49 protein-coding genes and 12 tRNA genes (2 of these 61 running past the window's edge) are annotated in these 54,658 nt (G+C 67.3%); 16 read left to right on the forward strand and 45 right to left on the reverse strand.

The window, feature by feature from the left end; translation table 11 throughout:
* From ACFCQI_RS17695 to ACFCQI_RS17705, 3 genes are all read right to left on the reverse strand, one after another.
* Positions 1 to 396, reverse strand: the 5' end (the start) of a protein-coding gene (locus ACFCQI_RS17695) for a UDP-glucose dehydrogenase family protein (RefSeq protein ID WP_395121397.1). 945 nt of this gene lie to the left of the window's left edge; only the first 396 of its 1,341 coding nucleotides appear in the window; its start codon is at positions 394 to 396; the stop codon falls past the left edge of the window.
* Positions 397 to 527: 131 nt separating this feature from the next.
* The gene (locus tag ACFCQI_RS17700) at positions 528 to 1,286 is read right to left on the reverse strand and encodes an FKBP-type peptidyl-prolyl cis-trans isomerase N-terminal domain-containing protein (RefSeq protein ID WP_395118845.1); all 759 of its coding nucleotides are present in this window, start codon (positions 1,284 to 1,286) and stop codon (positions 528 to 530) included.
* A gap of 195 nt (positions 1,287 to 1,481) precedes the next feature.
* Entirely contained in the window at positions 1,482 to 3,248 is a 1,767-nt protein-coding gene (locus tag ACFCQI_RS17705; RefSeq protein WP_395118847.1) for a cation:proton antiporter, read from the reverse strand.
* A 170-nt stretch (positions 3,249 to 3,418) separates the two neighbouring features.
* Between ACFCQI_RS17705 and ACFCQI_RS17710 the strand changes: the two genes are divergently transcribed.
* The 3 genes from ACFCQI_RS17710 (at position 3,419) to ACFCQI_RS17720 (ending at position 3,752) form a co-directional block, all read left to right on the forward strand.
* Positions 3,419 to 3,494, forward strand: a tRNA-Ala gene (locus ACFCQI_RS17710).
* A gap of 69 nt (positions 3,495 to 3,563) precedes the next feature.
* Positions 3,564 to 3,639, forward strand: a tRNA-Glu gene (locus tag ACFCQI_RS17715).
* Between the two features lie 36 nt (positions 3,640 to 3,675).
* Positions 3,676 to 3,752 (forward strand) — tRNA-Asp (locus ACFCQI_RS17720).
* Between the two features lie 111 nt (positions 3,753 to 3,863).
* On the opposite strand, the gene ACFCQI_RS17725 is transcribed toward ACFCQI_RS17720, so the two are convergent.
* Together ACFCQI_RS17725 and ACFCQI_RS17730 are read right to left on the reverse strand one after the other, a co-directional pair.
* Complete coding sequence (locus tag ACFCQI_RS17725) at positions 3,864 to 4,292, reverse strand: DUF1249 domain-containing protein (RefSeq protein ID WP_395121398.1); 429 nt, start codon at positions 4,290 to 4,292, stop codon at positions 3,864 to 3,866.
* A gap of 84 nt (positions 4,293 to 4,376) precedes the next feature.
* A complete protein-coding gene (locus ACFCQI_RS17730) occupies positions 4,377 to 5,192 on the reverse strand; it encodes a pyruvate, water dikinase regulatory protein (protein WP_395118849.1) in 816 nt (271 codons plus the stop codon).
* A gap of 225 nt (positions 5,193 to 5,417) precedes the next feature.
* Here ACFCQI_RS17730 and ppsA point away from each other — a divergent pair, with 225 nt between their 5' ends.
* Complete coding sequence (gene ppsA / locus ACFCQI_RS17735) at positions 5,418 to 7,790, forward strand: phosphoenolpyruvate synthase (RefSeq protein ID WP_395118851.1); 2,373 nt, start codon at positions 5,418 to 5,420, stop codon at positions 7,788 to 7,790.
* Between the two features lie 256 nt (positions 7,791 to 8,046).
* Here the strand turns inward: ppsA and ACFCQI_RS17740 are convergent.
* Positions 8,047 to 8,136, reverse strand: a tRNA-Ser gene (locus ACFCQI_RS17740).
* A 108-nt stretch (positions 8,137 to 8,244) separates the two neighbouring features.
* On the opposite strand from ACFCQI_RS17740, the gene ACFCQI_RS17745 reads away from it, so the two are divergent.
* On the forward strand, positions 8,245 to 8,946 hold the full coding sequence (locus tag ACFCQI_RS17745; protein WP_395118853.1) for a PP2C family protein-serine/threonine phosphatase: 702 nt from the start codon (positions 8,245 to 8,247) through the stop codon (positions 8,944 to 8,946).
* 18 nt (positions 8,947 to 8,964) lie between these two features.
* On the opposite strand, the gene dnaQ is transcribed toward ACFCQI_RS17745, so the two are convergent.
* Genes dnaQ through ACFCQI_RS17760 form a run of 3 tightly spaced genes read right to left on the reverse strand, consistent with a single transcriptional unit; the run spans position 8,965 to position 10,817 of the window.
* On the reverse strand, positions 8,965 to 9,669 hold the full coding sequence (dnaQ, locus tag ACFCQI_RS17750; RefSeq protein WP_395118855.1) for a DNA polymerase III subunit epsilon: 705 nt from the start codon (positions 9,667 to 9,669) through the stop codon (positions 8,965 to 8,967).
* Positions 9,666 to 10,109, reverse strand: coding sequence for a ribonuclease HI (gene rnhA / locus ACFCQI_RS17755; protein WP_395118857.1), 444 nt, complete (start codon positions 10,107 to 10,109; stop codon positions 9,666 to 9,668). The genes dnaQ and rnhA overlap by 4 nt, the downstream gene beginning before the upstream one ends.
* Before the next feature lie 6 nt (positions 10,110 to 10,115).
* Complete coding sequence (locus ACFCQI_RS17760; RefSeq protein ID WP_395118859.1) at positions 10,116 to 10,817, reverse strand: class I SAM-dependent methyltransferase; 702 nt, start codon at positions 10,815 to 10,817, stop codon at positions 10,116 to 10,118.
* Positions 10,818 to 11,055: 238 nt separating this feature from the next.
* On the opposite strand from ACFCQI_RS17760, the gene gloB reads away from it, so the two are divergent.
* Positions 11,056 to 11,820 carry a hydroxyacylglutathione hydrolase gene (gene gloB, locus ACFCQI_RS17765; protein ID WP_395121399.1) on the forward strand — a complete coding sequence of 255 codons (765 nt, stop codon included), beginning with the start codon at positions 11,056 to 11,058 and terminating at the stop codon, positions 11,818 to 11,820.
* Positions 11,817 to 12,986 (forward strand): transglycosylase SLT domain-containing protein, encoded by a 1,170-nt coding sequence (locus ACFCQI_RS17770; protein ID WP_395118861.1) that lies wholly within the window; start codon positions 11,817 to 11,819, stop codon positions 12,984 to 12,986. The genes gloB and ACFCQI_RS17770 overlap by 4 nt, the downstream gene beginning before the upstream one ends.
* Positions 12,987 to 13,103: 117 nt before the next feature.
* Here the strand turns inward: ACFCQI_RS17770 and ACFCQI_RS17775 are convergent, their stop codons facing one another.
* From ACFCQI_RS17775 to rlmE, 16 genes are all read right to left on the reverse strand, one after another.
* A complete protein-coding gene (locus ACFCQI_RS17775; protein ID WP_395118863.1) occupies positions 13,104 to 15,014 on the reverse strand; it encodes a SurA N-terminal domain-containing protein in 1,911 nt (636 codons plus the stop codon).
* A 155-nt stretch (positions 15,015 to 15,169) separates the two neighbouring features.
* A tRNA-Asp gene (locus tag ACFCQI_RS17780) sits at positions 15,170 to 15,246 on the reverse strand.
* An 8-nt stretch (positions 15,247 to 15,254) separates the two neighbouring features.
* Positions 15,255 to 15,329, reverse strand: a tRNA-Val gene (locus ACFCQI_RS17785).
* A gap of 20 nt (positions 15,330 to 15,349) precedes the next feature.
* Positions 15,350 to 15,622 carry an HU family DNA-binding protein gene (locus ACFCQI_RS17790; protein ID WP_136258998.1) on the reverse strand — a complete coding sequence of 91 codons (273 nt, stop codon included), beginning with the start codon at positions 15,620 to 15,622 and terminating at the stop codon, positions 15,350 to 15,352.
* A gap of 333 nt (positions 15,623 to 15,955) precedes the next feature.
* Positions 15,956 to 18,436, reverse strand: a complete 2,481-nt coding sequence (gene lon, locus ACFCQI_RS17795) for an endopeptidase La (RefSeq protein ID WP_395118865.1) — start codon at positions 18,434 to 18,436, stop codon at positions 15,956 to 15,958.
* 169 nt (positions 18,437 to 18,605) lie between these two features.
* On the reverse strand, positions 18,606 to 19,901 hold the full coding sequence (gene clpX, locus ACFCQI_RS17800) for an ATP-dependent Clp protease ATP-binding subunit ClpX (protein ID WP_136258996.1): 1,296 nt from the start codon (positions 19,899 to 19,901) through the stop codon (positions 18,606 to 18,608).
* Between the two features lie 109 nt (positions 19,902 to 20,010).
* Entirely contained in the window at positions 20,011 to 20,640 is a 630-nt protein-coding gene (gene clpP / locus ACFCQI_RS17805; RefSeq protein ID WP_395118867.1) for an ATP-dependent Clp endopeptidase proteolytic subunit ClpP, read from the reverse strand.
* Positions 20,641 to 20,675: 35 nt separating this feature from the next.
* A complete protein-coding gene (tig, locus tag ACFCQI_RS17810) occupies positions 20,676 to 21,968 on the reverse strand; it encodes a trigger factor (protein WP_395121400.1) in 1,293 nt (430 codons plus the stop codon).
* An 85-nt stretch (positions 21,969 to 22,053) separates the two neighbouring features.
* Positions 22,054 to 22,139 (reverse strand) — tRNA-Leu (locus tag ACFCQI_RS17815).
* Positions 22,140 to 22,366: 227 nt separating this feature from the next.
* Positions 22,367 to 22,442: transfer RNA gene (locus tag ACFCQI_RS17820), tRNA-Lys, on the reverse strand.
* A gap of 35 nt (positions 22,443 to 22,477) precedes the next feature.
* Positions 22,478 to 22,554 (reverse strand) — tRNA-His (locus ACFCQI_RS17825).
* 13 nt (positions 22,555 to 22,567) lie between these two features.
* Positions 22,568 to 22,644: transfer RNA gene (locus tag ACFCQI_RS17830), tRNA-Arg, on the reverse strand.
* A 25-nt stretch (positions 22,645 to 22,669) separates the two neighbouring features.
* Positions 22,670 to 22,746, reverse strand: a tRNA-Pro gene (locus ACFCQI_RS17835).
* A gap of 177 nt (positions 22,747 to 22,923) precedes the next feature.
* Positions 22,924 to 23,000, reverse strand: a tRNA-Arg gene (locus ACFCQI_RS17840).
* Positions 23,001 to 23,199: 199 nt separating this feature from the next.
* Complete coding sequence (gene ftsH / locus ACFCQI_RS17845; RefSeq protein ID WP_395118869.1) at positions 23,200 to 25,158, reverse strand: ATP-dependent zinc metalloprotease FtsH; 1,959 nt, start codon at positions 25,156 to 25,158, stop codon at positions 23,200 to 23,202.
* Entirely contained in the window at positions 25,151 to 25,804 is a 654-nt protein-coding gene (rlmE, locus tag ACFCQI_RS17850; RefSeq protein WP_395118871.1) for a 23S rRNA (uridine(2552)-2'-O)-methyltransferase RlmE, read from the reverse strand. Before rlmE ends, ftsH begins: the two co-directional genes overlap by 8 nt.
* A gap of 80 nt (positions 25,805 to 25,884) precedes the next feature.
* Here rlmE and yhbY point away from each other — a divergent pair, with 80 nt between their 5' ends.
* Together yhbY and ACFCQI_RS17860 are read left to right on the forward strand one after the other, a co-directional pair.
* Complete coding sequence (gene yhbY, locus ACFCQI_RS17855) at positions 25,885 to 26,181, forward strand: ribosome assembly RNA-binding protein YhbY (RefSeq protein WP_395121401.1); 297 nt, start codon at positions 25,885 to 25,887, stop codon at positions 26,179 to 26,181.
* Positions 26,181 to 26,558 (forward strand): Mth938-like domain-containing protein, encoded by a 378-nt coding sequence (locus ACFCQI_RS17860; protein ID WP_395118873.1) that lies wholly within the window; start codon positions 26,181 to 26,183, stop codon positions 26,556 to 26,558. Before yhbY ends, ACFCQI_RS17860 begins: the two co-directional genes overlap by 1 nt.
* Before the next feature lie 25 nt (positions 26,559 to 26,583).
* Here the strand turns inward: ACFCQI_RS17860 and ACFCQI_RS17865 are convergent, their stop codons facing one another.
* Genes ACFCQI_RS17865 through surE form a run of 4 tightly spaced genes read right to left on the reverse strand, consistent with a single transcriptional unit; the run spans position 26,584 to position 29,698 of the window.
* Positions 26,584 to 27,558: a peptidoglycan DD-metalloendopeptidase family protein gene (locus ACFCQI_RS17865; RefSeq protein ID WP_395121402.1), complete on the reverse strand. Its 975-nt coding sequence runs from the start codon at positions 27,556 to 27,558 to the stop codon at positions 26,584 to 26,586.
* 41 nt (positions 27,559 to 27,599) lie between these two features.
* Positions 27,600 to 28,205, reverse strand: a complete 606-nt coding sequence (locus ACFCQI_RS17870; protein WP_395118875.1) for a YqaA family protein — start codon at positions 28,203 to 28,205, stop codon at positions 27,600 to 27,602.
* Positions 28,205 to 28,900, reverse strand: coding sequence for a protein-L-isoaspartate(D-aspartate) O-methyltransferase (locus tag ACFCQI_RS17875; RefSeq protein WP_395118877.1), 696 nt, complete (start codon positions 28,898 to 28,900; stop codon positions 28,205 to 28,207). Before ACFCQI_RS17875 ends, ACFCQI_RS17870 begins: the two co-directional genes overlap by 1 nt.
* 3 nt (positions 28,901 to 28,903) lie before the next feature.
* Positions 28,904 to 29,698, reverse strand: a complete 795-nt coding sequence (gene surE, locus ACFCQI_RS17880) for a 5'/3'-nucleotidase SurE (protein WP_395118879.1) — start codon at positions 29,696 to 29,698, stop codon at positions 28,904 to 28,906.
* A 141-nt stretch (positions 29,699 to 29,839) separates the two neighbouring features.
* Between surE and ACFCQI_RS17885 the strand changes: the two genes are divergently transcribed.
* The gene (locus ACFCQI_RS17885; RefSeq protein ID WP_395118881.1) at positions 29,840 to 30,391 is read left to right on the forward strand and encodes a Smr/MutS family protein; all 552 of its coding nucleotides are present in this window, start codon (positions 29,840 to 29,842) and stop codon (positions 30,389 to 30,391) included.
* A 78-nt stretch (positions 30,392 to 30,469) separates the two neighbouring features.
* On the opposite strand, the gene truD is transcribed toward ACFCQI_RS17885, so the two are convergent.
* From truD to ACFCQI_RS17925, 8 genes are all read right to left on the reverse strand, one after another.
* Entirely contained in the window at positions 30,470 to 31,480 is a 1,011-nt protein-coding gene (truD, locus tag ACFCQI_RS17890) for a tRNA pseudouridine(13) synthase TruD (protein ID WP_395118883.1), read from the reverse strand.
* A gap of 180 nt (positions 31,481 to 31,660) precedes the next feature.
* Positions 31,661 to 33,055, reverse strand: a complete 1,395-nt coding sequence (gene mgtE, locus ACFCQI_RS17895; protein ID WP_395118885.1) for a magnesium transporter — start codon at positions 33,053 to 33,055, stop codon at positions 31,661 to 31,663.
* A complete protein-coding gene (gene ispF / locus ACFCQI_RS17900; RefSeq protein WP_395118886.1) occupies positions 33,052 to 33,525 on the reverse strand; it encodes a 2-C-methyl-D-erythritol 2,4-cyclodiphosphate synthase in 474 nt (157 codons plus the stop codon). Before ispF ends, mgtE begins: the two co-directional genes overlap by 4 nt.
* On the reverse strand, positions 33,522 to 34,220 hold the full coding sequence (gene ispD / locus ACFCQI_RS17905) for a 2-C-methyl-D-erythritol 4-phosphate cytidylyltransferase (RefSeq protein ID WP_395118888.1): 699 nt from the start codon (positions 34,218 to 34,220) through the stop codon (positions 33,522 to 33,524). Before ispD ends, ispF begins: the two co-directional genes overlap by 4 nt.
* Complete coding sequence (ftsB, locus tag ACFCQI_RS17910) at positions 34,217 to 34,546, reverse strand: cell division protein FtsB (protein WP_395118890.1); 330 nt, start codon at positions 34,544 to 34,546, stop codon at positions 34,217 to 34,219. The genes ispD and ftsB overlap by 4 nt, the downstream gene beginning before the upstream one ends.
* A gap of 15 nt (positions 34,547 to 34,561) precedes the next feature.
* A complete protein-coding gene (gene eno / locus ACFCQI_RS17915; RefSeq protein ID WP_395118892.1) occupies positions 34,562 to 35,860 on the reverse strand; it encodes a phosphopyruvate hydratase in 1,299 nt (432 codons plus the stop codon).
* Positions 35,861 to 36,003: 143 nt separating this feature from the next.
* Positions 36,004 to 36,837 (reverse strand): 3-deoxy-8-phosphooctulonate synthase, encoded by an 834-nt coding sequence (kdsA, locus tag ACFCQI_RS17920; RefSeq protein WP_395118894.1) that lies wholly within the window; start codon positions 36,835 to 36,837, stop codon positions 36,004 to 36,006.
* 84 nt (positions 36,838 to 36,921) lie between these two features.
* Positions 36,922 to 38,595 (reverse strand): CTP synthase, encoded by a 1,674-nt coding sequence (locus tag ACFCQI_RS17925; RefSeq protein WP_395118896.1) that lies wholly within the window; start codon positions 38,593 to 38,595, stop codon positions 36,922 to 36,924.
* A gap of 143 nt (positions 38,596 to 38,738) precedes the next feature.
* Between ACFCQI_RS17925 and ACFCQI_RS17930 the strand changes: the two genes are divergently transcribed.
* Complete coding sequence (locus ACFCQI_RS17930) at positions 38,739 to 40,538, forward strand: M24 family metallopeptidase (RefSeq protein ID WP_395118898.1); 1,800 nt, start codon at positions 38,739 to 38,741, stop codon at positions 40,536 to 40,538.
* A gap of 46 nt (positions 40,539 to 40,584) precedes the next feature.
* On the opposite strand, the gene lipA is transcribed toward ACFCQI_RS17930, so the two are convergent.
* From lipA to ACFCQI_RS17950, 4 genes are all read right to left on the reverse strand, one after another.
* Entirely contained in the window at positions 40,585 to 41,562 is a 978-nt protein-coding gene (gene lipA, locus ACFCQI_RS17935; RefSeq protein ID WP_395118900.1) for a lipoyl synthase, read from the reverse strand.
* Positions 41,563 to 41,666: 104 nt separating this feature from the next.
* Complete coding sequence (locus ACFCQI_RS17940) at positions 41,667 to 44,423, reverse strand: putative bifunctional diguanylate cyclase/phosphodiesterase (RefSeq protein ID WP_395118902.1); 2,757 nt, start codon at positions 44,421 to 44,423, stop codon at positions 41,667 to 41,669.
* A 70-nt stretch (positions 44,424 to 44,493) separates the two neighbouring features.
* Entirely contained in the window at positions 44,494 to 45,270 is a 777-nt protein-coding gene (locus ACFCQI_RS17945) for a TenA family transcriptional regulator (RefSeq protein WP_395118904.1), read from the reverse strand.
* Positions 45,271 to 45,537: 267 nt separating this feature from the next.
* Complete coding sequence (locus ACFCQI_RS17950; RefSeq protein ID WP_395118906.1) at positions 45,538 to 48,276, reverse strand: winged helix-turn-helix domain-containing protein; 2,739 nt, start codon at positions 48,274 to 48,276, stop codon at positions 45,538 to 45,540.
* Between the two features lie 161 nt (positions 48,277 to 48,437).
* On the opposite strand from ACFCQI_RS17950, the gene ACFCQI_RS17955 reads away from it, so the two are divergent.
* From ACFCQI_RS17955 to ACFCQI_RS17975, 5 genes are read left to right on the forward strand one after another with little or no spacing between them, the layout of a single operon-like run.
* Positions 48,438 to 48,689, forward strand: coding sequence for a hypothetical protein (locus tag ACFCQI_RS17955; RefSeq protein ID WP_395118908.1), 252 nt, complete (start codon positions 48,438 to 48,440; stop codon positions 48,687 to 48,689).
* Between the two features lie 46 nt (positions 48,690 to 48,735).
* Complete coding sequence (locus ACFCQI_RS17960; RefSeq protein WP_395118910.1) at positions 48,736 to 49,788, forward strand: hypothetical protein; 1,053 nt, start codon at positions 48,736 to 48,738, stop codon at positions 49,786 to 49,788.
* Positions 49,789 to 49,845: 57 nt separating this feature from the next.
* Positions 49,846 to 50,823 carry a hypothetical protein gene (locus ACFCQI_RS17965; RefSeq protein WP_395118912.1) on the forward strand — a complete coding sequence of 326 codons (978 nt, stop codon included), beginning with the start codon at positions 49,846 to 49,848 and terminating at the stop codon, positions 50,821 to 50,823.
* 17 nt (positions 50,824 to 50,840) lie between these two features.
* Positions 50,841 to 51,584 carry a hypothetical protein gene (locus ACFCQI_RS17970; protein ID WP_395118914.1) on the forward strand — a complete coding sequence of 248 codons (744 nt, stop codon included), beginning with the start codon at positions 50,841 to 50,843 and terminating at the stop codon, positions 51,582 to 51,584.
* Positions 51,585 to 51,624: 40 nt separating this feature from the next.
* On the forward strand, positions 51,625 to 52,293 hold the full coding sequence (locus ACFCQI_RS17975) for a hypothetical protein (RefSeq protein ID WP_395118916.1): 669 nt from the start codon (positions 51,625 to 51,627) through the stop codon (positions 52,291 to 52,293).
* 87 nt (positions 52,294 to 52,380) lie between these two features.
* Here ACFCQI_RS17975 and ACFCQI_RS17980 read toward each other — a convergent pair whose 3' ends face one another.
* From ACFCQI_RS17980 to ACFCQI_RS17995, 4 genes are all read right to left on the reverse strand, one after another.
* The gene (locus ACFCQI_RS17980; protein WP_395118918.1) at positions 52,381 to 53,136 is read right to left on the reverse strand and encodes a hypothetical protein; all 756 of its coding nucleotides are present in this window, start codon (positions 53,134 to 53,136) and stop codon (positions 52,381 to 52,383) included.
* Positions 53,137 to 53,212: 76 nt separating this feature from the next.
* Positions 53,213 to 53,665 (reverse strand): hypothetical protein, encoded by a 453-nt coding sequence (locus ACFCQI_RS17985; protein WP_395118920.1) that lies wholly within the window; start codon positions 53,663 to 53,665, stop codon positions 53,213 to 53,215.
* Positions 53,662 to 54,075 (reverse strand): CC0125/CC1285 family lipoprotein, encoded by a 414-nt coding sequence (locus ACFCQI_RS17990; protein WP_395118921.1) that lies wholly within the window; start codon positions 54,073 to 54,075, stop codon positions 53,662 to 53,664. Before ACFCQI_RS17990 ends, ACFCQI_RS17985 begins: the two co-directional genes overlap by 4 nt.
* 132 nt (positions 54,076 to 54,207) lie before the next feature.
* Positions 54,208 to 54,658: the end of a PLP-dependent aminotransferase family protein gene (locus tag ACFCQI_RS17995; protein WP_395118923.1), read on the reverse strand. It continues 983 nt past the right edge of the window; only the last 451 of its 1,434 coding nucleotides appear in the window; its start codon lies beyond the right edge, outside the window; its stop codon occupies positions 54,208 to 54,210.

Below are 54,658 nucleotides of genomic sequence, written 5' to 3' on the forward strand. Positions count from 1 at the left end.
TTCGCGCACGCGATCGGCGGTACCCACCGGCACGGTCGACTTGTTCACCACCACGGCGTAACGCTGCAGGTGATGGCCGATCGTGCTGGCCACCTTCTGCACGTACTGCAGGTCGGCGCTGCCGTCCTCGTCCGGCGGCGTGCCGACGGCGATGAAGATCAATTCACCGTGGGCGATCGCCGGCGCCGCCTCGGTGGTGAAGTCGAGCCGGCCACTGGCATGGTTGCTCTGCACGATCGATTCCAGGCCCGGCTCGTAGATCGGGATCTCGCCGCGCTTCAGCCGCTCGACCTTGCCTGCGTCGATATCGACGCAGACCACGTGATTGCCCATCTCGGCCAGACAGGCACCGGTAACCAGTCCGACGTAGCCGGTACCAAAGATCGTTACCTTCATCATCGTTGAGGGTTTTCCTGGAAAGTGAACCGCCTATTCTAACCGCGCCGTCCGACAGCGACACACGGCGCAAAAAGAAGGGGCGCGAATCGCTTCGCGCCCCTTCGGCGAACCTGCTGGCGAACCGTCGGTTACTGCCCGTCGGAACCGCTGGGAGCTGCCGGCGTCGGGCCCGTCTTGACCAGGGTCACGTCGAAGATCAGCGTGGCATTGGGCGGCATCGGCGGCTGTGGCTCGGCACCATAGGCCAGCGAGGCGGGAATGAACAACTTGTAGTGTCCACCTACCTGCATCAGCTGCAGGCCTTCGCGGAAGCCCGGGATCACGTTGGCGACCGGGATCGAGGCCGGCTTCGGACCATGCTTGGCGGAGGCGTCGAACACCTGGCCGTCCAGGAACGAGCCGGTGTAGTTGATCTCCACGGTGTCGTTCGGGCCCGGGCGGGCGCCGGTGCCGGCGGTGATCACCTTGTACTGCAGGCCGGAAGCCGTGGTCTTCACGCCAGGGGCGGTCTTGTTCTTGGCGAAGAAGGCGTCGCCTTCCGCCTTGTTCTTGGCTGCCTCCTGGGCGCGCTCGGCCTCGAACTTGGCCTGCACCTTGGTCATGAAGGCCTCGTAGACCTGCTTGGCCTCGGCCTCGCTGACGGTCGACTTCTGGCCCGACAGCGCGGCCTGCACGCCACGCGCCACGGCGGCGGGGTCCATCTCGTCGCGCAGGATCGGCGGCACGCTCTCGCCCATCTTGTAATAACCGAATACGTAGCTGGCCTTGGCCTTGTCGACGGGGGCGGCGGCGCCAGTCTTGGCGGCCTGGGCAAATGCGCCCGCCGTCATGCCCAGCGCAACGGCCATTGCCACTGCCGTCAGCGTGGGACGCAGAAAGTGCTTCATTTGTAACTCCCTCATGAAAATGGAAATGCCGGCATCGCCGGCCGGACCCCGCGTTGGAGGCAGGCCACGCATTGTGCGGTGCCGGCCTGTTCTTGGCAACGATCGCGCCTTGTGACCGTCAGACGGCATAAAGGTTCAGCGTTGCACGGATGCCGGCCGCCGCCTCGCACCCGCCCCCCGCGTGGGGCGTCGTTGTCAATCGGCCCCGTCCGCCGGCGGCTCCGGCTTGTCAAGGGTTTCCTTCAACGCCGCCTGCAACCGCGCATGCATGTGCACCAGGCCCCGCCACAGCACCACCGACAGCACCGCCCCCACCACCAGCAGGAAGATGGCGATGCCGCGCGGTGGCAGGATCGCCGAACCCAGCGCGCTCAGCAGGATGCCCAGCAGCAGCAGCGTGGCCAGCGGAATCACCCGCGCCAGCACACTTCGGATGGCGTGGGTGTAGGAGCGCGCAAAGCTCTCGCGTATGCCGATCTCGGCCAGCAACATGCCCAGCGCGCCGGCCTTGCGATACACCGCGATCAGCATCGGCAGCGACAGGAACAACGCGCAGGCCCAGATCACCGTGTGCCGCATCTCGCGCCCGATGCCCACCGTGGAGAACCAGGTCCAGCCATGCGCATTGACATAGGCGCCGACCATGAACAGGGTCACCACCAGCAGAACGTTCACCGCGATGTGCCACAGCAGGCGCCGCAGGATCGCCGCCAGCGTGGCGTTCTCGTTCACCGGCTTGAGATGTTCCAGCCAGCCGCTGTAGCTGGTGGCCAGCAATTGCACGGAACGTGGCGTGACCCGCCGCAACCCGCTGGCCACGCGGTCGCCCGAGCGCGACAGGTACGGCGACAACGCCATGCACACCACCGAGACCGCGACGGCCACCGGATAGATGAAGTCGCTGATCACGCCCAGTGAAAGGCCGAGCGTGGCGATCACGAACGAGAACTCGCCGATCTGCGCCATGCCGAGGCCCGCCCGCAGCGCGGTGCGCGGTTCGTGCCCGACCACCAGCACGCCGAGGCTGCAGGCCAGCGTCTTGCCGACGACGACCACCCCTGCGATCAACAGCGCCGGCACCGCGTACTGCCACAGCATCGCCGGGTCGATCTTCAGCCCGATCGCCACGAAGAACAGCGCGGCGAACATGTCGCGCAAAGGCTCGACCAGCTGGACCACCCGGCCGGCGCTGCGCGACTCGGCCACCACCGCCCCGGCCAGGAAGGCACCCAACGCCACGCTGAACCCCATCCACACCGCGACCAGGCTGGCGCCGAAACAGATCCCCAGCACGCTGACCAGCAGGGTTTCGTCGCGACCGAAGCCAGCCACGTAGTCCACCAGCCGCGGCAGCAGCAGCAGGCCCAGGATCATGCCGACCACCACGAACAGGCCCAGGTGTCCGATCAGGGTGAACGCCGCCTCCGCCTGCACCGAGCCGCCGATGGCCACCGCGGTGAGCAGGGTCAGCATGATGATGGCGAGCATGTCTTCGGCCACCAGCAGGCCCACCACCAGTTGGGCGAACGGCTGCTGACGCTGGCCCAGCTCGGACAGGGTGCGCGTCGCCACCATGGTCGAGGACAGCGAAATGATCGCGCCGAGAAACAGCGCATCCATGCCCTTCCAGCCGAACAGGCTGCCGATGCCGTAGCCGATCCACAGCATCAGGCCGACCTCGCCCACCGCCACCAGCAACATGCCGACACCCACGTCGCGCAGCTTGCGCACGCTGAATTCCAGGCCCAGCGTGAACATCAGCAGCACCACGCCCAGGTTGGAGATGTCGTCGATGGCGCGCGCGTCGCCGACCAGCACGCCGGGCGTGTGCGGACCGATCAGCACGCCAGCCAGGATGTAGCCCAGCAGCACCGGCTGACGCAGGCGCTGAAACAGGATCGTGGTGGCGCCGGCCACCAGCATCACCACGGCAAGATCACGGATGAACCCGATTTCGTGCATCGCCTTCCTTCGCCGTTGCCCTCGTCGCTGCAGCATAAAGGAGCGTCGGCGAAGATCGCGTCCGCATCGCCGCAGCCGTGGCGCGATGTGATGATGCGCACGCGCAACGGCGTCGAAAAAAAGCTTGACGGGCAAGCAACCCCACCCTATTCTTCTCGGCTTCCAGCGGCGGGGCCATAGCTCAGCTGGGAGAGCGCCTGCATGGCATGCAGGAGGTCGGCGGTTCGATCCCGCCTGGCTCCACCAGGTTTTGATTCAGTGCAAGTCCTTTGCGAGAACCCGCGCATCCATGTGCGGACTTTTCGAAAAATCAACGTCCCCATCGTCTAGAGGCCTAGGACATCACCCTTTCACGGTGGCGACCGGGGTTCGAATCCCCGTGGGGACGCCAAGTTGGACCGCGCAAGCTGGAAGCTGTTGCAACTGCGGAGTGGTAGTTCAGTTGGTTAGAATGCTGGCCTGTCACGCCGGAGGTCGCGGGTTCGAGTCCCGTCCACTCCGCCACCATTCAAAACGAAAACCCGCCTGGCGCGGGTTTTTTGTTGTGGTGATTTGTGCATCCATCCATGGGCGCAAAGATCAGGACGCAGCCATGGATCGCTTTGAATAGAACCGCTATTCCCCACCGCCTTCGTGCGACTCCGGCTGCGGCTCCAGGGTGCCGGTGGAATGCCCCTGCTCGGCGAGGTATTCCAGCCATCGGGCCAGGAATCGGTTCATGCGCAGGCGGTACTGGAACACCGAGTGCACCGGGGAAAACGGGCCCAGCACCTGCCACAGGTGCCGGCCCGGGTGGCAGTGCAGCGCCTCGGCGACATGCGCGTCGGTGTACATGCGCAACTGCGCCGAGGGCGCGCGCTGGCCGGTGTGCGCATCGACGAATCCGTAGGTGAGCTCCAGCTCGACGGTGTACGGGTGGTGCTCCTGCACCTGCAGGTGCACGTCCAGGCCGTCGTCCACGCTCGACACGTAGCGGCCGGCGGGAAGCTCGTGCGGCGCGAACAGCCGCGCGAGGCGGTGATAGTTCTCCGCATACAGACCCATCAGGGTCTCGAACCGTCCCGGCAGCAGGCTGTTTCGATGGTCCAGTACGGCACTCGTGGGCAACGCACAAACTCCGGATGAAAATCAGAACATGGTCCGCTCGATGCCGAAGCGGTCGAAGATCTTGCTGGCGATCTCCTCGATCGACACGTGAGTGGTGTTGAGGCTGGGTATCCCGGCCTGGCGCATCAGCCGTTCGGCCTGTTCCAGCTCCCAGCGGCATTGCGCGATCGTGGCGTAACGGCTGCCGGAGCGGCGCTGCTCGCGAATCTGCGCCAGGCGTACCGCGTCGATGGTCAGCCCGTAGAGGCGGTCCTTGTAGGGCCGCAGCCGCGCGGGCAACTCCAGTTTCTCCAGGTCCTCGTCGGTCAACGGATAGTTGGCGGCGCTGACGCCGTAATGCAAGGCCATGTACAGGCAGGTGGGCGTCTTGCCCGAACGCGACACGCCGACGAGGATCAGGTCGGCATCGGCGTAATTCACGTCGATCCCGTCGTCATGCGACAACGCGTAGTTGGTGGCGTTGATGCGCGCCTCGTACTTGTCGAAATCGACCATGCCGTGCGAGCGATTCACCGCACCGGACCGGCGCGTCTGCAGCTCTTCCTCCAGCGGACCGATGAACGGCGCGAACACGTCCAGCATCAGCGCACCGCTCGAAGCCACGATGTCGCACAGGTTGCGGTCGGCCATGGTGTTGACCACCACCGGACGCTGCCCGGTCTGTGCGTAGTTGGTCTTGATCCGCAGTGCAGCCAACTCGGCCTTGTGCGGGTTGTCGGTGAACGGCAACCGGTGCTTGTCGAACCGGACACCCTCGAACTGCGCCAGGATGCTGTTGCCGATCGTCTCGGCGGTAATACCAGTGGAATCGGAAATGAAAAACACGGTTCGCTGCATGTGAAGCTTCCGCCGGGCCGAGTGCGCAGGCTCGCACCTTAGCGCAAGGGCAAAACGCTGTCCCGTGTTGAACGCGCGTTGACTGGTATCGGGTTGGAATGACATCGCGTGGCACTGGTCTTCTTGTGCTTCGCACCATCCGCGGCGGACAATACCAGTTTCCCGCAGCGCGCCCGCGACCGCTGGTTCCCTGCCCCCCCGTTCCGCCATCCCGAGGAGACACCCTTGAACGACCTGGTGCTTTGGCTCGATCAACTGCGCATGACTGACCTTGGCAAGGTCGGCGGCAAGAATGCTTCGCTGGGCGAAATGATCGGCAACCTCGCCAAACTGGGTGTCTCGGTGCCCGGCGGCTTTGCCACCACCGCCAGTGCGTTCCAGCAGTATCTGGAAAAGAGCGGGCTGGCCCGGCGCATCCAGGATCGACTGGCCACGCTCGACGTCGACAACGTCGATGCCCTGGTCGCGGCCGGCAAGGAAATCCGCGGCTGGATCGTCGACACCGCCCTGCCCGCCGAACTCGAGCAGGCGATCCGCGCGGCCTACATCAAGCTGTGCAGGGACGCCGGTGCCGACGACATCGCGGTTGCGGTTCGTTCCTCTGCTACCGCCGAGGACCTGCCCGACGCCTCGTTCGCCGGCCAGCAGGAAACCTTCCTCAACGTGGTCGGCATCGACGACGTGCTGCACAAGGTGAAGGAGGTCTTCGCCTCGCTGTACAACGACCGGGCCATCGCCTACCGCGTGCATCAGGGCTACAAGCACGAGGACGTGTTCCTCTCCGCCGGCGTGCAGCTGATGGTGCGTTCGGACGTGGGCGCCTCCGGCGTGCTGTTCACGCTGGACACCGAGTCGGGCTTCCGCGACGTGGTGTTCGTCACCGGCTCCTATGGTCTGGGCGAGATGGTCGTGCAGGGCGCGGTGAATCCCGATGAGTTCTACGTGTTCAAGCCGACCCTGCGCGCAGGCAAGCCGGCCGTGCTTCGTCGCAACCTGGGCGCCAAGCAGTTGCGCATGGTCTATTCCAGCGCGCCGGGCGAGCGCGTGAGGACCGAGGACACTCCGGCCGAACTGCGCCACAAGTTCTGCATCAGCGACGACGACGTGCAGGAACTCGCCCGCCAGGCGCTGATCATCGAGAAACATTACGACCGCCCGATGGACATCGAGTGGGCGAAAGACGGCCACACCGGCAAGCTGTACATCGTGCAGGCCCGCCCGGAGACGGTGAAGTCGCGCTCGCATGCGACCCAGCTGGAGCGCTTCAGCCTCAGCGAGAAAGGCAAGGTGCTGGCCGAAGGCCGCTCGATCGGCCAGAAGATCGGCGCCGGCAAGGCCCGCGTGATCCGCTCCCTGAGCGACATGAACAAGGTGCAGGTCGGCGACGTACTGATCGCCGACATGACCGACCCCGACTGGGAGCCGGTGATGAAGCGCGCCTCGGCCATCGTCACCAACCGCGGTGGCCGCACCTGCCACGCGGCGATCATCGCGCGCGAGCTGGGCGTGCCGGCGGTGGTCGGCACCGGCAATGCGCTGGAGCTGATTCCGGATGGCGCCGACGTCACCGTGTCCTGCGCCGAAGGCGACACCGGCACGATCTACGAAGGCATCCTGAAGTTCGAGCGGATCACCGCGGATCTCGGCGACATGCCCGAGGCGCCGTTGAAGATCATGATGAACGTGGCCAACCCGGAGCGTGCCTTCGACTTCGGCCAGCTGCCGAACGCCGGCATCGGCCTGGCCCGGCTGGAGATGATCATCGCCAGCCACATCGGCGTGCATCCCAAGGCGCTGCTGGAATACGGCAAGCAGGACGCCGAAACCAAGGCAAAGATAGACGAGCGCATCGCCGGCTATGCCGGCCCGGTCGAGTTCTACGTCGATCGCCTCGCCGAAGGCATCGCCACCATCGCCGCCTCGGTCTACCCGAAGCCGGTGATCGTGCGCCTGTCCGACTTCAAGTCGAACGAGTACGCCGGCCTGCTCGGCGGCTCGCGCTACGAGCCGCACGAAGAGAACCCGATGATCGGTTTCCGCGGCGCCAGCCGCTACGTCGACCCCAGCTTCGCCGAGGCGTTCGCGCTGGAATGCAAGGCGGTCAAGCGCGTGCGCGAGGTGATGGGTCTCTCCAACGTGTGGGTGATGATCCCGTTCGTGCGCACGCTCGGCGAAGGCCGCAAGGTGATCGAGGTGCTGGCGAAGAACGGCCTCAAGCAGGGCGAGCACGAGCTCAAGGTCATCATGATGTGCGAGGTCCCGTCGAACGCCCTGCTCGCCGACGAGTTCCTCGACATCTTCGACGGCTTCTCGATCGGCTCGAACGACCTCACCCAGCTCACCCTGGGCCTGGACCGCGACTCCAGCATCGTCGCCGGCCTGTTCGACGAGCGCGACCCGGCGGTGAAGAAGCTGCTGGCCATGGCGATCAAGACCGCCCGCGCCAAGGGCAAGTACATCGGCATCTGCGGCCAGGGCCCCAGCGACCACCCCGACCTCGCGGAGTGGCTGATGGAACAAGGCATCGAATCGGTCTCGCTGAACCCGGACACCGTGGTCGATACCTGGTTGCGGTTGGCAAAGAAGAAGGCTGGCTGAGGCCAGCGCGTCCGGTGCGGCAAACATGCCGCGTTGTTTGCAAGGGGGCCGGTCTCGACCGGCCCCCTTTTTCACGTGCGTGACTTGCAAAACGCCCTTTCGGCAAGGGGATTATTCGTCCCGTCCGGGCCAGACCCTTCCGCGCCACGCGCTCCGGGGCCAGCCTGCGGCTGTCCGTATTCGTTCCGGACGAATCCGTCGAACCGGGCGGATCGTGCAATACGCAAAACACCCCTTTCGGGGCGTTTTGCGTATCTGGCGGAGAGGGTGGGATTCGAACCCACGGTACGCTTGCACGTACGCCTGATTTCGAGTCAGGTACATTCGACCACTCTGCCACCTCTCCGGTCGGGTGCATGGGCGCATGCGAGCCGCGAATCATACGCGAGCAAGGGAACCGTGACAACAACCGTGGCTTGCGGCATGCTGCACAGCTTGCCCTGACACTAGCCCCATGATCGAGCTCGGACACGGAACCCATGTCGGCCTGCGCCGCACGCGCAACGAGGACACCTACCACGCCGATGTCTCGCTCGGCCTGTTCCTGGTCGCCGACGGCATGGGCGGCCACCAGCATGGCGAGGTGGCGTCGGCACTGGTGCGCGATGCGATGGTCGAGCTGGTCGGCGCCGGGTCGGGCCTGATCGAGGCCGTCAATGGTGCGGGCGAGCGATTGCTGGCGCACGCCCGGCCCAGCTTCGACCTGTTGCCGATGGGCACCACGATCGCAGCACTGCGGATCGTCGGCGACGCGTATGAAGTGGCCTGGGTCGGAGACAGCCGCATCTACCTGTGGCAACACACCCTGCGCCGCGTCAGCCACGACCATTCGCTGGTCCAGGCACTGGTGGAAGCCGGCCAGCTCGACCCGGCCCAGGCGGCGCAGCACCCGCAGCGCAACCTGCTCACCCAGGCACTCGGCGTCACCGCCACCGAGCAACTGCGCATCGGCATGGCCCGCGGCACGCTGGAACCCGGCATGAGCTTCCTGCTGTGCAGCGACGGCTTGACCGAGTGCGTCGACGATGCAGCGATCGCCCGTACTGTCGCGCGCAACGACCTCGCCGCGCAGGAATGCGCCGACCAATTGCTGTTGGACGCGCTCGACGGCGGTGGCGACGACAACATCACCGTCGTCCTCGTGCGCTGCAGCTGAAACATCGCGCCGCGCGGCTCAACCCAACCGGCGCCACACGCTCTGTCCGCCCGCGCTCTTGTCCAGCGCATCGAGCCGTCGCTCATGCTCAAGCAACTCGCTTGCCGAGGCGCACAGTACACGTGGACGCACCTGCAGGGTTGCCGGCGGCAGTACCACCGCGTGTTGCGGGGTCGCTGCATCGAACTCCAGATCCAGCCCGACCTGACCCGAGGTCATGGCCAAATAGACGTCGGCCAGCAGCTGCGCGTCGATCAGGCCGCCGTGCAGGTCGCGACGCGAGTTGTCCACGCCCAGCCGCTTGCACAAGGCATCCAGGCTGTTGCGCTGGCCGGGATAGCGCTCGCGCGCCATCGCCAGCGTGTCCAGCACGCTGCACCGATCGGCGATGCAGCCGCTGGCGGCACCGAGGCGCGCCAGTTCGGCGTCGAGAAAGCCCACATCGAACGCCGCGTTGTGGATGATCAGTTCGGCGCCGGCGATGAAGGCGAGGAACTCGTCGGCGACATCGGCAAAGCGCGGCTTGTCGAGCAGGAACTCGTCCTCGATACCGGTGACCTGGCGGGCGCCTTCGTCGATCGCACGATCGGGGTTCAGATACGTCTGGTAGTAGCGACCGGTGAGCCTGCGTTCGACCATCTCGACGCAGGCGATTTCCACCAGGCGATGGCCCTGGCGTACTTCCAGGCCGGTCGTTTCGGTATCCAGGACGATCTGCCTCATGCCCCGCTCCTGATCGACTCGGCCTGCTCGCGCGCGGCGCGGTCGACACGCTCGTTTTCCGCGTGGCCGTTGTGGCCGCGCACCCACTGCCAGCGAACCTGGTGCGTACCCACCGCATCGGACAGGCGCTGCCACAGATCCTGGTTCTTGACCGGCTTGCGGTCGGCCGTGCGCCAGCCGTTGGCGCGCCACTTCGGCAACCACTGCTCGATGCCCTGCATGACGTAGCGCGAATCGGTAGTGAGCGTGACCACGCAGGGGCGCTTGAGCGCCTCCAGCGCGCCGATCGCCGCCATCAGCTCCATGCGGTTGTTGGTGGTGGCGGGCTCCCGGCCGGCCAGCATCCGCTCGCCGCCAGGGGCCCGCAGCAAGGCGGCCCAGCCGCCCGGTCCGGGATTGCCGAGGCAGGCGCCGTCGGTAAATGCTTCCACTTCACTCATGGGTGTTCAGGTATCCCTTGTTGCCTGCAGGGCCGGGTTGGGCCGTGTCCCCGGCGACAACCTGCCCGCTGCCGGCACCGGCAGTTTCACGGGCTTGATGCGCAGCGGTGTGGCCAGTCGCCGCTGCTTGCGCGCGAGCAACACATAGCCGCCACCCAGCACGCTGTCCATTGTCGTCGAAGTCGCCGGCAGCCCCGGCCAACCGCGTCCCACGCGGCGGGCCAGCTCGATCTCCATGCCTGCATGGCGCAGCACGCGTTCCAGCTGCAGCGGAAGCTGCAGCTTGAGCGTGCGGCCCCGCGCATGCCAGCGCAACCACGGCGACCACCCGCTGACCGGATGCACACCGGTCAACGCCAGCACCCCGCCCGGCGCCAGCACGCGCAGCACGTCTTCCAGCAGCGCCGATGACACCGGCGATACCTCCAGGGCGTGACGCAGCAGGACCAGATCGAACGCGTCGGCCACGAACGGCAGCGGCTGATCCACGGCGGCACGCAGATCGCCGCCATAGCGACCGCCGTCGAGATAAAGACGAACCCAACTCCCCAGCATCGGCAGCGCCGGCGGCGCCTCGTCCGCGGCGACGCCGAGCAACAACGCGTGCGTGCCGAAACAACGCTGCAACTCCGGCGCCAACACCCGCGCCTGGGCATCGCGCAACCGGCGCAGCGGTGCACTGGCGTAGATGTCGTCCTGTGGGTGCATGCAGCGGGGGTCCGGGGGCTGGCGCGAACCTCCAGTTTAGCTGCAGCGGCAACCGATCGCAGTCGCCTGACCTGGCGCACGGATCTGAATGACCGACCCACCTCTTAACACCATGCTAACGAGAAGCTGCCGATGCCCCTTTATAGTCGGGCGCTCCCATGCGGCCGGGCGGCCGCGTCTGCCGGTGACGCACCGGCATCGACGCGCCGTCGGTGTCGCCCGACCATCCGGAACCGCCTTGCACCTTCTCCCTCTACCGGCCCTCACCGACAACTACATCTGGCTGCTTCATGACCATGAAGGCCAGGCCGTGGTCGTCGATCCGGGCGATGCGGCGGTCGTCGAGCAGGCCTTGGCGCAACACCGGTGGCGCCTGCGTGGCGTGTTGCTGACGCATCATCACAACGACCACATCGGCGGGGCGGCTGCACTGCGGCAACGCCATGACGTGCCGGTATACGGACCGCGTGATTCGCGCATCGAAGGCCTGACGCACGCCGTCGGCGATGGCGACACCGTGGAGTTCTCTGCGCCCGACCTGGTTTTCGAGGTGCTGTCGATTCCGGGACACACCCTCACCCACGTCGGCTACGTCGGCGCCGGCCTGCTGCTGTGTGGCGACACCTTGTTCAGTCTCGGCTGCGGGCGCCTGTTCGAGGGCACGCCGGCCCAGATGCTCGCCTCGCTGGACCGTCTGGCGGCGCTGCCCGGTTCGACCCAGGTTTGCGCCGGGCACGAGTACACCCATGGCAACGGCCTCTTCGCCGATACGGTTGAGCCGGGCAACTCCGCGCTGCGGGAACGGCGGCGCGAAGTGGCGCAATTGCGTGCCGACGGCCAGGCCAGCCTGCCCGTCACGCTGGCCACGGAGCTGGCAACCAATCCATTCCTCCGGGTCGACGCCGACGCCGTGATCGACTGGTGCGCTGCACGCGGCGTCGACGGCAACCGCGTGTCCCGCTTCGCCGCACTGAGGGCGGCCAAGGACGTCTTTCGCGCATGAACCGGACGCCCCGACACCTGCTGCTGCCGCTGGCGCTGTCGACAGCGCTGGCCGCCTGCAGCAACATGCCTTCGCAACCGGCACGCGCACCTGTCGCCGTCGTCGCCCCCGCCAGCACGCCACCGGCGGTTGCCGCCAGTGTCGCGACTGCGGCACCTGTACCGGCGGCCGACCTGTGGGATCGACTGCGCAGCAGTTTTGTCATGCCGGATTGCAATGCCGACCCCGCGGTGCTGGCGTGGGCCGGGCGCTATACGCGCAGCCCGGCGCGGTTCGAGGACACCTTGCGCGAGGCGATGCCGCGCTTGGCCTATGTCCAGCAGGTCGCCCAGCAATACGACGTGCCCGGCGAGTTCGCACTGCTGCCGTGGGTGGAGAGCCGTTACCGCCCGGTGCAGGGACGCAGGCACCATGCTGCCGGCATGTGGCAGATCATGCCGGTGACCGCCCGCTCGATGGGCCTGCGCGTGGATCGCCATTACGACGGCCGGCTGGACATACCGGCCGCAGCGCACGCCGTGATGAAGTTGCTGCGGCAATACCACGACCGCTTCCACGACTGGCGCGTGGCCGACTATGCGTACAACGCCGGCGAGTTCAAGATACGCGGGTTGATCAGCCGCCACGGCATGCCGGCGGACAAGCCGGCGATCCCCGGCCTGCCGGTACGCCGCGTCACTCGCGAGCACCTGACCCAGTTGCTGGCGATCGCATGCGTGATACGCGAGCCGTCGCGCTTCCAGGTCAGCCTGCCCAGCCTGCCGGAGTCCGAGCACCTGGTGCAGGCACCGGTGACGCATCCCGTCACGGTGGCGCGCGCCGCCGAAATGGCCGGCATGCCGGAATCGGCCCTGCGTCATCTCAATGCGGCATTCCGCGGCAACAAGCTGGATGGGCGAACGGTTTCGCATCTCATGCTGCCGGCCGGTCACGCCGGTCGGTTCGAGCTCGCCATGCTCGATGCCGCCGCGGCCTCCACCACCACCGCAGCAGACGACGAATCGTCCCGCGGTCCTGACACGCACGTGGTCAGCCCCGGTGAAAGCCTGTGGCAGATTGCGCGCCAGTATTCGACCAGCGTCGCGCACCTGCAGCAACTGAACAACCTGGCCCAAGGCCAGGCGATCCAGCCCGGCCAGGTGCTGAAGCTGGGCGACATCGACTGAAGGTTTGCGCCGCCACGCCACTGACCTGATCCATGGCGACATCGTGCTCTCGAGATCCGCCTTTACCGATGCGCACGGCACGAGCCATGCGCACCGGCGCCAGCCGAGCGAACCCGGCTACAGCAGGTTCTTGTTGATCTTGATCTTGGTCTTGGCGCGCAGCGTCTGGAGCAGCTCGCGCGTCGCCTCGCCGGCATAAGCCTGGGCCATCTGGCGATGCAGCATGTCGCGCTCTTCCGGCGTGATCCTGGAGAGATCGCCGGGCTGCACCTTGTCCACGGCCACCAGCGCGAAGCCACCATCACCCATGTTCACTTCGGCGAAGCTGGGCTTGTCGGGCGCCGACGGATGTGGCAACAGGTAGGCCTCCTTCAGCACCGGCGCCGGCACCTGCAGCGACTGGCCGCGCACGGCTTCGGCCACGCTGACGATCTTGGCGCCGAGCGACTTGGCCACCGCTTCCATGTCCTCGCCCTTGCGCAGGCGCGCCAGCACGTCATCGGCCTGCTTGCGGGCCGCCGCCGTGATGCGCTCCTCCAGGATGCTCTGCTGCACCTTGGCGCGAACCTCGGCCAACGGCTTGACCGCAGCCGGCACGTGCTTGTCGATGTGGATCACGATGGAGTGGTTGTTGCCCAGATCGATCAGACTCGAATTGTTGCCCTGGACCAGCACGTCGTCGCTGAATGCGGCGGCGACCACCTTTGGGTTGGCCGCCAGGCCCTTGCCGTCGGTGCGCGAGAACAGCGGCAGGGTCTGGATCGGCAGATCAAGCGCGGCGGCCGCGGGCTCGAGCGAGCCCGGGTTCGAGTAGGTCTGGTCCGCCATCTTGCCGGCCAGTTCGTTGTACTCGCGATCGCGCTCGGCGGTGGTCGCCTCCTGCAGCAACTGGTCGCGCACTTCGGCAAACGGCTTGGACTCGCCACTGCGCACGTCGCGCAGCCAGATGATGTGGTAGCCGTCGGAGGACAGCACCGGCTTGGAGATCTGCCCCTTCTGCAGCGCAAACATCGCCGAATCGAAGGCGGCGTTGGTCACGCCCTTCTCGAGCCAGCCGAGGTCGCCGCCCTGGCGCCGCGAACCCAGATCCTGTGAATCCTTTTCGGCCAGCTGGGCAAAATTCGCCGGCGTGGCTTCGGCCGCGATCTTGTCCGCGGTGGCCAGCGCAGCCTTCTGCTGTTCGGGCGTGGCGTTGGGGGGCACGTTGACGAGGATGTGCGAAACCAGCCGCTGCTCGGGCTGCACGAAGCGCTGCTTTTCCTCTTCGTAGCGCGCCTTGAGTTCCTCGTCGCTGGGGGCCGCTTTCGGCTTGAGCTTGGCGCTGTCCACCTCGACGTACTTCACCGAAACCCGTTCGGGATTCATGTAGTCGGCCTGGTGCGCCTTGTACCAGGATTCGATTTGCGCGTCGGTCACCTCTTTCTCGGCGGGCTCCGGCTTCTGCAGCACGAAGTAACGCAAGTCGCGCCGCTGAGTGGCCAGGCCGAGATAGTTGTCGACGCGCTCGTGGCTGATGATGGCGCTGTCGCTGATTGCCTGCGGCAGCAGTTGCGTGGCCAGCGAGGAGCGGATCTCGTCCTCGAACATGGCCGAAGTCTTGCCGCTGCTGGTGAGGTAAGCCCGGTAGCTGGTCGGGTCGAACTTGCCGTTGACCTGGAACGCCGGGATACCCGCGATGGCGTCGCGCAGCGCCTGATCGGAGACGCGCATGCCCCAGTCGGCATTGGCCTGCAGCAAGAGCTGCTCGTCGATCATCGCGTCCAGCACACGCAGCTTGGTTTCCGTCTTCTCGAACACGGTCGGGTCGAACTGCTCGCCCTGCTGCTCGCTGACTTGCTGCCGCAACTGGTTCATGCGGTTCTGGAATGCGTTCTGGCTGATTTCCTGCTTGCCCACCTTGGCCACGAATGTGTCGTTCTGCGAGGTGAAATAGCTCTCCATGCCAAACAGCGACATCGCCAGCACGGCGAGGCCGAGAACGATGATGGACGGCCATCCGTGCATCTTGTTACGCATTGCCTGCAGCATAGAAATCTTCCCGCAACGTGATTTGGAAGCGCGCGAAGCGCATGATCCACACGAGGCACCGGATGCCTCATCGCTGCATGCCGGGGCGCCATGGCATCGCCGGAACACGCAGGTCTCAAACGACAAAGGCGCCCCACGGGCGCCCTTGCTAAACGTGGCGGAGTGGACGGGACTCGAACCCGCGACCTCCGGCGTGACAGGCCAGCATTCTAACCAACTGAACTACCACTCCGCACAATCTGGTGGGTGCTGTAGGGATCGAACCTACGACCACCGCCTTGTAAGGGCGACGCTCTACCGCTGAGCTAAGCACCCCGAAACCAAGCGCAAGCCGCTTAGTTTAGGGCATCCTTCAGGGTCTTGCCAGCCTTGAACGCGGGCACTTTCGACGCCTTGATCTTGATCGTTTCGTTGGTCCGCGGGTTGCGCCCGGTGCGCGCGGCACGCTTGCGCACGGTGAACGTGCCAAAGCCCACCACCGAGACATCCTCACCCTTCTTCAACGACTTCTGGATGGCTTCCAGGTAGGCCTCCAGCGCACGACCAGCGTCTGCCTTGGTCAGCTCGGCCTTCTCGGCAATGGCATTGATCAGATCGGTTTTGTTCATTGAAAACTCCCTCGTTCGGATTTCGCCCGCGCGATCCGTCGCGGGACGGATGACGCGGGCATGGATGGTTGGCTGGTGCCAGAGCCGTGGCGCAACTCCGCATCGCCTCGTCGTCAGCAAGCGCGGGGGCTGCGGCATCGCCTTTATACCAGTGCCCCGCCGCTATCCGCAACACAAGGCACAGCAACGTTTCCGCCGGTTCGGCATGGTCAAAAAGCGCATGCGCAAGCCGGCTCCCGACACAGCCCCGAACTTCGCCGATCAACGTCGACACGGCTGCATCACGAGCCTATCGCGCGGGCGCCTCCGGCCCGCGCGCCCGCCATCGCGCGATCAATGCGTCAGCGAGTGTCCTTCCGCCGACTCCCCGGCGACGGCTGCCGGCGGCGTCTCGCTCGCCGGCTTGGGCTGCACCGGATGCTCCAGTGCGATGTCGAGCACCTCATCGATCCAGCGCACCGGGTGGATCTCCAGCGATTCGGTGATGTTCGCCGGCATGTCCACCAGATCCTTCTTGTTGTCCTCGGGAATGATTACCGTGGTGATGCCGCCGCGATGCGCCGCCAGCAGCTTTTCCTTGAGACCGCCGATGGGCAGCACGCGACCACGCAGGGTGATCTCGCCGGTCATGGCCACTTCCGAACGCACCGGCACCTTGGTCAGCACCGACACCAGCGCGGTGCACATGGCGATGCCGGCGCTGGGACCGTCCTTGGGGGTGGCACCCTCGGGAACATGGATGTGCACATCGAGCTTCTGGTGGAACTCCGGATCGATGCCAAGCCGGTCGGCGCGCGCGCGCACCACCGAAAGCGCAGCCTGGATCGACTCCTTCATCACGTCGCCCAACTGGCCGGTGTGCACAAGACGCCCCTTGCCCGGCACCACCGAGCCCTCGATGCTGAGCAACTCGCCGCCGACCTGGGTCCACGCCAAGCCAGTGACCAGGCCCACTTCGTTCTGCTGCTCCTTGCGGCCGAAGTCGAAACGACGCACGCCGAGGTAGTCGCCCAGGTTCGCCGCGTCCACCTTGACGCGGCCTGCCGCGACCTTCGACTTGCCTGCAGCCGCTTTCACCCGCGGCGTCCCGGTCTTGGCCTTGGCCTTCTTCACCTGGCCGAGAGTCAACTCCTTGACCACCTTGCGGCAGATCTTGGAAATCTCGCGCTCCAGATTGCGCACCCCGGATTCGCGCGTGTAGTAGCGCACGATGTCGCGCAACGCCTCTTCGGCGACGTCGAGTTCCTCCGGCTTGAGGCCGTTCGCCTTGAGCTGTTTCGGCAACAGATACTTGCGCGCAATGCCGAGCTTCTCGTCTTCGGTGTAACCCGGGATGCGGATGACCTCCATGCGGTCGAGCAGCGGGCCGGGGATGTTCAGCGAATTGGCGGTGGCAATCCACATCACCTCGGACAGATCCAGGTCGACCTCCAGATAGTGGTCGTTGAATGCGTGGTTCTGCTCCGGATCGAGCACCTCCAGCAGCGCCGACGAGGGATCGCCGCGGAAGTCCATCGACATCTTGTCGATCTCGTCCAGCACGAACAGCGGATTCCGTGCGCCGGCCTTGTTGATGTTCTGCACGATGCGCCCGGGCATGGAGCCGATATAGGTGCGTCGGTGGCCGCGAATCTCGGCCTCGTCGCGCACGCCACCCAGGCTCATGCGAACGAACTTGCGGTTGGTCGCCTTGGCAATCGACTGGCCCAGCGAGGTCTTGCCCACGCCGGGCGGGCCGACCAGGCACAGGATCGGCCCCTTCATCACCGACACGCGCTGCTGCACGGCGAGATATTCGAGGATGCGCTCCTTCACCTTCTCCAGGCCGAAATGATCCGCGTCGAGCACTTCCTGCGCCATCTGCAGGTCCTTGCGCACCTTGCTGCGCTTCTTCCACGGCACGCCGACCAGCCAGTCCAGGTAGTTGCGCACGACGGTGGCCTCGGCCGACATCGGCGACATCTGGCGCAGCTTGCCGAATTCCTGCCGTGCCTTGGCCAGCACCGGCTTGGGCATGCCGGCAGCTTCGATCTTCTTCTGCAGTTCCTCGACCTCGTTGGGACCGTCCTCGCCGTCGCCCAGCTCCTTCTGGATCGCCTTCATCTGTTCGTTGAGGTAGTACTCGCGCTGACTCTTTTCCATCTGCGACTTGACCCGGCCGCGGATGCGCTTTTCGACCTGCTGCAGGTCCATCTCGCCATCGACCAGCCCGATCAGCAGTTCCAGCCGCTTGCCCACGTCGGCCGTCTCCAGCACCTTCTGCTTGTCGGCCATGCGCACGGAAAGATGCGCGGCGATGGAATCGGCCACGCGTGAGGGGTCGTCGATGCCGGACAGGCTGGCCAGCACTTCCGGCGGCAGCTTGCGGCTCTGCTTGACCAGTTGCTCGAACAGCGAGATCAGCGTGCGAGAAACGACGTCGAGCTCGCGTTCCTTCGCGTTGTACGCCGGCTCGATGACGCGCGAACGCGCAGTCAGCATGCCGTCGACTTCCTTGAAATCCTCGATCGCGACGCGCGACTGCCCTTCCACCAGCACCTTGACCGTGCCGTCCGGAAGTTTCAGCAGCTGCAGCACGCCGGCCAGCGTGCCGACCTGATGCAGGTCGGCCACCTCGGGGTCGTCGATGTCCGGGCTGGTCTGCGCCACCAGCAGGATCTGCCGTTCGCCTTCCATCGCGCGCTCCAGCGCCCGCATCGACTTGTCGCGGCCGACGAACAGCGGGATCACCATGTGCGGATAGACCACCACGTCGCGCAGGGGCAGTACCGGCAGGGTGTCCAGCGCGACGGGGGCGGGGGCTTGCTTGGCCATGGAAAAGCGATTCCTCGAATTCAAATGGGGTTTCGTCCCGACACTGCACCGGGCCCTTCAGCACGTCAAGTGGAGGCGATCCCGTGCCAGCGCAAGGCTTGCGATGGCCGCAAAACGACGCGGCCCCGGTGAAACCACCGGGGCCGCGCAACGGGCACAGCGGAGTCGATCAGGCCGCGGCGTCGCCGCCGTCGCCCGCCACGCGTTGCTGCAGGTTGCCGCGGTAGATCAGATAGGGCTCGGCCTGCCCCTCGATCACCGCATCGTCGACAACGACCTTGCTGACGTGCTCCAGCGACGGCAACTCGTACATCGTGTCCAGCAGCACCTGCTCCAGGATCGTGCGCAGGCCGCGGGCGCCGGTCTTGCGCTTGAGCGCCTTCTGCGCGATCGCCTCCAGCGCCTCGGGACGGAACTCCAGCTCGACGTCCTCCATCTCGAACAGCTTCTTGAACTGCTTGGTGACGGCGTTCTTCGGTTCGGTGAGGATCTTCACCAGCGCGGCCTGGTCCAGCTCGTCCAGGGTGGCGACGACCGGCAGGCGCCCGACGAACTCGGGGATCAGGCCGAAGCGCACCAGGTCGGCCGGCTCCACGTCGGCCAGCACCTTGCCCAGGTTCTGCGTGCGCTCCTTGCTGCGCACCTCGGCACCGAAGCCGATACCGGTGCTCTCGGAGCGCTGCTGGATGACCTTTTCCAGGCCGGCGAACGCGCCGCCGCAGATGAACAGGATGTTCTTGGTGTCGACCTGCAGGAACTCCTGCTGCGGATGCTTGCGCCCGCCCTGCGGCGGCACCGAGGCCAGGGTGCCCTCGATCAGCTTCAGCAGCGCCTGCTGCACGCCTTCGCCGGAGACGTCGCGGGTGATCGACGGGTTCTCGCTCTTGCGCGAGATCTTGTCGATCTCGTCGATGTAGACGATGCCCGACTGCGCCTTCTCGACGTCGTAGTCGCACTTCTGCAGCAGCTTCTGGATGATGTTCTCGACATCCTCGCCCACGTAGCCCGCTTCGGTCAGCGTGGTTGCGTCGGCGATCGTGAACGGCACGTTGAGCAGGCGCGCCAGCGTTTCGGCCAGCAGCGTCTTGCCCGAGCCGGTCGGGCCGATCAGCAGGATGTTGGATTTGCCCAGCTCGATGTCGTCGCTCTTCTGGCGCGACTCCATCCGCTTGTAGTGGTTGTACACGGCGACCGCCAGCGCCTTCTTGGCGCGCGCCTGCCCCACCACGTACTGATCCAGCGATTCGCGGATCTCGCGCGGCTTGGGCAGCTGGGTATGACCGGCGGCGGCCTTCTCTTCCAGCTCCTCACGGATGATGTCGTTGCACAGCTCCACGCACTCGTCGCAGATGAACACGGACGGGCCCGCGATCAGCTTGCGTACTTCATGCTGGCTCTTGCCACAGAACGAGCAATAGAGAATCTTGCCGCTGTCGCTGGAACGCCCCTGCCGGTCGTCACTCATAACTCTCGATCCTGCTGGTAAATCCGTGTGCGCCGCGAGAATACCACAGGCCTCCGCGTCTGCCTGCAGACGCAGAGCCCATGACGGGACACCGGGTAAAGTCGTCGAATCAGGCGGATTTCACGGAATCCACGGCGCGCTTGTCGAGCACTTCGTCGATCAGGCCGTAGGTCTTGGCATCCTGCGCGTTCATGAAGCGGTCGCGTTCCATGTCCGCCTCGATCTTCTGCAGCGGCTGGCCGGTATGCTCCACGTAGAGGTTGTTCAACCGCTCGCGGATATACAGGATCTCGCGCGCCTGGATCTCGATGTCGGTAGCCTGACCCTGGGCGCCGCCGGACGGCTGGTGGATCATGATGCGGGAGTTCGGCAAGGCGAAACGCTTGCCCTTGGCGCCCGCCATCAGCAGGAACGAGCCCATGCTGCAGGCTTGGCCGATGCACATGGTGCTCACCGCCGGCTTGATGAACTGCATCGTGTCGTAGATCGCCAGCCCGGCAGTAACCGCTCCGCCGGGGCTGTTGATGTAGAAGTTGATGTCCTTGTCCGGGTTCTCCGACTCCAGGAACAGCATCTGCGCCACGATCAGGTTGGCCACCTGGTCGTTGACCTCGCCCACCAGGAAAATCACCCGCTCCTTCAACAGACGCGAGTAGATGTCGTAGGAGCGCTCGCCGCGAGCCGTCTGCTCGACGACCATCGGTACCAGGTTGAGATTCTTGATGGGATCCATGGTCATGCTCGCGGCTTGGGAGTGGACGGGCCTGGCAGTCGTCAGGCGTTGGCTGGGCGCATCACGTCATCGAAGCTCATTTCCTGCACAGTGGTCCTGGCGTGCTCGGCAACCCACTCTGCCACCTGATCTTCCATCACGCGATTCTGCAGCCCCGACATCAACTGGGGGTCGCCGTTGTAGAGTTCAATGACCTTCTCGGGCTCTTCGTAGGTCGAGGCAATCGCGGCCAGCTGCTCGGCGACCCGCTTGCGGTCGATCTTGAGCGCCTGCTTGCGCGCGATCTCGCCCATCAGCAGGCCGGCGATCACCCGCTTGCGGGCAATCGGCAAGGCGGCGTCGATCAGCTGCTGCGGCGGCGGCTGGCCTTCGGGCATGTTGCCCGCCGCCAGGGTGCGTGCCTCCGTCTGCACCATCATCTTGGGCACGTCCAGATCGCCGTGCGCATCGGCCAGCTTGCTGGCCACTTCCGACTTCAGGCGCGCCATCAGCGCGGCCTTGAGTTCGCGTTCCAGGTTGGCGCGAACCTCCTTGCGGAAGGTCTCCAGGCTGCCATCCTCGATGCCGAACAGCTTGGCGAACTCCCCGTCGACCTCCGGCAGCTTCGGCTCCTGCACCTTGATGACGTGGAAACTCACCTTGGCGCTCTTGCCGGCCAGTTGCTCGTTGCGAAAATCCGCCGGGAACTCGATCGCCGCCTCGAACTGGTCGCCGGCCACGTGCCCGGTCAGGGCCTCGTCCAGCGCCGCGAACAGGGTGCCCGAACCCAGCACGCTGCCGGCGCGCTCCTGGCCTTCGGCCGGGAAACGGTAGTCGTCGGCCGTGGCGGCATACTCGAACATCATGAAATCGCCGGCGGCCGAGGCACGCTCGACCTCCTCGAAACTGCGCCGCTGCAGGCGCAGGGTTTCCAGCATGCGGTCGATATCGGCGTCGGTGACCTCGGCCGCGGCGCGATGCACTTCCAGCGCGGAGACGTCGACTTCGGGAAACTCGGGCATGATCTCGAAGGTCGCCGTGTACGCGATCTCCCCGTTCTCGGGACGGCCGGTGGTGTTGATCGCCGGATTCGCGATCGGCTGCAGCTTCTCCTGCTCCACCGCCTCGCGCAGCGTGCTGCCGATCAGGTCGGAAAGCACTTCGCCCCGCACCTGCTCCCCGAAGCGCTGCTTGATCACCGTCACCGGTACCTTGCCTGGCCGGAATCCCTTCAGGCGAACGGTGCGCCCCATCTCCGCGATCCGCGCGCTGACCTGCGTCTCGAACCGCTCCGCGGGAAACTTCACCGTGAGCTTGCGCTCCAGCGAACCGACATTCTCAACCGAAACCTGCATGACGTCTCCTGGTACTACTCTTAAGTGTTGTGACCCTGTCACAGGCGCCATGGCGGGATTCCCCGCCTGCAAAAACGACCGACCATGGTGCGAAAGGGGGGACTCGAACCCCCACGGGGGTTACCCGCTGGAACCTAAATCCAGTGCGTCTACCAATTCCGCCACTTTCGCGATGCTGCCGCCATGGACCGTGCGTGCCGGACGGCCCGGACGACCACCAGTCGTTGCCGAACACCGCCACGGGAACCCTGCGGCAGGCTTGCCCGAGTCGCGGATTCCCTGGTACGAAAGCGGATCATTTTACGGTTGCGCGGCCTTGCAGCACAAGCAGCCCCGTTGACGACCGCAACCGCCCAAAAGCAGACAGGCGCCCGGTTTTGCCGAGCGCCTGTCGTTAGTGGTGGGCCGTGAAGGATTCGAACCTTCGACCAATTGATTAAGAGTCAACTGCTCTACCAACTGAGCTAACGGCCCAGAGACTGGGTCAACCCGGAAAACCGGGGTGGAACTGGGGTGGATGATGGGATTCGAACCCACGACAACCGGAATCACAATCCGGGACTCTAACCAGCTGAGCTACATCCACCATCGTTTGATACTGGTGCGCCCGACAGGATTCGAACCTGCAACCCTCGGCTTAGAAGGCCGATGCTCTATCCGGTTGAGCTACAAGCGCAGTCATCACCAGTAGAACATGTTGCTGGTCGGGGTAGAGGGATTCGAACCCCCGACTTTTGCGTCCCAAACGCAACGCTCTACCAGACTGAGCTATACCCCGGTTTCGAGCCCTCGACACAAGCACCATCGAAGCCTTGAAATGTTACGGGTGACGCTTGGCCCAGTCAATCCGTACAAGCCGCACCATCCACATGAAACTGTCGTTTCCGTCGCCGCGAAGCTCTCGTCGCGATGAAAACGAAACGGGGTGCAAGCACCCCGCTCCACCGAATAAAAATGGTGCGCCCGGAGAGATTCGAACTCCCGACCACCTAGTTCGTAGCCAGGTACTCTATCCAACTGAGCTACGGGCGCACTGAAAAACTTGTCATGCCGTGCTTCGATGCCGGTGCATCGAAGCGCCGAAGCAAGAGGCGGAATTATTCAGACTCCGCGCGCATGCGTCAACCCTTTTCGCAAAATTTCTTCATCTCCGACTCGGGGACACCGCCAGTCAAGGCGGTGATTGCAGGAGACCGCAGGCAGGCGTTCGCACCGTGCCCGCGGGATCGCATCACTCGCCCAGCGACGCGCGATTCTGCGCGGCCGGATCACCAACCTTGCCCACCGGCGCTCCCGCGTCGCTTTTCGGCGGCGGTGGCGGCGGCGTCGAGCCACCCGGGGCGTTCTTGCTCCAGTCCGCCGGCGGGCCGGGCTGGCGCCCGGCCATGATGTCGTCGATCTGGTGGGCGTCGATGGTCTCGTACTGCAACAGCAGCTCAGCCATGGTGTGCAGCTTGTCGAGGTTCGCCGTGAGCAGCTCCTTGCTGCGCGCATATGCGCGATCGAGGATGCCACGCACGACTTCGTCGATCTTGCTTGCCGTCTCGTTGGAGATGCTCTTGTGCTGGGTCACCGAGCGGCCCAGGAAGACCTCGTCCTCGTCCTCTCCGTAGGTAATCGGGCCGAGTTCGTCGGACAGGCCCCACTTGGTCGCCATGTTGCGGGCCATCTTGGTGGCGCGCTCGATGTCGTTGGAAGCGCCGGTGGTGACCTTGTCATTGCCGAAAATCAACTCTTCAGCCACGCGCCCGCCATACAACGAGCACAACTGCGATTCGATCGCCACCCGGTTGATGCTGTACTTGTCGCCCTCGGGCAGGTACATGGTCACACCCAGCGCGCGCCCGCGCGGGATGATGGTGACCTTGTAGACCGGGTCATGTTCCGGCACCAGGCGACCCACGATGGCATGGCCTGCCTCGTGGTAGGCGGTGAGCTTCTTCTCGTCTTCGCTCATCGCCATCGAGCGCCGCTCGCTGCCCATCAGGATCTTGTCGCGTGCCTTGTCGAGATGGCTCATGCGCACTTCGCGCGCGTTCTCGCGCGCGGCGAACAATGCCGCCTCGTTCACCAGGTTGGCCAGGTCCGCGCCGGAGAAGCCCGGCGTGCCGCGGGCGATCGTCATCGCGTTGACGTCGCTGGCGATCGGCACCTTGCGCATGTGTACCTTGAGGATCTGCTCGCGCCCACGCACGTCCGGCAGTCCGACCACCACCTGGCGATCGAAGCGGCCCGGCCGCAGCAAGGCCGGATCGAGCACGTCGGGGCGGTTGGTGGCGGCGATCACGATGACGCCCTCGGTGCCCTCGAAGCCATCCATCTCGACCAGCAACTGGTTCAGGGTCTGCTCGCGCTCGTCATGACCGCCGCCCAGGCCGGCACCACGATGCCGGCCGACCGCGTCGATCTCGTCGATGAAGATGATGCACGGCGCGTGCTTCTTGGCCTGCTCGAACATGTCGCGCACGCGACTGGCGCCCACGCCGACGAACATCTCCACGAAGTCGGAACCGGAGATCGAGAAGAACGGCACCTTGGCCTCGCCGGCGATCGCCTTGGCCAGCAAGGTCTTGCCGGTGCCGGGCGGGCCCACCATCAGCACGCCGCGGGGGATCTTGCCGCCGAGTTTCTGGAACCGGCCGGGGTCGCGCAGGAACTCGACCAGCTCGCCGACCTCCTCCTTCGCCTCGTCACAGCCGGCGACGTCGCCGAAGTTGACCTTGACCTGGTCCTCGCCCTGCAGCTTCGCGCGCGAACGGCCGAAGCTCATCGCGCCGCGCCCACCGCCGCCGGACTGCATCTGGCGCATGAACCAGATGAACACACCGACGATCAGCAGCACCGGCAGCCAGCTGATCAGCAGGCCGATCAGCGAGAAGCCCTCGGAGGGGTCCTGGCGCACTTCCACGCCCTGGTCCTGCATCTGCTTGACCACTGCATTGGTGGAGAAGCCCAGCATCGGCGCGACAGTGCGGAAGGCACTGCCATCCTTCAGCTTGCCGCTGATCGTGGCGGGCTGGTCGGCGCTGATCGTGGCGCTGGAGACGTTGCCGCTGCTCACGTTCTGCACGAACGCGCTGTAGGCCAGGTCGGATGAACGGCTGCTGCGGGGGTTGAAGCTTTCAAACACGGTGAACAAGACCACCGCGATGATCACCCAGAGCAACACGTTTTTCGCCGTTTCATTCATGAACAGTACTCGCCAGTGGCACCGCGGCGGGTTTGCGCCCGGTCGCCAGTGCATACACCTCGCGCGAACGCGCGCGCGAGGCCTTGGGTTTACGCATCGTTACGCGACTGAAGTCCGTGCGCAAGCAACGCAGATAATCGTCAAAACCGACTCCCTGGAACAACTTGATCAGGAACGAGCCGCCCGGCTTGAGCCACTGCCTGCTGAAATCCAGCGCCAACTCCGCCAGTGCCATCGCGCGAATCTGGTCGGCCAGCGCCACTCCACTCATGTTGGGGGCTATATCGCACAGTACAAGATCCAGCCGGCACCCCTCCAGGCGGGCCTCCAGCTGGCGCAGCACCGATTCCTCGCGGAAGTCGCCCTGCAGGAAATCCACCCCGGCGATGCTCTGCATCGGCAGGATGTCCAGCGCGAACACCTTGCCGCTGTCGCCCAGCCGGTTGCGCACCAGCTGCGACCAGCTGCCCGGTGCCGCGCCGAGGTCGACCACGTTGATGCCCGGCTTCAGCAGCTTGTCGCGCTCGATCAGCTCCTCCAGCTTGTAGACGGCGCGCGAACGCAGCCCTTCGGCCTGCGCCTTCTTGACGTATTCGTCGTTGAAATGTTCACGCAGCCAGACTGCGCTGCTCTTGCTGCGGGCCATGTCTAAGGGAAGATCTGATCGGGAAGGGGCCGTTGCATGATACCCTGCGCAGTCTCCTGACCGTGAACCTGGCCTGCCCCATGCCGCTTACCCCCTCGCAGATCCGCTACCTGCGCGGCCTCGCCCACGACCTGAAACCCGTCGTTCTGCTGGGCAACAAGGGCGCCACCGAAGCCGTCGTGAAGGAGCTGGGACAGGCTCTGGACATCCACGAACTGGTCAAGGTGAAGCTCTCCGGCGGCGACAAGCAGGAGCGGCAGGTGCAGATCGACGTGCTTGCCGGTGGCACCGGCGCGGAGACGATCCACCAGATCGGCCACGTCGTGGTGCTGTTCCGCCGCAACGTCGACGAACCGGGCATCGCCCTGCCGCGCTGATGGACCTGTCGCTGGAACAATCCGATGGCTATCTGCTGGTCCGCCGGGTCGACGCACGCAGCGTCACCCTGCTCGACCGGGTCGTCGAACACAGCTTCCTGCTCACCCCTGCCGGCATCACCGAAGCATGGCCGGTCGCGGCCGCGAGCAGCCTGGGCGTCGACGACGTCCCGGCGCTGCTGGCATTGAAGCCCGAGGTGGTGATCGTGGGCACCGGCGAGCGTCAGGTGTTTCCGGCCGCGGCGTTCACGGCCGGCTTCCTGCGCAAGGGCATCGGCATCGAGGTGATGGACAACGCGGCCGCCGCCCGTACCTACAACCTGCTGGCCGGCGAGGATCGCCAGGTCGTGGCCGGCTTCATCCTGCCTCCCGCCTGATCGGGAACGTTCCGCGCCGCCGCGATCAGCGTGGCGGCAGGTAGCTGAGCGGGTCCACCGGATTGCCATTCTTGCGGATCTGGAACTCGAGCTCGTTGCGGGTCGCGCCGGTGGAACCCATCTCGGCGATCTGCTGCCCGGCCGTCACCCGCTGGCCTTCCTTCACCAGGCGCCTGCGATTGTGCCCGTAGGCCGACAGGAAACTGTCGTTGTGCTTGATGATGACCAATTCGCCATAGCCGACCAGGCCGTTGCCGCTGTAGACCACCACGCCATCGGCGGCAGCCCGCACCGGGTCACCCGAATTGCCCGCGATCTCGATGCCGGGAATGGCATCGCTGCCGTTGAAGCGCCCGACCACCGACCCGCCTTCGACGGGCCAGCGCCAGCTCACCCCACCGACATCACGCGCCGGGCCGGCGACCACGGGCTTGGCCACGGGTGGTACTTTCGCCGGCGGCGTGACGGAAACGCCGGCCACCGGCACGGCATCCACCGCCGCCGGCGCATGCGCCACCGGTGTAGCGGAAGGAATGGCGGGCCGCGCTGCGGCCGTCGCCGCCGTGGCTGGCACGGCCTCGGTGACCGGTTCGAACACCGGAGCCGCGGCCGACGTGCCCGGCGCCCGAGGGGAACCGGCGGCCGTGCCCGGTGTGCGCGCCACGGCCGGTTTCGTCGCCGCCGACGGCGACAACGTCAAGCGCTGCCCCGGCCAGATCGTGTAGGGCGCCGCGATGGCATTCCACTGGGCGAGGTCGCGAAAATCCACGCCGTTGCGGAAGGCGATGGAATAGAGCGTGTCCCCTTTTGCCACCACGTAGCTGCCACCCGGAATCGGCGTGCGCGCCACGCGGGAGGACAGCGCGGCGGCAGGCGACGGGTAGCTGCCCGCGGCGGGCTCGATCACCACCGAACTGCGCATGGTGCCGCAGCCGGCCAGCAACGCCGCCGCGACAACCAGGCAGGGAAAGCGAACTGAATGATCCATGCGGTCCAGCATACCGAGGCGCGCCGCCATTTTCATGCGCACCGCGCCGCCAGTCAGCGCGGCCACAGCCACCACGCCAGCAGCACGACGAGCAATACCAGCGCGCCCCGGCCGATCCACTCGATGTTCTTGTGCAACATGCGCTCGGCGCGCTCGCCGAACAGGCGGATCAACAGCGCCAGCAGCCACACGCGTTTGCCGCGGCCGACCGCCATGCAAGCCAGGAACGGCAGGACCGGCACGCCCACGATGCCGGCCGCCCAGGTGACGAACTTCATGGGGATCACCGGCTGCAGCGCCGCCAGCATCAATGCGCCCAGCATGGTCAACCAATGCTCGTTCATGTCCACGCGCAGATTGTTCACCCAGGCGGTGATGACCTCCTGCATGTGCATGCTGAGCAGCGGCTTCACCGACTCGTAGGCCCAGTGGCCCAGCGCATAGCCGACCACCGAGCCGAGCAGGGAAAACAGCAGCGACATGTTGGCGTAGAAGAACGCCTTGAGTCGCTTGGCCAGCATCATCGGCGCAAGCATCACCTCCGGCATGATCGGGAAGATGAACGCCTCGAAGAAGCTCAACGCACACAGGTAGTGCAGCGCGCGCGGTGCGCGAGCCCAGACCAGTGCGCGGGCGTAGAGCGGCTCGAACAGGCGCATCAGCCGATGCCGCCCAGCAGCGGCACGAAACTCACCGGGCCGAGTTCCTCCAGCGCGAAATCGCCCTTGCCGTCGCCGCGCATGCGGATCAGGTTCTGCCGGCTCGGCGATCCCACCGGCGCCACCAGCACGCCGGCGGGATTGAGCTGTTCGAGGATGCGGGTCGGGATGGTGTCGCCCGCGGCGGTGAGGATGATCGCGTCGAACGGTGCCTCGTCCGGCCAGCCCAGCTTGCCGTCGTCGTAGCGCGAGCGCAGGTTGGTCAGGCCGAGCTGGCGGAAGCGGCGCCGCGCCTGGCGCAGCAGCGCCTCGATGCGCTCGACCGTGTACACCTCGCCGACCAGGGACGACAGCACTGCTGCCTGGTAACCCGACCCGGTGCCGATCTCCAGCACCCTGCGCGGCATCTCCTTCTGCCCCTCGAAGTGCTCCAGCAACGCTTCCGTCATGCGCGCCACCACCCACGGCTGGGAGATGGTCTGGCCGTGGCCGATCGGCAGCGCATCGTTCTCGTAGGCGTGCAGTTGCAGTGCCTGGTCGATGAAATGATGGCGCGGCACCGTGCGGATCACCTCGATCACGCGCGGGTCGCGGATGCCTGCATCCTGCAGGGAGGCGGCCAGCCGGTTGCGGGCGCGCTGCGAGGTCACTCCCTCGCCCTTGAGCTGGGCTGCAGGCAACGGATAGGTGATCATCGGTCAGGCCGCCTCGCCCTTGCTGCGGCGGCCGGCCATGCCGTCGCTCAGCGTCTTCATCCAGCTGCTGACCTTGTCCAGCGCCTGGAAACGGGTCAGGTCGACGTGGATCGGCGTGACCGAGACGAAGCCGCGACGCACCGCGTTGAAATCGGTGCCGGGGCCGGCGTCGTCCACCTCGCCGGCCGGTCCGATCCACCACATCGGTCGCCCGCGCGGATCAGTCTGCGCGATGCACGGCGCGGCACGGTGGCGCCGACCCAGCCGGGTGACCTCGAAGCCGGCGATCTCCGCCCAGGGCCGGTCCGGCACGTTGACGTTGAGGATGGTGTCTGCGGGCAGCGGATCGACCAGCAGACGTTGCATCAGCAGCAGCACCGCCTGCGCCGCGGCGTCGTAGTGCACGCCCTGGTGGTCCTCGCTGACCAGCGAGACGGCGATCGCCGGCAGACCGAGAAAGCGCCCTTCCATCGCCGCCGAGACCGTGCCGGAATAGATCACGTCGTCGCCCAGGTTGGCCGAGTTGTTGATGCCGGATACCACCATGTCGGGTTCTTCGTCGAGCAGGCCGGACAGCGCCAGGTGCACGCAGTCGGTGGGCGTGCCCGCCACACGGTAGTAGCCCTGGCCCATCGACAGTACGCGGATCGGCGCGTCCAGCGTCAGCGAATTGCTCGCCCCCGAGCGATCGCGATCCGGTGCCACCACGGTGACCTCTCCCACCGCCTGCAGGCGCTCGGCCAACACGCGGATGCCCGGCGCATCCACGCCATCGTCGTTGCTGACCAGAACTCGCATGATGCTCCGTCGAAAACTGCCTGCCGGCGCAGGAAGATCAAGCGCGGCGGTTTCGTGATGGTTGCAAGTCTACCGTAGCGCGCCCCCAAGTTTCACCGGGATTCAACGCATCGTGCCGCCGCTTCTGGCTAGGATGCGCAGATGAAGCGACCCAACCCGCCCCGGATCACCGACGACGATCGCCGCCTGTTCCGCGAGGCGATCGGCGAGGTGCAGCGACTCGCGCCGGTTTCCCCGCCGCCGGCGACCGCGAAACCCGCGCCACACCCGCGCATGTTCGAGGCCGACGAAGCTGCCGTGGCCAGCGAGTTGCTGGACATGGATTTCGACCCGGCCACGCTCGAAGTCGGCGAGGAACTTGGCTACCTGCGCGACGGCTATCCGCCTAGGTTGCTGCGGCAACTCAAGCGCGGCCAGTTCAGCGTGGGCGACGACCTGGACCTGCATCAGATGAACGCCGCCGCGGCCCAGGCCAGCATCGTCGCGTTCCTGGCCGAAGCGCGGCAAGCCGGCGTGCGTTGTGTGCGCATCATCCATGGCAAGGGGCTGCGTTCGAAGGCTGCCGGTCCGGTGCTGAAGGCGCTCACCGATCGCATGCTGCGCCGGCGCGACGACGTGATCGCGTTTGCCTCGGCGCGCCCGGCGCAGGGTGGCACCGGGGCGGTGATCGTCTTGCTGAAAGAGCAGAAGTGAGTGGAGAGGAGTGAGAACTGAGGGAGGGAACGGGTGCGCTCGTGCTTTCTCTTTCTCTCACTCTTCACTCATCTCCACTCACTCCTCGCCTTTAAGCTCGCGCACCACCACCGTGGCGTACGCGCCAGCGGGCAGCTCGAACGACAGTTCCAGCGCGTCCTCGCCGAGCCAGCGCCAGTGGAGATTGTGCGGAATCAGCCGCAGCGGGCGGCGCTCCTGATCCATGCGCGCGGCGGCCAGGCCGCTGGCCAGGTCGTCATTCGCCGCAGCGACTTCGCGCTCCAGCGCGCCTGCTTCGCCCTGGCTCGGCGGCTCGCCCTGCCCCCACAGCGGGCCTGACGGATGGATGTCGGCGCGCGCCAATCGCGCGGCCAATTCGTCGTTGAACGGTTCCGGCCCGAACCACGAGCGCGAACCGGCCAGCGACCAGATTTCCCCTTCCAGCGGCCGGTCCCACGCATCGTGCTCGACCCGCGCCGCCAGTACGGCATTGAAGATGTGCGAACGCGCCGCGGACAGCAAAATCGAACGCTTGTCGCGATCCACCCGGCGCCCACCGAACATCGCGCGCGCCTGTGCCACGTTGCCGCCTTCGCGGCCGAAGCGCTGCTCGCCGTAATAGTTCGGCACGCCGCGCGCAGCGATCTGCCGCAGCACCGACTCCGCCCGCGCGCGATCGCCGCTCACCTCGCGCAACACCAGCACGAAGCGATTGCCGCGCAGGGCGCCACGCTTGAGCTTGCGCGAATGCCGCGTCGCCGCCAGCACTTTCACCTCCGGGTGCGGGAACGTGGACCAGTCCGGATCGGGCCGGCCGGCCAGTTGCACCGAGAAGGTCTGCCGGGTCACGGCATGGCGATCCTTGAGGCCCGCATAACCGACCGCGACCTGCGGCACGCCGGCGAACTTCGCCAGCTCGCGCGCGACCCAGTCGGTGTTGGCGCCGCGCTTCTCCACCCACAGCAGCAGGTGCTCGCCGGCACCCTCGGCGTCGTAGCCGAGGATCTCCTCGACCAGGAAGTCCTCGGGACTGGCGCGCAGCCGGGCAGTCAGTGGCGGTTCGCCGAAAGCATGGGGCAGTTCTTGCATGGAGAAACGGCTTCTTTGGGCGTCATTCCCGCGAAGGAGGGAATTCGATCTGACGGGTGACTGAAGAGCAGGCTGGATTCCCGCTTGACCGGCCCTTCGGCCGTTGCATGGCGCCTCGCGGGAATGACGTCCTGCCACGCTCGGGTTCGACAACCTGAAACCGGGCCGGAAGGGTGACGATTACATCAGGAACACCGTCGCCAGTCCGAGAAAAATGAAAAAGCCGCCGCTGTCGGTCATGGCGGTGATCAGCACGCTGGAGCCCAGCGCCGGGTCGCGGCCGAAGCGGGTCATGCAGATCGGGATGCCGACGCCGGCGAAGGCCGCCAGCAACAGGTTCAGCGTCATCGCCGCGGTCATCACCAGGCCCAGCGAGGCACTGTCGTAAAGCAGCCACGCCACGATGCCGATGACGCCACCCCACACCAGCCCGTTCAGCAGCGCCACGGCCATCTCCTTGCGCCACAGGCGCCGCGCGCTGTCGGCGCTGATCTGGTTCAGCGCCAGCGCGCGCACGATCATGGTGATGGTCTGGTTGCCGGAGTTGCCGCCGATGCCGGCCACGATCGGCATCAATGCGGCCAGCGCCACCAGGCGCTCGATCGAACCCTCGAACAAGCTGATCACGCGCGAGGCGATGAAGGCCGTCATCAGGTTGATCGCCAGCCACAGCCAGCGGTTGCGCAGGCTGGCCCAGACCGAGGCGAAGATGTCCTCCTCCTCACGCAGGCCGACCCGGCCCAGCGCCTCGCTTTCGCTCTCCTCGCGGATCACGTCCACCATGGCGTCGATGGTGATGCGGCCGATCAGGTGGCCGCGCTCGTCCACTACCGGCGCGGTCACCAGGTCGTAGCGCTCGAACGCTTGCGCCACGTCGTAGGCGTCGTCGGTGGGGTGGAAGGTGTTGACGTCCGGCGCCATCACCTCGCTGACCATGCGCTCGGGGGAATTGACCAGCAGCCAGTGCAGCGGCAGGACGCCAGTCAGCAGGTTGTCCTGGTTGATGACGAACAGCTTGTCGGTCTGTGGCGGCAGTTCTTCCCAGCGGCGCAGGTAACGCAGCACCACTTCGAGGCTCACGTCCTCGCGGATGGTGACCATCTCGAAGTCCATCAGCGCGCCGAGCTGGTCCTCCTCGTAGGACAGCGCCGACTGCACCTGCTCGCGTTGCTGCGAGTCGAGGCTGGCCATCAGCTCCGGCAGCACCGCCGTGGGCAGGTCTTCGACCAGGTCGGCCAGTTCGTCGGCGTCCAGCGTTTCGGCGGCGGCGAGGATCTCGTGGCGATCCATGTCCGCGATCAGCGATTCGCGCACCGCGTCGGACACTTCCAGCAGGATCTCGCCGTCGCGGTCGGCCTTGACCAGTTGCCAAACCGCCAGGCGCTCGTCCAGCGGCAGCGATTCGAGGACGAAGGCGATGTCGGCCGGGTGCAGCTCGTCCAGTTGCTGGCGCAGGTCCGCCAGCACGTCCGCGGGCAGGCGGCCGTCGCCTTCGTGACGATGCAGCAGCTCGACGATGGTGTCGAGCCGATCGTGCAGCCGGTTGGCGACGCTGCGGGCCTCGATCTCGGTCATGCGCGCTCCAGCAGCACGCACGCCTGCGCGGCGATGCCCTCGCCGCGGCCGCAGAAACCGAGCCTTTCGGTGGTGGTGGCCTTGATGCTGACGCAACCGATGTCGCAGGCCAGGTCAGCAGCGAGAATTTCGCGCATCGCCTGCGCATGCGGACCGACCTTCGGTGCCTCCCCGATCACGGTGACATCGGCGTTGCCCAAGGCGTAGCCGTGCTGCACCATCAGCATTGCCGCATGGCGCAGGAACTGGCGGCTGTCGGCGCCGCGCCAGCGTGCGTCGGTGGGCGGGAAATGACGGCCGATGTCGCCCAGCGCCAGCGCGCCGAAGATGGCGTCGCACAGCGCGTGGATCACCACGTCGCCGTCGGAGTGCGCCACCACGCCGCGATCGTGCGGCACGCGCACGCCACCGAGCACGAGGTGGTCACCCTCGCCGAACGCGTGCACGTCGAAACCGCTGCCTATCCTCATGAACTTGTCCTTGCGAGCAGGAACTGCGCCAGCGCGAAATCCGCTGCCGTGGTCACCTTGATGTTGTCCTCGGCGCCTTCGACCAGCAACGGCGAGAATCCGGCCAGCTCCATCGCCATCGCCTCGTCGCTGACGTCCACGCCACGCTGATGCGCATCGCGCAGCGCCGCCGTCAACCGGCCACGCCGGAACATCTGCGGCGTGAACGCGCGCCAGCGCGACTCGCGCGGTTCGGTGCGCGCGACGCATCCGTTCACGTCGGCGTGCTTGAGCGTATCGCGCAGCGGCGCGCCGAGCAGGCCGCCGTCGCCTCGCCCGCCCCGCTCGATCAGGTGGCCGATGTCATCCAGCCGCACGCAGGGACGCGCCGCGTCGTGTACCAGCACGAACTCCTCATCGCCGACACCCGCAGGCAGCGCGTCGAGCCCGGCCAGCACCGATTCACTGCGCTGCGCGCCGCCGACAGCGGTCAGCACCGGCTTGCCGCACACGTCGCGCAGGCCCGGCCAGTGCCGGTCATCGGCCGCGAGCGTCACCAGCAGGCCGCCGATCCGCGGATGCGCGGCGAGGCGCGCCAGCGTGTGTTCGATCAGGGTCCGGCCAGCCAGCAACTGGTATTGCTTGGGCAAGTCGCCGCCGGCCCGCACGCCCCGCCCGGCCGCCGGCACCACGCACCACAACGTGGTGCCGGTCATGGCGAGCCGCGCGCAGCGGATGCGGCCGTGGCCGGCGAGCTGCCCGCGCGCGCGGGCTCGACCACCTGGTAGAACACCTCGCCGGGCTTGATCAGCCCCAACTCGGTACGCGCGCGCGCCTCGACCGCCTGGTCGCCATGCTTGAGGTCGTGCACGTCGGCGGCCAGCGCCTGGTTGCGCTTCTGCAGGCGCGCGTTGTCGCCGGTCTGCTTGTTCACCGCGATGCGCAAACTGTCCACCTCCTGCATGCTGCCGCTGCCGAACCACAGCTTCAGCTGCAAGCCGACCAACAGCAGCAACAACAGCAGGGCGATCCAACGCAGCATGGCGGCGTGTCCCGCTCAGCCCGGCAAACGGCCGAGGTTGGGGAACGCCTCGCGACCGGCGTAGCGCGCAGCCGAGCCCAGCGCCTCCTCGATGCGCAGCAACTGGTTGTACTTCGCCACGCGGTCGCTGCGGCACAGCGAGCCGGTCTTGATCTGGGTCGCCGTGGTGGCCACCGCGATGTCGGCGATGGTGGTGTCCTCGGTCTCGCCGGAGCGGTGCGAGATCACCGCCGCGTACTTCGCCGCGTCGGCCATGGCAATCGCCTCCAGCGTCTCGGACAGCGTGCCGATCTGGTTCACCTTGATGAGGATCGCGTTGGCGATGTTCTTCTCGATGCCCTCGCGGAAGATCGCCGGGTTGGTCACGAACAGGTCGTCGCCGACCACCTGCACGCGCTCGCCGATCGCGTCGGTGAGCAGCTTCCAGCCATCCCAGTCGCCTTCGGCCATGCCGTCCTCGATGGTGACGATCGGGTACTGCTTCGCCCAGCCGGCGAGCAGGTCGACGAACTCGGCCGAGCTGTACTGCTTGCCTTCGCCGGCGAGGTCGTACTTGCCGTTCTTGTAGAACTCCGAGCTGGCCGCGTCGAGGCCGAGCAGGATCTCGCTGCCGACCTTGTAGCCGGTCTTGTTGATCGCTTCGAGGATGGTGTCGATCGCCTCGACGTTGGAGCGCAGGTTCGGCGCAAAGCCGCCCTCGTCGCCCACCGCGGTGGCGAGGCCGCGGCCGTGCAGCACGCTCTTCAACGCATGGAAGATCTCCGCGCCGGCGCGCAACGCCTCGGCGAAGCTCGGCATGCCGACCGGCAGGATCATGAACTCCTGCACGTCGACGTTGTTGTCGGCGTGCGCGCCGCCGTTGATGATGTTCATCATCGGCACCGGCAACGCGCCGGGCTTGCCGTGCGACAGGTACTGCCACAGCGGCTCGCCGCGCGAAGCTGCCACCGCGTGCGCCGCCGCCATCGACACGCCGAGCAGCGCATTCGCACCCAGCCGGCCCTTGTTCGGCGTGCCGTCCAGCGCAATGAGCTTGGCATCGAGGCCCTTCTGATCGGCCGCATCGAAACCCTTCAGCGCATCGGCGATGGTGCCATTGACGTTGGCTACCGCGTTCTTCACGCCCTTGCCGCCGTAGCGCGACTTGTCGCCATCGCGCAGCTCGACCGCCTCGCGCGAACCGGTGGAGGCGCCGCTCGGCACCGCGGCGCGGCCGAAGCCGCCGCCGGCCAGGGTGACTTCGGCTTCCAGCGTGGGGTTGCCGCGCGAGTCGAGGATTTCACGGGCGTGGATGCGGGTGATCAGAGTGGTCATGGTTATCCGTCAGTGAAGTGTTTTCGTAGGGGCCCGCTCGCGGGCGATGCTTTTACAAATCCCGAATCCCCGCTCTCAGCAGACGAACGTCCGGTCATCCCGACCCAACAGCATCGCCCGCGAGCGGGCTCCTGCAGGTGTGGTCACACGTCCTGTTCGAGGAAGCGGTGGCGCTTGGTCACGGCGTCCAGTTCCAGCAGGGTTTCCAGCAGCGCCTCCATCTTGCCCAGCGGCCACGCATTCGGGCCGTCGGACAGCGCCTTGCTCGGATCGGGATGGGTCTCGGCGAACAGGCCGGCCACGCCGACCGCCACCGCCGCGCGCGCCAGCACCGGCACGAATTCGCGCTGGCCGCCGGAGCTGGCACCCTGCCCGCCCGGCAACTGCACCGAATGCGTCGCGTCGAACACCACCGGGCAACCGGTCTCGCGCATCACGCTGAGCGAGCGCATGTCCGAGACGAGGTTGTTGTAGCCGAAGCTGGCACCGCGTTCGCAGACCATGATGTGGTCGTTGCCGACGGCCCTGGCCTTGGCCACCACGTGCTTCATGTCCCACGGCGCCAGGAACTGGCCCTTCTTGATGTTTACCGGCTTGCCGGCACGCGCCACTTTCTGGATGAAGTCGGTCTGCCGGCACAGGAAGGCCGGCGTCTGCAGCACGTCGACCACCGATGCCACCTCGTCCATCGGCGTGTACTCGTGCACGTCGGTGAGCACCGGCACGCCGATCTGGCGCTTCACTTCGCCCAGGATGCGCAGGCCCTCTTCCAGGCCGGGCCCACGGAAGCTCTCGCCGGAGGAGCGGTTGGCCTTGTCGAAGCTGGATTTGAAGATGAAGGGGATGCTCAGCCGCGCGGTGATTTCCTTCAGCATGCCGGCGGTGTCCAGCTGCAGCTGCTCGGATTCCACCACGCAGGGGCCGGCGATCATGAACAGGGGTTGGTCGAGGCCGACCTCGAATCCGCAAAGCTTCATGACTCTTTCCCGTTCAAAGCGTTCTTGATTCCATCATGCCCGCATTCGCGGGAATGACAGCCACGAGGGTGTCGCGTTGCCGCGTCATGCCGTCGCCTGCACCGGCGCCAGCTTCTCGCCGGCGCGCACGGCCTTGTACTCGCGTGCCGCGCGCACGAAGCCGCTGAACAACGGGTGGCCGTCGCGCGGGGTCGAGGTGAACTCCGGGTGCGCCTGGCAGCCGAGGAACCACGGATGCTGCTGTTGCGGGAGTTCGACGATCTCCACCAGCAGGTCGTCCATCGACTTGCCGGAGATCACCAGGCCCAGGTCCTCGAACGTCTGCCGATAGCGGTTGTTGAACTCGTAGCGATGGCGATGGCGCTCGCGCATGACGTCCTGCCCGTACATCGCGCGCGCCAGCGTGCCGGCCTTGAGCCGGCATTCCTGCGAACCCAGGCGCATGGTGCCGCCCAGGTCGGAGCGGTCGTTGCGCTGCTCGACTTCACCGGTCGCGGTGGTCCACTCGGTGATCAACGCGATCACCGGGTTCGGCGTGTTGCGGTCGTTCTCGCTGGAATCGGCGTCGGTCAGGCCAGCCACGTGGCGGGCGAAATCCACCACCGCCGCATGCATGCCGTAGCAGATGCCGAAATAGGGCACGCCGTGCTCTCGGGCGTACTTCGCCGCCAGCACCTTGCCCTCGAAGCCGCGCTTGCCGAAGCCGCCGGGCACCAGGATGGCGTCGGCCTTGCCCAGCACCTTGGCGGCGCCTTCGGCCTCGACCTGCTCGGAGTCGATCCAGTCCAGGTTGACCCGCGTCTGCTGCTTGATGCCGCCGTGGCGCAGCGCCTCGCCGAGCGACTTGTAGGCGTCCTTGTGCTCGACGTACTTGCCCACGATGGCGACGGTGACCTCGTCCTTCGGGTGCTCCACCGCATCCACCGTGCGCTGCCACTCGGACAGGTCGGCCGGCTTGGCGGCCAGGCCGAGCTTCTTCACCACGATGTCGTCCAGGCCCTGCTGGTGCAGCCACAGCGGCTGCTTGTAGATCACGTCGACGTCGGCCGCGCTGATCACGGCGGATTCGGGCACGTTGGTGAACAGCGCGATCTTGCGCCGTTCGGCCTCGGGCAACGGCTCCTCGCAGCGGCACAGCAGGATGTCCGGCTGGATGCCGATCGAGCGCAGCTCCTTCACCGAGTGCTGGGTCGGCTTGGTCTTGATCTCGCCGGCGGCCTTGATGTACGGCACCAGGGTCAGGTGCATGAACACCACCTTCTCCGGACCGTGCTCGATGCGCAACTGCCGGATCGCCTCCAGGAACGGCAGCGACTCGATGTCGCCCACGGTACCGCCGATCTCCACCAGCGCCACGTCGAAGCCGCGGGTGGCCTCGTGGATGCAGTGCTTGATCTCGTCGGTGATGTGCGGGATCACCTGCACGGTGGCGCCGAGGTAATCGCCGCGACGCTCCTTGCGGATCACCGCCTCGTAGATCTTGCCGGTGGTGATCGAGTTCTTGCCGGACAGGCGGGTGCGCACGAAGCGCTCGTAGTGGCCAAGATCGAGGTCGGTCTCGGCGCCGTCGTCGGTCACGTAGACCTCGCCGTGCTGGAACGGACTCATCGTGCCCGGGTCCACATTGATGTAGGGATCGAGCTTCATCATGGTGACCGAGAGGCCGCGCGCTTCGAGGATGGAGGCGAGCGACGCCGCCGCGATGCCCTTGCCAAGCGAGGACACCACACCGCCGGTGACGAAAATCAGGGGGGTCATGGAAAGCAGCCGTGCGGGAAATTGGCATTTTAGCTGCAGAACCGTCCGACGGCGAGATGGCGTGCGAAAAATCGACCCCATCGGTTCATTTCCGGGGCAGCGCGTGCATGAAAACGGCAGATGGCGCCTGCTAGCATGACAGGATGAACAATCCCGTCCCCGCCCGTCTCGCCGCCTTGCGCGCGGCCATGAAGCAGCACGGCGTCGCTGCCGTGCTCGTTCCCAGTGCCGATCCGCATCTGTCCGAGTACCTGCCGGCGCACTGGTCGGCGCGGACATGGCTGTCCGGGTTCGACGGATCGGCCGGCACGCTCATTGTCGGTCGCGAGCAGGCCGGGCTGTGGACCGACTCGCGCTATTTCGCGCAGGCCGAGCAGCAGCTGGCCGGCAGCGGCGTCGCGCTGATGAAGCTGCGCGTGCCGCACACGCCCGAGCATCTGGAATGGCTGCAGCAGCAACTGCACGACGGCGACGTGCTGGCAGTGGCCGGGGACAGCGTGGCTGTCGCCACCCGGCACCAGATCGAACACCGGCTGGCGGAGACCGGCGCCACCGTGCGCACCGACCTGGACCTGCCGGGCGAGATCTGGACGGATCGCCCCGCCCTGCCGGCGTCGCCGGTGGTCGAGCACGCGCTGGCCTGGGCCTGCATCCCCCGCGCGGAAAAGTTCGCGCGCCTGCGCAAGGCGATGCGCAAGCTCGGCGCCAGCCATCACCTGGTGTCAAGCCTCGACGACATCGCCTGGCTGACCAACCTGCGCGGCAGCGATGTCGAGTGCAACCCGGTGTTCCTCGCCCACCTGCTGGTACAGGCCAACGCCGGCGCCACCTTGTTCGTCGGCCGCGCCAAACTCGATGATGCGCTGGTCGCGGCACTGGCCGCCGACGGCATCGGCATCGCCGATTACGCTTCGATCACCTCGGCGTTGCCGGAGCTGGGCGCGGACGACCGCCTGCTGCTGGACAGCGGCCGCGTGGTCAGCTCGATCGCCGCGGCAATCGCGCCGGAGGTCACACGCATCGAGGCGCCCAACCCCAGCACGGCGTTCAAGGCGGTCAAGAGCGCCGCCGAACTCGACCATGTCCGCGACGTGATGCGCCGCGACGGCGCGGCGCTGGTGCGCGGTTTCCGCCGGCTGGAACAGCGGCTCGCCGCCGGCATGACGCTGACCGAGCTGGACGTGGACACGCTGCTGCACGAGGAACGCTCGGCCCAACCCGGCTGGGTCGGCGAGAGCTTCGCCACCATCGCCGGCTACCAGGCCAACGGCGCATTGCCGCACTACCGCGCCACGCCGCAGTCGCACAGCACACTGCAGGCAAAAGGCCTGCTGCTGATCGACTCGGGCGGACAGTACCTCGGCGGCACCACCGACATCACCCGCGTGCTCGCCCTGGGCGAGACCACCGCCGAGCAACGCCGCGATGCCACGCTGGTGCTGAAGGGCATGATCGGGCTGTCGCGCGCGCGTTTTCCCAAGGGCGCCAGCGGCCCGCAACTGGATGCGCTGGCGCGTGCGCCGCTGTGGGCGGCGGGCATGGATTACGGCCACGGCACCGGCCATGGCGTGGGTTATTTCCTCAACGTGCACGAAGGCCCGCACGGCATCCGCGCACCGGTGCCCGGCGGCGCGCTGGTGCCGCTGGAGCCGGGCATGATCAGCTCGATCGAGCCGGGCCTGTACAAGCCCGGCCGGCACGGCATCCGCCACGAAAACCTGGCCGTGGTGGTCGAGGCCGACCGCACCGAGTTCGGCGAATTCCTAGCCTTCGAGACACTCACGATGTGCCCGTTCGATCGCCGCGCGCTCGAACCGAACCTGCTCAACCCGGAAGAGCGCGCGTGGCTGGACGACTACCACGCCAACGTGCGCGCCGCGCTCAGCCCGCTGCTGGCCGACGCCGATCTGGAGTGGCTGAACCGCCACTGCGCGCCGCTGTAGGCCGCGCCCTGCGGCAGGCTCCATGGACCTGCCGTCGCGCCGCGGGTCACAGCCCCAGGTTGTTGTGCTCCAGCACGCGTTCGGCGCGATAACTCGAACGCACCAACGGCCCGGCGACCGCTTCCACGAAACCCTTGCCCAGCGCCAGTTCGCGATAGGCACGGAATTCGTCCGGGGTGACGAAGCGCTCCACCGGCAGGTGGTGCGGGCTGGGCCGCATGTACTGGCCCAGGGTGACCACGTCCACGCGGGCGGCGCGCATGTCGTCCAGCGCCTGCTCGATCTCGGCGTCGGTTTCGCCCAGACCCAGCATCAGGCTGGTCTTGGTGAGCGTCCTGGGCGCGTGGCGCTTGGCGAACGCCAGCACGTCCAGGGTCTGCTCGTAGCCGGCGCGCGGGTCGCGCACCGGATGGGTGAGGCGACGCACGGTTTCCAGGTTTTGCGCATAGGTGGCCAGGCCGGCGTCGAGCACGGTGGCGACGCTGGCATGGTTGCCGGCGAAATCGGGCGTAAGCGCCTCCACCGCGGTGTCGGGCGAACGCAGGTGGATGGCCTTCACGCAGGCGGCGTAGTGGGCGGCGCCGCCGTCCGCCAAGTCGTCGCGATCCACCGAGGTGAGCACCACGTACTTCAGCCCCATCAGCGCCACCGCGTCGGCCACCTTGGCCGGCTCCAGCGGGTCGAGCCAGCCGTTCGGGTTGCCGGTGGACACCGAGCAGAACTTGCACGCGCGCGTGCACACCGAGCCCATCAGCATCAGCGTGGCAGTGCCGCGGCCCCAACACTCGGCGATGTTGGGGCACTTGGATTCGGCGCACACGGTGTTGAGCTGGTGCGTGCGCACGATATCGGCCACTTCCTCGTAATGCGCGCCGCTGGGCAGCTTCACGCGCAGCCATGGCGGCTTGCGGCTGACGTCGGGCTCATGGCTGTGTGCGTTGGGCTTCTGGCCGCCCTTTACCGCACGCGTGCCCTGCGGACTGGTGAACTTGCTGCCGTCCGGGATGGAAGGGTTGCTGGACATGGGGATGCGGGCTGGCTGGACTGCCGCCAGTGTCGCGCGCCACGCCTGCGCCTGCCCTGATGCACGTCAAAGCAGCCGGGTCGATGCCACGCGCCGCATGCCGATCAACCGCGCCGTGGCGGCACCAATCGCAGACGGGGGGAGCCGCTCTGCTGGTTGGGGCTGAGCAGTGCCTGGATCTCGTCGGGCTGCAACGGATACGAGTAGAGGTAGCCCTGCCCCTCGACGCAACCGGCGCGCAGCAGGAACTCGTGCTGCGCCTCGGTCTCGATGCCTTCGGCGATGGTGACCAGGCCCAGACTGCGCGACATCGCCAGCATCGCCTCGGTAATCGCCGCGTCGTTGGCGTCGCCGGGCAGGCCGGTGACGAAAGAGCGGTCGATCTTCAGGTAAGTGACGGCCGGCAGCTTGAGGTATGCCATCGAGGAGTAGCCGGTGCCGAAATCGTCGATGGCCACGTCGATGTTCAGCATGTCCAGCGTCTGCATGGTGCGCTGGGTGTCGTCGCCCAGCCGCAGCATCGCGCTCTCGGTGATCTCCAGCAGCAGGCGGTGCGGCGACACGCGGCGCGACTGCAAGGTGCGGCTGACCCCGTCGACGAAGGACGGATGGCCGAACCAGCGCGCGGAGATGTTCACCGCCACGCGGATCGGCGGCACGCCGGCCAAGTCCCAGGCCTGGATCTGGGCGCAGGTGGCCTGCAGCACCCATTCGTCGATGCGCCGGATCAGGCCCAGACTCTCCGCCACCGGGATGAACTCGCCGGGCAGTACCTCGCCGCGCTCCGGATGCTGCCAGCGCAGCAGCGCCTCCACCGCAACGATGCGCCCGCTGCCCAGCTCGATGCTGGGCTGGAACACCAGGCGGAACTCGCCCCGGCTCAGTGCCTGGCGCAGTTCGGTCGCCAGCTGCAGGCGGCGCCGGTTGTCGGCATGCATCATCGGCGTGTAGAAGCGGAACGCGTTGCGCTCCTCGGTCTTGGCCGCATACATCGCCGCGTCGGCGTTGGCGATGAGGGTGGCCGCGTCGTTGCCGTCCAGCGGGTAGCCGGCCACGCCGATGCTGGCGGTGAGCACGACCTCGTAATCGTCCAGCACCAGCGGCTCGGACAGCGTCGCCAGCAACCGGTTGACGATCGCCCGCGCATCCTCGCGCAGGCTCAGTCGCGGCAGCAGCACGGTGAACTCGTCGCCGCCGATGCGCCCGGCCACGTCGCCGTCGGAGAGCTGCCGGCTGATGCGCTCGCCCACTTTCACCAGCAAGCGGTCGCCGATCGCGTGACTGTAACTGTCATTGACGATCTTGAATGCATCCAGGTCGATGAACAGCACCACCGCCGCCAGCCGCTCGCGCTCGGCCTGGGCGATCGCCTCGCTGCAGTAGCGTTCGAACTCGGCGCGATTGACCAGGCCGGTGAGCGGATCGTGCCGGGCCAGGTGTTCCAGCCGGCGCTGGTTGGCCTTGGCCTCGTGGATGTCGGTGCACACCGCCACGTAATACGTCACGTGGCCGTCGCCATTGCGGATCGCGCTGAGGCTCAAGTGTTCCGGATAGGTCGTGCCGTCGGCGCGGGTGCTCAGCACCTCGCCGATCCAGTTGCCGCCGGCGGCCACCTCGTCCCAGATGGCTTTCGGCAGCGCACGTCCGTCCGGCAGGCGGCGCGTGTCGCCCAGCCGCCGGCCCTGCAGCGCCAGGCTGCTGAAGCCGGTCAGCTCGGTGTGCGCCGCATTGGTCGAGGTGATCCGCTGCTGCGCATCGGCGATGACCACGCCCTCGGCGATGCTGGCCAGCGCCTCGGCCGCCACCCGGCGCTCCTGTTCCATCGCCACCCGCTCGGAGATGTCGCGGATGATCGCCTGGCACACCGGCAACTCACCCCAGCGGGCAACGCTGGTCTGGGTCTCCACCGGGCGGGAGCTGCCGTCGGCGGCCAGCAGCGCGTTGGTGGCGGCACGCCCCGCCTGCTGGCCGGCCAGCGGCTGCAGGAACAGGTGCACGTAGCGGTCGCCGATCAGCTCCTTCGCACTGCGCCCGGTCCAGGCCGCCGCCGTGCGGTTCACGTCGAGAATGCGTCCGCTGCCTTCGTCGATCATCACGATCGCGTCGGCGGCGCTGTCGAACAGCAGCCGGTAGCGCTCTTCGCTGCCGCGGATGCTCTCCAGGATGCGCCGGGCCATGCCCAGCCACAGCAGCACGGCGACCAGGGTGACCGCGACCACGCCACCGAAGAGCAGCTTGCCGACCCACGAGGCGCCGCGCGCCACCTCGACCGAGAAGACATTGGTGCGCGGCTCGATGAAGCGGTTCAATTCGTGGATGCGACTGCGTTGGCGAAGCTGCTCGGCCGGCGGCAGGCCACCGGCCGCGTAGGCGCGTTGCAACTCGCCGGCAATCTCGTCCAGCTCGGTAATGGCGTCGTCGACCGAGTACCAGGCGCGAAGCGCCTCGCTGATGTGCGGCGCCGACGAAAAATGCTGGAGGATGAAGATCATCCCGGGGATGGCATCGGGGATCACGCTGCCCCGGGCGAACGCCTGGGCGACCTTGTCGTGGTCGAACTGGCCCGAGGCGATCGCATCGCGGGCCCAGCGATCGGAGAGCACTACCGCGTAGTGGCGCCTGAAGCCGGCCAGGTCCGCGGCGTCGCCGCTGATCGCATAGGCTTCCAGGTCGATCACCGACTGCTTCTGCGCCTTGGACCACAGACTCTCGCCGTTGAGGAAACCGGCGAGAGTGATCTGGATCTGCAACGCGCCCCAGGTCAAGGCCAGCATCAGCCCCACCATCGCGATCAGCGCATACGCCAGCGGCATCAGTCGCCGCGACAATGGCTTTTGCAAGGTGGCTCGGGAAGTGCGCATCATGCCCCTTCTACCATGACTGGTGCCTTGTGACCCACTGCGTGCTCCTTGGTTGCTGCAGTTCTGTACGTCAGGCGGCGGCTTCCCTCAGGGCCTCCAACTCGTAACGCGTGCCGATGCAATGATCCATGCTGATGCGCATGCTTACATAGCTGCGCTTGATGCAACTGGCAATATGTTCCACGTCGTGCGCGGCCGGGGTCGTCCCCATCAACGTGCAGACGATCTCCAGCGCCTCCCACGGATGGGTATCGTCATAAGCGGCATGAAGTTGAAGCCAGCGCAAACTGCCGGCACGTTCCTTCGGCGCGAAGCTCTCGGCATAGGCCTTGCTTTCGTATACGCGCTGCGACCACTCGCCAGTGGCCCCCTCGACGGCGTAGTTGGTGGCTGCGATGCTCGCCGCCAGCGAACCGCTGGCGCAAATCTCCTCGCACCAGTCCGCCAGGGTACCGGTGCCGTGCGGCGCCCGGCCGTTCAGCACGTCCTCGCGCTCAACGCCCGCGCCTTCGGCCCAGTTGAGCCAGTATTCGGCATGGTTCTGCTCCACGCGGATGTTGCGCACCAGCCAGCGCCGGGCCAGGTTGTCGCCGGGGCTGCGGCCGAAGCGGGTCTTGAGCAGGCTCAGCGCCATGTACGCCGGGAAACGCTCGATCACCGGCCAGATCCCGACCATGAAGTGACGCGTCGCCGTGTGGCTGAGCGAAGCCTCCCTCATCAGGTCCCACATCTCGTGCCGCACGACGCCTTGCTTGGCGGCTTCGCAATCGGCCACCATGTCCTGCGCCCATTGGGGGTAGCTGGTCAGTTCGGTGAGCGGGCCGGTACGTTCAAAACGGGTGTTCATCTTCCATCTCCTTACAGGTGGATGTTGCGGTGGTTCGCCTTGCCTGACCGCGCGCTGGACTGCTGCCGGTCCTGATCGGACGCCGCCGGAGGCGGCGCCACGGAAAAATGCCGCATCGGCTGCAATGGCGACGCACGAGCAGCGTGCCGCAGTGCAGGGGTTGCTGTCTGGATACCATGTCGCACTCCGCCCATTCACGCCAGCCGGCGGTCCGGACATCCGGATGCCTGGTTGGTTTTCGCGGGTTCGCGAGGGGGCGCTCGGCAATCACTGCGCGGCCACCGCGCTCTCGGGCAGGTCCTTGCGATAGCGGGCGATTTCATCCTCCGGTACGCCAGCGGCGCTCATGTTGCGCAATGCCTGCTGCATCCGTGCTGTCCCTTCGGCGCGCCTTCCCATGCGCAGCAGGATCTGCGCGTGCAGCGCGCCAAGCACGGAGGCGCGGCCCGGATCGGCAGTGCTGGCCTGGTAGGCCGCCGGATCGACATGCTCGATCAGGGCCAGCGCTTCGGCCTGGCGACCCAACTGGCTGAGCACGTCGGCGCGCGCGACGCGCGCCGCCTGCACCGCGGGACTACGTTCGCCGGACACCGCCACCAGGCCATCCTCGGCCGCGCGCAGATCGGCCAGCGCGGCGGGCAGGTCACCGGCCTCCTGCTCCTGCGAGCCAAGGTTGAGCTGCTCGACCAGGGTGTACTGGTGGCGAGGACCCCAGCGTGCCAGCGCGCGCCGGTAGACGTCGCGCTGCACCACCAGCGCCCTGGCCTCGTCGCCGCTCAGCGAATACAGGTAGCCCAGCGAACTCAGCGCCGTGATCGTGCCCTGCCCGCTGGGCCCTTGCGTCGCCTCGTAGTCCGCCAGCGCCTGCTGCGTGGCCACGATGGCCGCGGCATGGTGACCCTGCGCGCGCAGCGCGTCGCCCAGCCGCGAGTGCGCCAGCGCCAGCACCGCCCGGCCCACGCGCTGCTCGGTGTAGGCCGGCCCGCCCAGCACTTCGCGGGCGATCCGTTCGGCCTCGCCGGCCCGGTCCAGGCGCAGCTGGCAGCCGGCGATGCCCAGCAGCAGGTGGGCGGACATCAGCGCATCATCCGGATGCAGGATCTTCTGCGTGGTCAGCGCGGCACGGTAGTTGTCCAGCGCCACCTGCACTTGCAACTGCTGGTAGGCCAGGTCGCCGCGCGCCATGTGCGAGCGCAGGCTCACCTCTGACACTGCCTGGCGGGTCACGCCGGCGGCCGCATCGGCCTCGTCAAGGCGCGCCGTGGCCTGCTTGAACTGCGACATGTGCGCCTGCATCACCACCAGTTCGTACTCGGCCAGCAGGCTGCGTTCGTCCGCGCGGCCGAGCTTCTGGCGCAGCAAACCGGCTGCGGCCAGCAGGTGGGCCAGCGCCTTGCGGTAATCACCGGTGCTGCGATACGCGCGGCCCAGGGTCTGGTGCAGGCCGGCCGCCAACAGCGGTGCCTTGCCGAAGCGCTGGTCCACGCGCGTGGCCGCGGCATCGAGGATGTCGCCGAGGCGGGGGTTCTTCTCGTACCACGCCGGCGAGTCACCGCCGATGCCTGCACCCAGCAGGTCCTGGTTGAGGAATTGATTGGTCGCGGTAGCCAATGCGGCCTGCCGCTGCGCTTCGTCGCGGGCCACGCGGGCACGCTGGAACTGCCACAAGCTGGTAGCCAGGCCGACCAGCAGCAGCAGCACGGCGGCGACGATCCACGGCCGTCGTGCACGGCTGCGCTGCAGGCGCTGCTCGGCGCGATGCGCACGCGCCTCGGCCTCGCGCAGCCGGCTGCGTTCGACCTGGCGCGCCTCGCGCCGGCGCAATCGCGCGCACAGCTCGGCCACGCTGCGCAGCCGGCGCGCGGGCGCGCCGGCGGTCGCCGCGGCGATGTCCTCGCACAGCAACTCGTCGTCGACGTCGGCCTCCCATCCGGGTGCCAGCGGCCGGCGCAGGTCGCCCACTACCAGTTGGTACAGCATCAGGCCAAGCGCATAGACGTCGCTCTGCACCGTCGGCGGCTGGCCCGCCAGCAGCTCCGGCGCCAGGTACAGCGGGGTGGCGCTCGAGTCGCCGGCCGCCTGAGTCAGGGTCAGGCCCAGCGCGGTGATGCCCAGTTCCTGCAGGCGTTCGGGCTCGAGCAGCCGACTGGCGCCGAAATCCGCCAACCGCGGCTGCCAGCCGTCGCCGGCCGGCCGCATCAGCACGTTGGCCGGCTTGATGTCCTTGTGCAGCACGCCGACTTCGTGAGCGGCGACGATGGCATCGGCGATCTGCAGGAACAGCTGCAACCGCTGCGGCAAGTCCAGCGCGGCCAGGCCGGGCGAGCCGGCGGCCCATTGCGCCAGGTCCTCGCCGCCGTACTCGCATTCCAGATAGAACGGCGCGGTGGCGAAGTTCCAGTCGATCACGCGCACGAAGTCGACGCGCTCGCCCAGGCTCTCGCGCAACAGCCGGTGGATCGTGGCCTCGCGCTTGAGCGCCGCCAGGCGCTCACCGTCGGCACTGAACTTGTACACGCGCAATTCGCCGGTCTTGTCGTGGCGGGCCAGCCAGACCTCGTTGCCGTGCGCCGGCCCGAGCTGCTTGCGCAGGCGGAAGTGTTCGCGCCCGGGCACGCTCTGCCCTGCAGCCAACGACAGCAGACTGTGCAGACGCCGGCCGGAAACGGTCCGCTCCACCGGCCCGTGCAGGCGATAACCGACCCGCGGCAGGTTGACGATGCGCCCATGCCCACCGGCGCCGAACGCCTTGCGCAGCTTGGCGACCGCGTTGGCCAGCACGTTGTCCACGGTAGGCCGCGCGCCCCATACCGTCGCGAACAACTCCTCGCGCGGCACCACCTCGTCGGCGCGACGCAGCAGGCAAGCGAGCACCTGCTGCGGGCGTTGCTCCAGTTCCACCGGCTGGCCGTCGACGCGCAACTCGCCGCGCGCCTCGTCGAATTCGACGTTGCCGAAGGTGTACCGATAAAGCGGTTGTTCGTCGCCCTGTTCGACCGGCTGCATAGGCCCCCCACGGGAACTATGCCGCAGATGGCAGTGCGGCGCGAGCCGCGCCCCGCAACGATCGCCACCGCCGTTAGTGATCGGTTAGGCCGCCGTGACGACTTGGCGGCCGCCGGCGTGCGCCAATCGCTCCGTCCACTGCCACTGCCGCGAAGCCCGCCATGCGATCCCTGCCGCATCCGTCCGCCGCGTCGCTGTTGCTGATCCTGGCCTGCGCCGCGGGATGCGACCACCGGACCAGTTGGGTCGATGTCGACGCCAGCGGCTGCAACGACGCGCGGATCAGCGCGATGAACCGCGACCGCGAGCTGGTGCACCAGATGGGTGCCGTGTGCGCGGTCAACGGCAAGGCGGCCACCGCCGACCGGCTGCGTTGCCACGGCAACACCCTGCAGGTGGCCTGCCGCGAATGACCGCTGTCGTACCCGTTGAACGTCCATCCGCCACGAGGTGATCCCGATGTCCACGCCAACCACTGCAAGCGCTGCCGGACCCGGCAGTTTCCTGTCCGCACTGGAAACCTTGCGCAGCCCGGCCAACCTCGCCCTGGTCGCGCTGGCGGCGATCCTGGCGCTGGCGCTCACGGCGCTGGCCACGGCCGGCTTCGCCGCCGGCAGCATTGGCTCGACCTTCGGCCTGCTGCTGATGGTGCTCGCCTGGCTGGTGGGCGAAGCCGGCTACTGCGCCGTGACGCTGCGGCAGTTGCAGACGGGTCGTGGGCAGCGGCCGGCCGGCATCGCTGTCGCGGCGATCAGCGGCTTCTTCGCCGCGATCAAGGTGCTGCTGGCGATGCTGCTGCTGTGCATCGCGATGCTGTTGCTGCTGCTGGCAGCCGGCGCGCTGTTCCTGGTCACCCAGATCCCCGGCATCGGGCCGCCGCTCAACTACGTGGTGTTTCCGGTCGTGGCCCTGGTGGTGGGCGTGACGCTGTACGCACTGCTGTTCATCGCCGTGCCGCTGGCGGCGGTGGCTGCCTGCAAGGGGCGCTCGGTGTTCGGCATCGTCGCCACCACGGTGCTGGTGATCCGCTCGCGGTTGTTCGACACCGCGCTGCGCGGCGTGTTGCTCAACCTGATGGCGGCGTTCGTGATCGTGCTTGCCGTGCTGATCGTCTCGCTCGGCGTGGCCACCTCCGGCGCGCTGCAGCAGATGGTCCACATCGGCCACGCCGGCTACGGCCAGCCGGGCGGCTACGGCAACGCCATGCTCGCCTTGGGCGGGATGGGCGGCGGCCTGCTCGGCGCACTGCCCGGCTTGCGGGCAGCGGGCGCCTCATCGCTGGTGCTGTATTTCCTCGCCTTCAGCCTGGGCCTGGTGGTCTACGCCAGCGGCTGGGTGGTGATCTTCAACGACACCGCGCGCGACCTCGATCCGGCGGCCCTCGAAGCGCAGATGCGCACCCAGGCGGAGCGCGTGCAGCAGAAAGCGCGCGCGGCACAGGCCCGCGCCGCCCAGATGGCCCGCGAGCACGGCAGCAGCGCGGGCAACGACACGCCACCGCCGGATGCGTGAACGCGCCGGCCCGCACGACCCGGGCACTTCCCTATCCCTTCGATGAGGACCAGCACCATGCACACCACACAGCTTGCAGGTCTCCTGCTGATCGCCGGCCTGCTCTGCGCCTGCGGCGCGGACAAGCCCGGCGCGGCCACCGCCGGAAGCGATGGCCGAGCCGCGGCACCGGCGGCGGCGCCGTCCGGCGACGCGTCGGCCGAGGACGTCGCCGCCACCGCGCGAGGCGATGTCGACTGCCCGGTCGATGCCGCGCCGAACGCTCCGGGCACGCCGGTGGACGACATCGTCGGCGTGCGTCCCGGCATGAGCTACGAGCAGGCCGCCAACGCGGTGATGTGCAGCGGCCCCTTGCTGGTGATCAAGCCCGAGAACAGTCGCGGCTTCGAGATCAACACCTTCGGGCAGACCGTCCGCCAGGGCTTCAGTGCGCGCTTCGCCGAGCCGCGGGTGAACAAGAGCGGCCGCCAGATCATGCAGGAGATGGAGCGCGATGCGATGGCGCGGGGCATGAACGCGGTCCGCCAGGACATGCAGCCGGGCCAGTCGAAGTGGTTCGTCGCCACGATGGGCATGCCGGGCCAGGAGAAAGCCATCAGCGTGGCCCGCGAGCAGTGGTTCGAGCAGGATCGCAACCCGACCGTGGACAGCGTCGAGCAGGCCCTGCTGGAGAAATACGGCGCCTCCACCGAGCGCAACGACCAAGGCGACACCCACCAGCTGCGCTGGGCCTACGACCCGCGCGGACGCCTGATCACCGAGACCTCGCCGCTGTTCAACCGGTGTCGCGGCGCCGCCGACCCGGACAGCGGCGTGAGCCTGTCGGCGGATTGCGGCCTGGTGGTGGCTGCCAACGTGGTTCCGCTGCGCGGCAATCCGGCGCTGGCGCAGTACCTGCAGGTCGGCGTGGTCGACCAGGCCGGCGGCTACCAGGCATTGACCGACACCCAGCAGGGGCTGCAGGCGATGGATGCCGAACGCCGCGCGCAACAGGTGCGCGACGCGGGCAAGAACGCCCAGGCGCCCCAACTGTGAGGTACGCAGGCATGCGCATGAATCCGATCCCCCGCACCGGCACGGTTCCGCTCTGCCTTGTGCTGGCAGCGCTGTTGCTGGCCGGTTGCGGCAAATCGCCAGCCGCACCGACCGCCGCCACGGCAGTGGGCGAGCCGGCCGCGGCAACGCCGACGCGACCGGCCGGAGCCGCGGCGCCCGGCGCCGATGCCGGCAGCCTGGCCGGCCGCAGCGGCACGCTGAACAACCCGGACAACGCCACCATGGTGTTCCTCTATTACGACCTGGCCGGCATCGCGCCGCCGGTCGACCAGTGGGTGGAGGCCGATCAACGCGTGCGCTACGCACCCGGTGCCGACAAGGCGGCACGCCGCGCTGCCGTGCGCGCCGAGTTCGAGGCCGGCCTGGCCGCAGTGCGCGGCGTGGGCATGCTGCAATTCACCCTCCAGGCGAACCTGAGCAGCTACGACCCCACCTACGGCGAGTTCACCGTGGGCGCGCTGTCGCCCGGTGCGGTCTACACCTTCAAGGCGCAGGAGCAGACCGTGAATCTCAAGTTCGACAACGCGCTGGCCGCACAGAGCTGGAGCGTGCCGAAAGACCAGGCGCAGGCGATCGTCGACAGGATCGGCAACGACTCGCTGCTGCTCGATGCCACCGTGCACATCCGCAAGGTGTTGCCGGGCCCCGGCGGCGGAACCGTGGTGGCGCACGTCGACTCGTGGAGCCTTCGCGACAGCCGCAGCGGCAGCACCGTGGCGCGTGTCACGACCAGGGACTGACCGTCCGCCCCAACCCTCCACCAGCCCAGGAGCCACCATCATGATCCGAGTCCGTGCCTTCGCCACCCGCCTGCCCGCACTCGCGCTGGCCACGCTGTTTGCCGTGGCCATGCCAGGCGTTCCCGCCCACGCGGCCGACTGTGCCGGCGTGTCCTGCTTCGATGCCGGTCCGTTCGTGGCCGAGGTGACCTCGGTCAGCCCGTCGTGGGACCGTACGCATCGCACCCACTTCCTGCGCCTCAACGTGCGCTTCCGCAACACCGGCAGCGAGCCCGTCTCGCTGGCCTTTCCGTGGCGCGGGGCGGCGACCATGACCGACAACTACGGCAACACCTATTCCATCGACTGGCGTTATCCCGAGCGCATCGTCGGCATCGCCGTGATCAGCCGCAGCGGGGTCAAGGGCAACTTCACCATCGCGCCGGGATCAAGCCGCACGGCCAGCTGGATCTTCAGCCGCAGCGTCGCGTCGACGCCGGTCGGCAACGTGTTCGCCGCCGACTTGCCGGTGGAGGATCTGCAGCCCATCCCCGGCCAGCAGAAGGTGCGCGTGGGCAACCAGTATTCGCTGGACTTCCAGCAACTGCGTGGCGGTTCGCTGGGCCTGCTCGGCGATGGCAACGGCAACGGCAACGGCAACCGCGGCGAGCAGGCCGCCGCGGGCATGGGGCTGCTGCTCGACGCACTGTCGAAAAAGAAGCACCACTAGGGTCGCGGTGAGCGCAACGCCGCCGTCGGAGCCCGCGGACGGGCCCCGACGGACTTGGCGCGGCTGCCGGGATGCGGCCGGCTCCGCTCAGTGGCCCGGCGCCATCGGCGCCAGCACCGCCTCGGTCACGCTGCTGCCGTCGTGGCCGAACACGGAGTGGTTTTCCTCGGTGCGCCGCGACACCGCCAGCAGGCGCGTGCCGACCTGCTGCAACGCGTAGTCGGTGGTGGTGCCGAACTCGATGCTGATGAGCAGCTTGCGCCCCTTGATCGCCAGCACGTTGCGCACCGCCACCGGCACGCCATCGGCGCCCAGCCACACGCTGAGCTGGCCGGCGTACTTCTTGACCGACATCTCCTTGTTCGCTGACGGCGGCATCGGCACGTCGAACACCAGCAGGCGCGCCGGCTTGCCGTTGCGGGTGTCGTCGCGCTGGCTGGCCAGGGTCGCGCCGTCGAGCTGGCGCAGCAGCACCGGCGCGTAATTCACCATCGGCTGCACGTTGACCGGGCTCAATTGGCCGAGCAGGTCCTGCACCGGCGTCGGCGCATCCTTGTTCTTCGCGTTCACCGCCGCCTCGGCCGCGGCACGCTGCAGCAGCTCCGGCGAAAAATGCAACTCCAGGCCATCGGTGCCGCTGCGCACGCCCAGCTGCAGCTGCGCGCGCTCGATCTTGCCGTCTTCCTTCTTCACCGTGCTGCTGACGCGCGCCGTGGCCAGCAGCGGCTGCGCCGGCTGCAGTTTGCCCAAGGTGGCACGCAAGTCGGACACGGCATCGGCCCGGGCCAGTGCCGGCAAGGCCAACGCGGCGAGCAGCGCGGCAAGGATCACGCGTGAGGTCATGGTACGGTTCCGGTCGCCAGGGGCGGCCAGTATCGCCTGCCCGGGCGGCGCGCACACGGTCGGCGCCGGCGGCAGTTCAACCGGCGTGCTTGTGCGGCACCGCGCGCACGGTCGGCTCGAACAGGATGCCCACGCGGCTGGCCGGCGCATCGCGATACAGGCCCAGCACGCAGTGCTCCGCGCGCAACGCAAAGTCCGCGTAATAGACCACGCCCGGATAGGGCACGAAGGTCAGGTCGGGCGAACACGAATACATCCGCTGGTAGCCGCTGGCCACCAGCACCTTGAACAGCATCAGGCGCTCGCCCGTCGGCACCTGCAGCTCGCCGTGGCTGCTCTTGAGGTCGTAGCACCGGCGACCATCGCAGAAACTCAGCGGCATCGCCTGGCTGGCCAGGTTCGGCGACAGCTTGATCGTGGCCAGCGGCTGGCCGGCCGCCGGCTGGTACATCGGCAGCCCCGCGCAGCCGCCAAGAACGGCAGCGGCCACGGCGGTCAGCAGCCGGCGGGTGACGTGATCGGCGCTCATCGGTGGCCTGCCTGTGCATGGACATAAGAGACGTAGCGCTTCTCGATCTCGCCCGCGTCGAGGTCGCCAGCGGAGTAGTCCTGGTCGAACAGCACGAACACCCAGTCGCCCATGTCGCCCGCCACCCAGCCAACGGTGAGGTCCATGGTGGGGCGGTCGCGGATGGCATCCGGCAGCGATTCGTACAGGCGGAAATACCGTTTGTGCCGCTGCAGCGCCAGCTCGGCGCAGCGGTACATCAGATAGGCGTGGGTGGTGTCGCGGTCGATGTAGCCGTTGCCGGAGAAACCCACCTTGAGCAGTTCACCCGGGCCGGGCTGCTCCCAGTAACCGCCGGTGTAACCGCGGATCACCCCCTTGTCGGAGTGATAGCCCGTGGCGCAGCCGCCAAGCAGCACGGCGGCCACCATCGCCCACATCCTTCTTCCCATCCCTTTCCCCCGTTCCCTCGCCAGCCTGTCGCGGCGAAAAGCCGCCTCGATGCGTATCCGCCGACGCGTGCCGCGCGATGATGCACGGCCACCCCGGTGGCCGCAAGCGCTTCAGGCCAGGACGCGGCGCAACTGGGCGAACGCCCTGGTGATGGCGTGCGGATCGATCACGCCGTAGCCGAACGTCACCGCCGGCTCGATCGTGCGCGTCATCGCGTAGCTGGCGGTGGATTCGGCGCCGACCGCGTGGCGCAGGATGATCGGCATGAGCCGGGCCGCCCGCGCGGGGTCGCGGAATCGCGCGGCCAGGTGCAGGCCGGCTTCGGAGGGAATCGGTTGCAACCAGCGGCCGAGCTCACCCTGCAGCGCGTCGAGCAGGGCCGCGCGGCGCTCGGCGTAGATCGGCCGCATGTGGCGCACGTGCCGCGCGAGGTGGCCGTCGCGGATGAAGGCGGCAAGCGCGGCCTGGGTTATGCCGTCGCAATGCGAGTCGACGCAGTGCTTGACGGTGACCAGCCCGCTGCGCGCCCACGCCGGCGCCACCACGAAGCCCTTGCGCAGC

This window comes from Rhodanobacter sp. FW102-FHT14D06, from assembly GCF_043950705.1.
Classification (GTDB): domain Bacteria; phylum Pseudomonadota; class Gammaproteobacteria; order Xanthomonadales; family Rhodanobacteraceae; genus Rhodanobacter.

Bases quoted from the DNA above. Each gene is read 5' to 3' on its own strand.
- ACFCQI_RS17770 (WP_395118861.1), top strand. From the start codon at position 11,817: ATGAACCGGACGCCCCGACACCTGCTGCTGCCGCTGGCGCTGTCGACA.
- ACFCQI_RS17725 (WP_395121398.1), bottom strand. From the start codon at position 4,292: ATGGGTCTGTATGCGGAGAACTATCACCGCCTCGCGCGGCTGTTCGCG.
- ftsH (WP_395118869.1), bottom strand. From the start codon at position 25,158: ATGAATGAAACGGCGAAAAACGTGTTGCTCTGGGTGATCATCGCGGTG.
- ACFCQI_RS17885 (WP_395118881.1), top strand. From the start codon at position 29,840: ATGAAGCGACCCAACCCGCCCCGGATCACCGACGACGATCGCCGCCTG.
- truD (WP_395118883.1), bottom strand. From the start codon at position 31,480: ATGCAAGAACTGCCCCATGCTTTCGGCGAACCGCCACTGACTGCCCGG.
- ACFCQI_RS17970 (WP_395118914.1), top strand. From the start codon at position 50,841: ATGAATCCGATCCCCCGCACCGGCACGGTTCCGCTCTGCCTTGTGCTG.
- kdsA (WP_395118894.1), bottom strand. From the start codon at position 36,837: ATGAAGCTTTGCGGATTCGAGGTCGGCCTCGACCAACCCCTGTTCATG.
- ftsB (WP_395118890.1), bottom strand. From the start codon at position 34,546: ATGCTGCGTTGGATCGCCCTGCTGTTGTTGCTGCTGTTGGTCGGCTTG.
- tig (WP_395121400.1), bottom strand. From the start codon at position 21,968: ATGCAGGTTTCGGTTGAGAATGTCGGTTCGCTGGAGCGCAAGCTCACG.
- clpP (WP_395118867.1), bottom strand. From the start codon at position 20,640: ATGACCATGGATCCCATCAAGAATCTCAACCTGGTACCGATGGTCGTC.
- ACFCQI_RS17930 (WP_395118898.1), top strand. From the start codon at position 38,739: ATGAACAATCCCGTCCCCGCCCGTCTCGCCGCCTTGCGCGCGGCCATG.
- ACFCQI_RS17700 (WP_395118845.1), bottom strand. From the start codon at position 1,286: ATGAAGCACTTTCTGCGTCCCACGCTGACGGCAGTGGCAATGGCCGTT.
- rnhA (WP_395118857.1), bottom strand. From the start codon at position 10,109: ATGAGTGAAGTGGAAGCATTTACCGACGGCGCCTGCCTCGGCAATCCC.
- ACFCQI_RS17865 (WP_395121402.1), bottom strand. From the start codon at position 27,558: ATGCTGGACCGCATGGATCATTCAGTTCGCTTTCCCTGCCTGGTTGTC.
- ACFCQI_RS17925 (WP_395118896.1), bottom strand. From the start codon at position 38,595: ATGACCCCCCTGATTTTCGTCACCGGCGGTGTGGTGTCCTCGCTTGGC.
- ACFCQI_RS17980 (WP_395118918.1), bottom strand. From the start codon at position 53,136: ATGACCTCACGCGTGATCCTTGCCGCGCTGCTCGCCGCGTTGGCCTTG.
- ACFCQI_RS17790 (WP_136258998.1), bottom strand. From the start codon at position 15,622: ATGAACAAAACCGATCTGATCAATGCCATTGCCGAGAAGGCCGAGCTG.
- lipA (WP_395118900.1), bottom strand. From the start codon at position 41,562: ATGTCCAGCAACCCTTCCATCCCGGACGGCAGCAAGTTCACCAGTCCG.
- lon (WP_395118865.1), bottom strand. From the start codon at position 18,436: ATGGCCAAGCAAGCCCCCGCCCCCGTCGCGCTGGACACCCTGCCGGTA.
- ACFCQI_RS17990 (WP_395118921.1), bottom strand. From the start codon at position 54,075: ATGGTGGCCGCCGTGCTGCTTGGCGGCTGCGCCACGGGCTATCACTCC.
- ACFCQI_RS17975 (WP_395118916.1), top strand. From the start codon at position 51,625: ATGATCCGAGTCCGTGCCTTCGCCACCCGCCTGCCCGCACTCGCGCTG.
- ispF (WP_395118886.1), bottom strand. From the start codon at position 33,525: ATGAGGATAGGCAGCGGTTTCGACGTGCACGCGTTCGGCGAGGGTGAC.
- ACFCQI_RS17705 (WP_395118847.1), bottom strand. From the start codon at position 3,248: ATGCACGAAATCGGGTTCATCCGTGATCTTGCCGTGGTGATGCTGGTG.
- ACFCQI_RS17745 (WP_395118853.1), top strand. From the start codon at position 8,245: ATGATCGAGCTCGGACACGGAACCCATGTCGGCCTGCGCCGCACGCGC.
- eno (WP_395118892.1), bottom strand. From the start codon at position 35,860: ATGACCACTCTGATCACCCGCATCCACGCCCGTGAAATCCTCGACTCG.
- ACFCQI_RS17965 (WP_395118912.1), top strand. From the start codon at position 49,846: ATGCACACCACACAGCTTGCAGGTCTCCTGCTGATCGCCGGCCTGCTC.
- clpX (WP_136258996.1), bottom strand. From the start codon at position 19,901: ATGAGTGACGACCGGCAGGGGCGTTCCAGCGACAGCGGCAAGATTCTC.
- ACFCQI_RS17950 (WP_395118906.1), bottom strand. From the start codon at position 48,276: ATGCAGCCGGTCGAACAGGGCGACGAACAACCGCTTTATCGGTACACC.
- ACFCQI_RS17730 (WP_395118849.1), bottom strand. From the start codon at position 5,192: ATGCAGCGAACCGTGTTTTTCATTTCCGATTCCACTGGTATTACCGCC.
- dnaQ (WP_395118855.1), bottom strand. From the start codon at position 9,669: ATGAGGCAGATCGTCCTGGATACCGAAACGACCGGCCTGGAAGTACGC.
- surE (WP_395118879.1), bottom strand. From the start codon at position 29,698: ATGCGAGTTCTGGTCAGCAACGACGATGGCGTGGATGCGCCGGGCATC.
- ispD (WP_395118888.1), bottom strand. From the start codon at position 34,220: ATGACCGGCACCACGTTGTGGTGCGTGGTGCCGGCGGCCGGGCGGGGC.
- ACFCQI_RS17875 (WP_395118877.1), bottom strand. From the start codon at position 28,900: ATGATCACCTATCCGTTGCCTGCAGCCCAGCTCAAGGGCGAGGGAGTG.
- ACFCQI_RS17870 (WP_395118875.1), bottom strand. From the start codon at position 28,205: ATGCGCCTGTTCGAGCCGCTCTACGCCCGCGCACTGGTCTGGGCTCGC.
- ACFCQI_RS17860 (WP_395118873.1), top strand. From the start codon at position 26,181: ATGGACCTGTCGCTGGAACAATCCGATGGCTATCTGCTGGTCCGCCGG.
- ACFCQI_RS17955 (WP_395118908.1), top strand. From the start codon at position 48,438: ATGCGATCCCTGCCGCATCCGTCCGCCGCGTCGCTGTTGCTGATCCTG.
- rlmE (WP_395118871.1), bottom strand. From the start codon at position 25,804: ATGGCCCGCAGCAAGAGCAGCGCAGTCTGGCTGCGTGAACATTTCAAC.
- mgtE (WP_395118885.1), bottom strand. From the start codon at position 33,055: ATGACCGAGATCGAGGCCCGCAGCGTCGCCAACCGGCTGCACGATCGG.
- ACFCQI_RS17940 (WP_395118902.1), bottom strand. From the start codon at position 44,423: ATGCGCACTTCCCGAGCCACCTTGCAAAAGCCATTGTCGCGGCGACTG.
- yhbY (WP_395121401.1), top strand. From the start codon at position 25,885: ATGCCGCTTACCCCCTCGCAGATCCGCTACCTGCGCGGCCTCGCCCAC.
- ACFCQI_RS17760 (WP_395118859.1), bottom strand. From the start codon at position 10,817: ATGCACCCACAGGACGACATCTACGCCAGTGCACCGCTGCGCCGGTTG.
- ACFCQI_RS17775 (WP_395118863.1), bottom strand. From the start codon at position 15,014: ATGCTGCAGGCAATGCGTAACAAGATGCACGGATGGCCGTCCATCATC.
- ACFCQI_RS17985 (WP_395118920.1), bottom strand. From the start codon at position 53,665: ATGAGCGCCGATCACGTCACCCGCCGGCTGCTGACCGCCGTGGCCGCT.
- ACFCQI_RS17960 (WP_395118910.1), top strand. From the start codon at position 48,736: ATGTCCACGCCAACCACTGCAAGCGCTGCCGGACCCGGCAGTTTCCTG.
- ACFCQI_RS17945 (WP_395118904.1), bottom strand. From the start codon at position 45,270: ATGAACACCCGTTTTGAACGTACCGGCCCGCTCACCGAACTGACCAGC.